The organism is Marinobacter denitrificans, from assembly GCF_008795955.1.
Lineage (GTDB): Bacteria > Pseudomonadota > Gammaproteobacteria > Pseudomonadales > Oleiphilaceae > Marinobacter > Marinobacter denitrificans.
Genome location: NZ_VMHN01000010.1, coordinates 113,603 through 162,525, shown reverse-complemented (window position 1 = coordinate 162,525; position 48,923 = coordinate 113,603). Strand labels below are relative to the sequence as shown.

Annotated in this window: 39 protein-coding genes and 1 pseudogene (1 of these 40 cut by a window edge); 21 read left to right on the top strand and 19 right to left on the bottom strand. The window is 59.0% G+C overall.

Features of this window, described 5'->3' with window-relative positions; all coding sequences use genetic code 11:
- Positions 1-120: 120 nt before the first annotated feature.
- Positions 121-1,071: pseudogene (locus tag FO268_RS20055) on the bottom strand (IS110 family transposase); the annotation flags it as partial.
- Between the two features lie 108 nt (positions 1,072-1,179).
- Between FO268_RS20055 and FO268_RS20050 the strand changes: the two are divergent.
- Together FO268_RS20050 and FO268_RS20045 are read left to right on the top strand one after the other, a co-directional pair.
- Positions 1,180-1,563 (top strand): hypothetical protein, encoded by a 384-nt coding sequence (locus FO268_RS20050; protein ID WP_150995036.1) that lies wholly within the window; start codon positions 1,180-1,182, stop codon positions 1,561-1,563.
- Between the two features lie 326 nt (positions 1,564-1,889).
- Positions 1,890-3,001, top strand: a protein-coding gene (locus FO268_RS20045; protein ID WP_225316907.1) for an IS3 family transposase whose coding sequence is annotated in 2 segments (ribosomal slippage) — positions 1,890-2,151 and positions 2,151-3,001 — 1,113 coding nt in all. Because the reading frame shifts where the segments join, the coding sequence is not laid out codon by codon here.
- Between the two features lie 251 nt (positions 3,002-3,252).
- On the opposite strand, the gene FO268_RS20040 is transcribed toward FO268_RS20045, so the two are convergent.
- Both FO268_RS20040 and FO268_RS20035 read right to left on the bottom strand, forming a co-directional pair.
- On the bottom strand, positions 3,253-3,525 hold the full coding sequence (locus FO268_RS20040; protein WP_027830482.1) for a BrnA antitoxin family protein: 273 nt from the start codon (positions 3,523-3,525) through the stop codon (positions 3,253-3,255).
- A complete protein-coding gene (locus FO268_RS20035) occupies positions 3,500-3,811 on the bottom strand; it encodes a BrnT family toxin (RefSeq protein ID WP_150995035.1) in 312 nt (103 codons plus the stop codon). The genes FO268_RS20040 and FO268_RS20035 overlap by 26 nt, the downstream gene beginning before the upstream one ends.
- A 134-nt stretch (positions 3,812-3,945) precedes the next feature.
- Here FO268_RS20035 and FO268_RS20030 point away from each other — a divergent pair, with 134 nt between their 5' ends.
- Together FO268_RS20030 and FO268_RS20025 are read left to right on the top strand one after the other, a co-directional pair.
- Entirely contained in the window at positions 3,946-4,332 is a 387-nt protein-coding gene (locus FO268_RS20030; protein ID WP_150995034.1) for a VOC family protein, read from the top strand.
- Positions 4,333-4,481: 149 nt separating this feature from the next.
- On the top strand, positions 4,482-5,222 hold the full coding sequence (locus FO268_RS20025) for a substrate-binding periplasmic protein (protein WP_150995033.1): 741 nt from the start codon (positions 4,482-4,484) through the stop codon (positions 5,220-5,222).
- A 72-nt stretch (positions 5,223-5,294) separates the two neighbouring features.
- Here the strand turns inward: FO268_RS20025 and FO268_RS20020 are convergent, their stop codons facing one another.
- The 6 genes from FO268_RS20020 to FO268_RS19995 all read right to left on the bottom strand — a co-directional run bounded on the left by FO268_RS20020 (position 5,295) and on the right by FO268_RS19995 (position 12,513).
- On the bottom strand, positions 5,295-6,692 hold the full coding sequence (locus FO268_RS20020) for a hypothetical protein (RefSeq protein WP_191967008.1): 1,398 nt from the start codon (positions 6,690-6,692) through the stop codon (positions 5,295-5,297).
- Positions 6,693-6,897: 205 nt separating this feature from the next.
- Positions 6,898-8,217: an MFS transporter gene (locus tag FO268_RS20015; RefSeq protein WP_150995031.1), complete on the bottom strand. Its 1,320-nt coding sequence runs from the start codon at positions 8,215-8,217 to the stop codon at positions 6,898-6,900.
- Positions 8,218-8,301: 84 nt separating this feature from the next.
- A complete protein-coding gene (locus FO268_RS20010; protein WP_150995030.1) occupies positions 8,302-8,823 on the bottom strand; it encodes a methylated-DNA--[protein]-cysteine S-methyltransferase in 522 nt (173 codons plus the stop codon).
- On the bottom strand, positions 8,820-10,334 hold the full coding sequence (locus FO268_RS20005) for a DNA-3-methyladenine glycosylase 2 family protein (protein ID WP_150995029.1): 1,515 nt from the start codon (positions 10,332-10,334) through the stop codon (positions 8,820-8,822). Before FO268_RS20005 ends, FO268_RS20010 begins: the two co-directional genes overlap by 4 nt.
- 83 nt (positions 10,335-10,417) lie before the next feature.
- A complete protein-coding gene (locus tag FO268_RS20000) occupies positions 10,418-11,839 on the bottom strand; it encodes an ATP-binding protein (protein ID WP_150995028.1) in 1,422 nt (473 codons plus the stop codon).
- Positions 11,830-12,513, bottom strand: coding sequence for a response regulator (locus tag FO268_RS19995; RefSeq protein ID WP_150995027.1), 684 nt, complete (start codon positions 12,511-12,513; stop codon positions 11,830-11,832). Before FO268_RS19995 ends, FO268_RS20000 begins: the two co-directional genes overlap by 10 nt.
- Positions 12,514-12,650: 137 nt before the next feature.
- Here FO268_RS19995 and FO268_RS19990 point away from each other — a divergent pair, with 137 nt between their 5' ends.
- The 8 genes from FO268_RS19990 to FO268_RS19955 all read left to right on the top strand — a co-directional run bounded on the left by FO268_RS19990 (position 12,651) and on the right by FO268_RS19955 (position 21,889).
- Positions 12,651-13,358 carry a thermostable hemolysin gene (locus FO268_RS19990; RefSeq protein WP_191967007.1) on the top strand — a complete coding sequence of 236 codons (708 nt, stop codon included), beginning with the start codon at positions 12,651-12,653 and terminating at the stop codon, positions 13,356-13,358.
- Positions 13,342-15,528, top strand: coding sequence for an AMP-binding protein (locus FO268_RS19985; RefSeq protein WP_150995026.1), 2,187 nt, complete (start codon positions 13,342-13,344; stop codon positions 15,526-15,528). Before FO268_RS19990 ends, FO268_RS19985 begins: the two co-directional genes overlap by 17 nt.
- Positions 15,515-16,297: an SDR family oxidoreductase gene (locus FO268_RS19980; protein WP_150995025.1), complete on the top strand. Its 783-nt coding sequence runs from the start codon at positions 15,515-15,517 to the stop codon at positions 16,295-16,297. Before FO268_RS19985 ends, FO268_RS19980 begins: the two co-directional genes overlap by 14 nt.
- Positions 16,294-16,914: a tetratricopeptide repeat protein gene (locus FO268_RS19975; protein ID WP_150995024.1), complete on the top strand. Its 621-nt coding sequence runs from the start codon at positions 16,294-16,296 to the stop codon at positions 16,912-16,914. Before FO268_RS19980 ends, FO268_RS19975 begins: the two co-directional genes overlap by 4 nt.
- A 100-nt stretch (positions 16,915-17,014) precedes the next feature.
- A complete protein-coding gene (locus FO268_RS19970) occupies positions 17,015-18,529 on the top strand; it encodes a sensor domain-containing diguanylate cyclase (protein WP_150995023.1) in 1,515 nt (504 codons plus the stop codon).
- 76 nt (positions 18,530-18,605) lie between these two features.
- Positions 18,606-19,472, top strand: coding sequence for an MBL fold metallo-hydrolase (locus FO268_RS19965; protein WP_150995022.1), 867 nt, complete (start codon positions 18,606-18,608; stop codon positions 19,470-19,472).
- A 7-nt stretch (positions 19,473-19,479) separates the two neighbouring features.
- Positions 19,480-21,306 carry a SulP family inorganic anion transporter gene (locus FO268_RS19960; protein WP_150995021.1) on the top strand — a complete coding sequence of 609 codons (1,827 nt, stop codon included), beginning with the start codon at positions 19,480-19,482 and terminating at the stop codon, positions 21,304-21,306.
- Positions 21,230-21,889: an energy-coupling factor ABC transporter permease gene (locus FO268_RS19955; protein WP_150995020.1), complete on the top strand. Its 660-nt coding sequence runs from the start codon at positions 21,230-21,232 to the stop codon at positions 21,887-21,889. Before FO268_RS19960 ends, FO268_RS19955 begins: the two co-directional genes overlap by 77 nt.
- Positions 21,890-21,904: 15 nt before the next feature.
- Here FO268_RS19955 and FO268_RS19950 read toward each other — a convergent pair whose 3' ends face one another.
- The 4 genes from FO268_RS19950 to gdhA all read right to left on the bottom strand — a co-directional run bounded on the left by FO268_RS19950 (position 21,905) and on the right by gdhA (position 27,704).
- Positions 21,905-22,438 (bottom strand): response regulator transcription factor, encoded by a 534-nt coding sequence (locus FO268_RS19950; protein ID WP_150995019.1) that lies wholly within the window; start codon positions 22,436-22,438, stop codon positions 21,905-21,907.
- Positions 22,435-23,706 carry a sensor histidine kinase gene (locus FO268_RS19945; protein WP_150995018.1) on the bottom strand — a complete coding sequence of 424 codons (1,272 nt, stop codon included), beginning with the start codon at positions 23,704-23,706 and terminating at the stop codon, positions 22,435-22,437. Before FO268_RS19945 ends, FO268_RS19950 begins: the two co-directional genes overlap by 4 nt.
- Positions 23,707-23,770: 64 nt before the next feature.
- Positions 23,771-26,347, bottom strand: a complete 2,577-nt coding sequence (locus FO268_RS19940; protein ID WP_150995017.1) for a PEP/pyruvate-binding domain-containing protein — start codon at positions 26,345-26,347, stop codon at positions 23,771-23,773.
- A 7-nt stretch (positions 26,348-26,354) separates the two neighbouring features.
- Positions 26,355-27,704: an NADP-specific glutamate dehydrogenase gene (gene gdhA, locus FO268_RS19935; protein WP_150995016.1), complete on the bottom strand. Its 1,350-nt coding sequence runs from the start codon at positions 27,702-27,704 to the stop codon at positions 26,355-26,357.
- Positions 27,705-27,948: 244 nt separating this feature from the next.
- Between gdhA and FO268_RS19930 the strand changes: the two genes are divergently transcribed.
- The 3 genes from FO268_RS19930 to FO268_RS19920 all read left to right on the top strand — a co-directional run bounded on the left by FO268_RS19930 (position 27,949) and on the right by FO268_RS19920 (position 34,415).
- Positions 27,949-29,964: a TonB-dependent receptor domain-containing protein gene (locus tag FO268_RS19930; protein ID WP_225316905.1), complete on the top strand. Its 2,016-nt coding sequence runs from the start codon at positions 27,949-27,951 to the stop codon at positions 29,962-29,964.
- A gap of 174 nt (positions 29,965-30,138) precedes the next feature.
- The gene (locus tag FO268_RS19925) at positions 30,139-31,188 is read left to right on the top strand and encodes an efflux RND transporter periplasmic adaptor subunit (protein ID WP_150995015.1); all 1,050 of its coding nucleotides are present in this window, start codon (positions 30,139-30,141) and stop codon (positions 31,186-31,188) included.
- Entirely contained in the window at positions 31,185-34,415 is a 3,231-nt protein-coding gene (locus FO268_RS19920) for an efflux RND transporter permease subunit (protein WP_150995014.1), read from the top strand. Before FO268_RS19925 ends, FO268_RS19920 begins: the two co-directional genes overlap by 4 nt.
- Here FO268_RS19920 and FO268_RS19915 read toward each other — a convergent pair whose 3' ends face one another.
- On the bottom strand, positions 34,416-35,474 hold the full coding sequence (locus tag FO268_RS19915; protein ID WP_150995013.1) for a GGDEF domain-containing protein: 1,059 nt from the start codon (positions 35,472-35,474) through the stop codon (positions 34,416-34,418). It abuts the gene before it with no gap.
- A gap of 266 nt (positions 35,475-35,740) precedes the next feature.
- On the opposite strand from FO268_RS19915, the gene FO268_RS19910 reads away from it, so the two are divergent.
- From FO268_RS19910 to FO268_RS19890, 5 genes are read left to right on the top strand one after another with little or no spacing between them, the layout of a single operon-like run.
- Positions 35,741-36,982 (top strand): efflux RND transporter periplasmic adaptor subunit, encoded by a 1,242-nt coding sequence (locus tag FO268_RS19910; protein ID WP_150995012.1) that lies wholly within the window; start codon positions 35,741-35,743, stop codon positions 36,980-36,982.
- Positions 36,979-40,125: an efflux RND transporter permease subunit gene (locus FO268_RS19905; protein ID WP_150995011.1), complete on the top strand. Its 3,147-nt coding sequence runs from the start codon at positions 36,979-36,981 to the stop codon at positions 40,123-40,125. Before FO268_RS19910 ends, FO268_RS19905 begins: the two co-directional genes overlap by 4 nt.
- Positions 40,125-40,793, top strand: coding sequence for an ABC transporter ATP-binding protein (locus FO268_RS19900; RefSeq protein WP_150995010.1), 669 nt, complete (start codon positions 40,125-40,127; stop codon positions 40,791-40,793). The genes FO268_RS19905 and FO268_RS19900 overlap by 1 nt, the downstream gene beginning before the upstream one ends.
- A gap of 3 nt (positions 40,794-40,796) precedes the next feature.
- On the top strand, positions 40,797-43,049 hold the full coding sequence (locus tag FO268_RS19895) for an FtsX-like permease family protein (protein ID WP_191967006.1): 2,253 nt from the start codon (positions 40,797-40,799) through the stop codon (positions 43,047-43,049).
- On the top strand, positions 43,046-44,146 hold the full coding sequence (locus tag FO268_RS19890; RefSeq protein WP_150995009.1) for a lipocalin-like domain-containing protein: 1,101 nt from the start codon (positions 43,046-43,048) through the stop codon (positions 44,144-44,146). Before FO268_RS19895 ends, FO268_RS19890 begins: the two co-directional genes overlap by 4 nt.
- 12 nt (positions 44,147-44,158) lie before the next feature.
- On the opposite strand, the gene FO268_RS19885 is transcribed toward FO268_RS19890, so the two are convergent.
- Together FO268_RS19885 and FO268_RS19880 are read right to left on the bottom strand one after the other, a co-directional pair.
- The gene (locus FO268_RS19885; protein WP_150995008.1) at positions 44,159-45,367 is read right to left on the bottom strand and encodes an ammonium transporter; all 1,209 of its coding nucleotides are present in this window, start codon (positions 45,365-45,367) and stop codon (positions 44,159-44,161) included.
- A 162-nt stretch (positions 45,368-45,529) separates the two neighbouring features.
- A complete protein-coding gene (locus FO268_RS19880) occupies positions 45,530-45,955 on the bottom strand; it encodes a YkvA family protein (protein ID WP_150995007.1) in 426 nt (141 codons plus the stop codon).
- Positions 45,956-46,062: 107 nt separating this feature from the next.
- Between FO268_RS19880 and FO268_RS19875 the strand changes: the two genes are divergently transcribed.
- Complete coding sequence (locus FO268_RS19875; RefSeq protein WP_150995042.1) at positions 46,063-46,818, top strand: fructosamine kinase family protein; 756 nt, start codon at positions 46,063-46,065, stop codon at positions 46,816-46,818.
- Positions 46,819-46,873: 55 nt separating this feature from the next.
- On the opposite strand, the gene FO268_RS19870 is transcribed toward FO268_RS19875, so the two are convergent.
- From FO268_RS19870 to FO268_RS19860, 3 genes are all read right to left on the bottom strand, one after another.
- Positions 46,874-47,506, bottom strand: a complete 633-nt coding sequence (locus FO268_RS19870; RefSeq protein ID WP_150995006.1) for an Npun_F0296 family exosortase-dependent surface protein — start codon at positions 47,504-47,506, stop codon at positions 46,874-46,876.
- Positions 47,507-47,673: 167 nt separating this feature from the next.
- A complete protein-coding gene (locus FO268_RS19865) occupies positions 47,674-48,153 on the bottom strand; it encodes a DUF6231 family protein (protein ID WP_150995005.1) in 480 nt (159 codons plus the stop codon).
- Between the two features lie 30 nt (positions 48,154-48,183).
- Positions 48,184-48,923 carry the 3' portion of a DASH family cryptochrome gene (locus tag FO268_RS19860; RefSeq protein ID WP_150995004.1) on the bottom strand. 589 nt of this gene lie beyond the right edge of the window, so 740 of the gene's 1,329 nt are visible here — the last part of the coding sequence; the start codon falls outside the window, past its right edge; its stop codon occupies positions 48,184-48,186.

Sequence of the window (48,923 nt, the reverse complement as noted above, 5' to 3'; positions counted from 1 at the left end):
GGCCCCATTCAGCATTGGGTTACCAGACACCACTGGAGTTCGCCGCTGGCTACCGGACTACCGGCAAAGGGTCGAAATTAACCGACATTACTAAGCAGTGAGCGGTTTAGTGATTGGGGGCAGGTCAACCGCAGCTCGTTTGTACCCACGTCGTTCGACCAGGTCCCTGGCCCAGCCACTGAGCCGATCCTGCTTGTCGTGTAATGTTGCGATCACCGCTCGAGTTCCGTGTATCAGCAGTGTTCGCAGATATTTATCCCCGCGCTTAGTGATTCGCCCTAGTCGGACTTTGCCGCCGGTGGAGTATTGTCGAGGCACCAGGCCCAGCCAGGCCGCAAAGTGTCGCCCGCTTTTGAACTGTCTGGGGTCGGGCGCACTGGCCAGTAAGGCCGTGGCTGTTTGTGGTCCAATACCTGGAATGGCCATCAGTCGTTTGGCCTGTTCGTCGTGCCGGGCCATGGCTTCGATCTCCCGGTCGTACGCCAGGATTTCTTCATCGAGCTGGAGAATGCGTTGGTTGATATTGCCAATAAGGTGGCGGGCCCGCATCGGTAAGCCATTTTCGGCATCCTCCAGGATTTCCGGAACCCGACGGCGTGCGGCATAACGCCCCTGGGGAATGATCAACCCGAACTCGGCCAGTAGCCCACGAATCTGATTGATCTGTGCGGTGCGTTCTTTGGTCAGGCCACGGCGAATGCGATGCAGACAGAGCGTTGCCTGTTGATCTTCCGTCTTGATGGGAACGAAGCGCATATTTGGTCGACCCACGGCTTCACAAATGGCTTCGGCATCGTTGTCGTCATTCTTGCTGCTCTTGCGGTAGGGGGCGACGAACCGTGGCGCAATGATCCGGGCATCGTGGCCGAGTTTGGTCAATTCCCGTGCCCAGTAGTGGGCACCAGAGCAGGCCTCCATGCCGATCAGGCATGGAGGTAGTTGTGCAAAGAACGCCAAGAGCTTGGGGCGATTGAGCCGTTTGCGAACCACGACCTTGCCGTGTGTGTCGGTGCCATGAATACTGAACACAGTTTTCGCCAGATCGATGCCAATGGTTGTAACATTCATGATGACTCCTCCTGCTTTTGATTGAAGATGTCAGACACCTTCAATGTGGCACATCGATGCCGTAGGAGCAGGGGGAGTCCATATCATTCGTTGGGCGCATAGGGAGAAGTTGTGAAAACCGATAAATCAGCGAAAGTAATTGTTGAACTTGCGCAAGAATTTATTTCCGGCATGCAGCGGATTTCGCCTACGTGGAAGCGGGCTTACTGGCGCTTCGAATCACAGGAACGCCGTTTCGGATCGAACGCCTCAGTAGTTACTCCTGATGAGGTTCTCTTAGTTGATCCGTTCCGGGAGAAGGCTTTGTTCGAGGCTATGAATTCATTGGGCCGTCGACTTTGGGAACTAGAGTCAGAACATCAGAAAGAATTTCGTGTGTGCCTCCTCCGCGTCGAGAGCACGTTTGACTATGACATCGCGTTTGAGCGGGAAGACCCGGAAAAATGGCGGATCACAAAACTGGACGGGGGCTCCGGTATACCGGAAGGGGTATAAAAGTATCCATCCTTCAGTTTCCACTTTGGCCTGCCCAACAAGTCGCTGTAGTACGCGGCCGATGGCCGCCGGACGCCTTTTACATTGCGGCTTCGCCTCCATTCCAAGGGCGCCGCTAAGCTTTGCGTTAGAGGTTTTATATGAGTTGGGAATACTCGAAGTACAAGGCCAGATGTGAAAGCTGTGGACATGAAGGTTTTTGCATTCGAGGCTCCGACGACTGGGCCGATCTTCCACTGCATGGGATGGATTTGTAACCATCCCCTAAAATCGGTGCATGCGTAATTAGAGTTCTCCGGCCTACAATGAGGCAAACGGAGAACGACATGAAAAAATCACGGTACAGCGAGTCACAGATCGTCAAGATCCTGAAAGAGGTCGAGGGCGGTCGCTTGGTCAAGGAAGTGTGTCGGGAGTACGGCATCTCCGATGCGACCTACTACAACTGGAAATCCAAGTATGGCGGCATGGAAGCTTCCGACGTGAAGCGTCTGAAGGAACTGGAAGAAGAAAACCGCCGCCTGAAACAAATGTACGCGGAGCTGAGCCTGGATCACAAACTGCTGAAGGATGTGATCGAAAAGAAGCTGTAAAGCCGGCTGTTCGACGAGAACTGGTGGATTACCTCAAGCAGGCTCACGGCGTCAGCCTTCGTCGAGCCTGCCGAATCGCTGGCATCAGTGACTCTGCGTACCGGTATCGATCAGATTCCTCCCGTGATGAGCCGGTGATTGCGGCGCTTCAGAGCGCCACTGAACGCTACCCGGCCTATGGCTTCAGCAAGCTGTTCAAAGTGCTGCGTCGATGGGGGCACAGCTGGAATCACAAGCGGGTACATCGGCTGTACTGCGCTCTCAACCTGAACAAGCGACGACGAGGTAAGAGGCGACTTCCAACGCGACATCCTGAGCCATTGGCGGTTCCCGCCACGGCCAATCACTGCTGGTCCATGGACTTCATGAGCGACAGCCTGTTCTGTGGCCGGCGGTTCCGAACGTTCAACGTGGTGGATGACTTTAATCGGGAGGTGCTGGCCATTGAGATCGACCTTAATTTGCCGGCCCCACGGATCATCCGGGTTCTGGAACGCATCATCGCCTGGCGAGGCTACCCGGCCAGATTGCGAATGGATAACGGCCCGGAGTTGATCTCCATCGCCCTGGCAGATTGGGCGGAACAGCACGGCATCTCGCTGGAGTTTATCAAGCCAGGTAAGCCGACTCAGAACTCCTACGTGGAGCGCTTCAACCGAACTTACCGGGACGAGATCCTGAATATGTATGTTTTCCGAAATCTCACCGAAGTCCGGCAACTGACCGAATCGTGGATGACGGAATACAACGATGAGCGCCCCCACGATTCACTGGAAGACCTGACGCCGTGGGAATATCTGGCGAAACACCAACGGGCGGAAAACTCTAATCAACGGTGCAACTAAAACAGGGATGTTTACAGCTTTACCCGAAGACGGGAATGTTTGGCTGGTTTTCCTTAGCGATCAGAAGACCAATAGAGTAAGGGCATTCAAAGCCGGTCCAGCCAATCATGAATCCGAAACCACAGTTTAATAGGGCGTGTGCCCACGGTGGAGACTGGAGACAGTGCTAACCAGTGCAGGCACGGCGACGGCTACTACATTGCGGCTTCGCCTCCATTTCGTAGCCGCGCGTGCTGAGCGGCGTTAGCACCTCAGGTCCGACGGCTGTCGTTCACGTCGTCCGCAAGCCAAGCCTTGATCAGTGATTGATAGGGCATGTCCCGCTTGTTGGCTTCGATTTTGATCCGATCAAGCAAGGTTTCCGGCAACCGGAGTGAGATCGTCTTGGTTGAGGGTTTCAGCTTCGGGAACGATGCCGGCTTGGCCTGACTCCAATCCAGGTAGTCTGTGGAATCGTGGGTTTCCCAGAACTCTCGCTCTTCTGCTTCAGTTTTAAATTCAGGCATCTTTTTTAGCTTGCTCATAAACAGCCCTCTCTTTACGGTGCATGTCGCGAGCGGAAATCACTCTGATCAGCGTACCGTTCTGCCTTAGTGTGAACGTAATGTGGAGCAGTCTCACATCATCCGTTACACCAAGGGCGTGAAAACGTGCCTCCGTCTCGCTGTGCTTGGAGTCATCCAGCACCAGAAGTGGCTCGTTAAAGAAAATTTCTTCCGCTTCGGACTGGTTTACGCCATGTTTCTCCGCGTTCTTGCGGGAGTTGCCTTCGTCCCAATCAAAGCCAGTAACTTGTACCCAGTTGATCATAAAAGTATATTACCAGCATATACACTGGCGTCAACAAGTGCTAACCAATGCAGGCACGGCCCTTTACATTGCGCGTTCGGCTCCATTTCAAGGGCGCGCATGCTGCAGGCGTTATGTTGCTAGGAGAATCTGGTTTGATCTCAAGATTTGACCATTTAGTGCTCACTGTTCACAGCATAGAGGATACGGTTCGCTTTTATACTGATGTCCTCGGTATGGAGCAGGAAATTTTTGGTGAAGGAAGAGTGGCACTGAAATTCGGTGCCCAAAAAATCAATCTGCATCAATCGGGTAAGGAGTTTGAACCAAAAGCTCGCACTCCTACGCCAGGTTCAGCAGACGTATGCTTTATTACCGATTTGCCTATCCACGAGGCTTACGGTCGGGTTTCAGTGAAAAAGGTCCAAATCGTAGAAGGCATTGTCTCGCGCACAGGGGCGGTAGGCCCAATACAATCCTTTTACTTCAGAGATCCTGATCAAAATTTGATTGAGATTTCGTCGTACGAAGTAGCAACATAACCAGTCATACAAGTTCGTTCTGCACTTCTTCCAGTGTAGTTAACGCTCTTGGCCTATGATTAGAGCATAGGAGGAATTGCCATGAGCAGCCAACGTCACCCCCGGAATTCAGGGATGAAGCGGTCCGGCAAGTACTGGGGGGAGGCCCAATGAGAATAGGCCTGCTGATCATCGCGGTATTCTGGTCCCTTCCAGTTTCGTCCCAAACGCTCCGGATTATGGGGTCGGACGAGGGCTTTCTGCCATTTTATTACGGTAACAATCTAAACAAGGGCATTTTGGTAGAGGTGATCAATGAGTTCACTCAGGAGGCGGGTATCGCAGCGGATTTCCGCCCGATGCCGCGTAAACGCCAGGCCTGGGCCCTGGAAGAAGGACAAGCCAACGCGGTTTTCGCCAACCCTTTATGGATGCCGTTGCCGGACCTAATGCACGCCGTCGGCCCGGTGTTAACCTGGCGCGACCGAGTGTTCGCGCAACCTGGTCGCCAGCCGGACTCCTTCGATGACCTTCAGGGCAGCATCTGTCTGCGCAAATGGTTTGTCTACAGTGATCGACTCGAGCGGCGGCTCGGTACCGACCTGGTCCGCCATGACGCCTACAATGCCCAGCAGATGCTGGGCATGTTTCTGCACAAACGGTGCGATTACGCCGTCATGAATGAAATGGAGTTCCGGTTTCTGGCACTGCTGGTGAAAGTCGATCCGGACCGTTTCAGCACGGAACTGATCGACGCCGAATGGCCGGTCTATCTTGGTATCCTCAAAACCGAGGCGGCTCTGATTGAAGCGGCGGAAGCTTTTTTCGCTACCCACACTGTTGATGTGGAGGCCATGCTACCCAAACTGCCCCCGCCGGACCGGCACGTCTCGATTCAGCCGGAGAGGTAAGGCAACTGGCGGCCAAAGATCCATTCGCCAGGGACTCAAACAGTTTGATCCCTGGCATGAGAAACAGGGCGATTATTTGCAGCCAACCGTTTTAACCGCATCGGTTCCCGTGAACAGTGCACCATCGAATGTCTCGCCGGTTAAGCTTGCTTCAGTATCACCGCAAACAATCCCTGTTTCCTGAGTTTTAAAGTGCATCATCATATCTATAAAGCCATCGCCATTGACGTCCTGAACATGGCCATTGTGGGCAGTTGGTGCATCTGCCGGCCCATACCTGACCGTCGAAACATCGACTTGCGTTGCGTCGAAGTCAATCGATCCCAGAACCGCTACCGGAGTGACCCCCTTGCTGCCGGGATTTATGGGATTTGTATTGCTGCCAGGTTTGATGTCGATGTCGAATACTGTTGCAAAGGTCACCATCCAGAGTGTTGCATGTATCTGTCCCGTTGCGGTCTCACTTTCGCCTACGATTTGACCGGCAGAATTGATCCCAAAGGCACTACTGTTAGCACCACCTAGTGTCCCTAATGATTGCATCCCAAAATCGGCATGCCAGATGAAGGCAACTGTTTCTCCCGTGGCAGTCTCACTGCTACCTACGATCGTTGTTTCATCGTTAATATCGCGCGCTACACTATTTTCGCCCCCAAGTGTTCCCAAATCCTGCACGGTAGCTGGATCCGGCCACAGCGTTGCATGATAACGAACGGGTGGCGCAAGTAGGCCGCGTCCCACGACTTCCCCCAATTCATTAATCCCATAGGCATCTTCATCAACACCATCAGGCTGCAGGGGCACTAGTGGTTCAAGCACGCCAGCTTGCCAGCGAAACCCCACTGCATCGGAAAGTAAGGTGCCAGCGGCTTGCCCCGCATTGTTGAGATCGTAAGCTATTGCCGGTGAAAATGGTCCAGGATCGGTAACCCGGACGGCAGGTGGGAACGGTGGGTAGGCCGGAACGCCATACAAATCCCATACCACGCCAGCGAGATCAATGTTCCCCGCTATTAATCCGCTGTTATTGATTCCCCGGGCGAAACTCGTGGAATTGATGTCGTCTTCAGGGGGGAATGCGCCCAAATCTCGAATCACGCCTCCCTGCCACTCAAAGCCATGGGTAACCAGTTCTCCGGTAATTGGGTTTAACAAATTTGAAAACCCAACCACCTGGTCAAGATCGTTAATTCCGGTTGCTCGGCTAAAGTCTCCTCCAGATAGCGTGCCGAGGTCGGTCATCACCCCGCCCGAAAGAAAGAACGCGTGGGTCTCGCCTGACAGGACTTCACTACTGCCTACAATATTGCCCGCATCATTAATATCCCGGGCACTGCTGGTGACCCCGCCCGATAGTGTGCCCAAATCGATTGCTTCTATGTTGCTGATTGCTATTTCTGCCCGAACCAGGCTCGTTCCTGCGAATACTGGAAGCATCAACACCAGGAAAGTAAATTTGAAATATTTCATGCTATCCCCCGCCATTCTGAGAATGGACTGGCAGGTGCACCAAATCAGAAGAACGTCCTGTCAGTCTGTGTAATTGAGTACAACCTCAACTGAGAATAGTCAGCTCATTCTCTAAAATCTAATACTTCACCAGATCGGCAAATGGGGAGATCTGGCTGTGTGCGTGGCCAGGCTCGCCTGTATTCCTCGAAGGAGGGACGGTCACTCACGGCTGGCTCGTGGGTTCAGGCTGTCGAGTTTCTGTGACGGGCACTGAAAGCATCAACACAAATCCAACCACCAGGAACACAAGAATGGTGCTCATCCCCCAGCGCTGGCTGTCGGTAACCGCGGTCACCCAGCCCACCAATAGGGGGCCGGCGAACGCGGTGGCTTTGCCGGAGAAGGCGAACAGGCCGAACATCTGGGTTTGCAGGTGGGGCGGGGCCACACGGGCGAGATGGGAGCGGCTGGCGGATTGCAGCGGCCCTACGAAGATGCCCAGAATCATGCCCCACACCCAGAAGGCTGTCGTGCCGTCTACCAGCAGGATGCCCAGCGCACTCGTGCCCAGCCCTGCCAGCGACAGCAGGATGGTGTTGCGACCGCCGAGGGCATCATCAATCCAGGCAAAACCCAGCGCCCCCAGCCCGGCTGTTACGTTCAGGGCAATGGCGAACTGCAGCACTTCGGTGGAACTCATATTAAAGGTGCCGGCGGCGTAGACACCCCCGAACGTAAAAATAGTGGCCAGGCCGTCGGTGTACAGCATGCGGGCAATCAGAAAACGCACGATGTCTTTGTACTGGCGCACATGAGTGATGGACTCTTTCAGTTGCGCGAACCCGGCGCGGGTGGCGGCGGGCAGGCTCAGGCCCGTAGAGGGGCGGTCAGGAATAAAGATAAAGGCCGGCAGGGCGAACACCAGGTACCACACTGCAACGAGAACGAAGGTGGCGCGTACGTGTTCTGCTTCGTCCCGGTTCAGGTTGAACAGGTTGGCGTCGGTTTCGATAAAACCATACAGCGCCACCACCAGGCTCAGAACGCCCCCGACATAACCCAGTCCCCAGGCCCAGCCGGACCAGCGGCCGGTGCGCTCCTGGCTGGCCAGGTCCGGCAGCATGGAGTTGTAGAAAATGAAGGCGAACTCAGCACCGAGTGTGCCCAGACCCACCCAAAGCGCAGCGTTCCAGAACTGTCCCTGGTCAGGGGTTACCGTCCACAGCATGGCGCAGGAAACCACGCACAGCAGGGTGAAGGTGATAAACCAGGGTTTGCGCCGGCCGGACTGGTCGGCTATTGCGCCCAAGATGGGCGCCAGGACCGCAATGATCACGCCGGAAATGCCGACGATATAACCCCAGGCTTCGGTGCCTTTTACCTCGTTCTGCATCACCGACACACTGAAGTACTGGGCAAATACAAATGTGAGGATGATGGTGAAAAAGGCACTGTTGGCCCAGTCGTAAAAGGCCCACGACCAGAGGGCGCGCTTGTTTTCCTGGGTACGCGGGGGCTGGGCAACGCTCGATTGCGGTGGCATGGCGCGAGGGGCTCCTGTTCCTTTCAAGGGACTTCTGTGCGCCGATTGTCGCCGTTATCGCGGCTAATGCCCACCCCTGTCGGGTTAAAGCGCCTTCAGGTTTTTGGTCTCGTGCTCGAGTAGCCAGGCCTTGCGTTCCAGGCCTCCGGCGTAACCGGTCAGTGTTCCGTCGGCACCAATGACCCGATGGCAGGGAATCAGGATAGCCACCGGGTTGAGGGCATTGGCCCGGGCCACGGCGCGTACCGCCCTGGGGTTGCCCAGGGTTTCAGCCAGCGCCCGGTAGGAACAGGGCTGGCCGGTCGGTATGCCAATGAGTCCCTGCCACACCTGTTGCTGGAAGTCGGTCCCGGTTAATTGGAGATGAGGCCACGGCAGGGGCTGGAATTCACCAGCGAAGTAAGCCTCCAGCCAACGTGTAATGGCCTCTGGGGCAGATCCGCTCCGTTCCTGCCACTGGGCACCACGAAAGCGTCGGGCCTGCAGGGTCTGCATGCGTTCGTCGTTGCCCTCGAAGTCCAGGTGAACCAGTTTGCCATCGACCGTGGCCAGGCTGAGTGGGCCAACAGGGCTGGGGAAGTGGCTTAGATTGATAATTGTACTCATGAGATTGTCTCCTCCCGGCCTGATTGGGTTGCCAGTGATGTCCACAGGTACTGAGCGGCATAGGCCCGCCACGGGCGCCAGCGCTCGGCATGGCGGGTTAGCGCCCCGGCGGTGGTAGGGCCACCAAGGCTGGCAGAAGCCTTGAGCAGGCCCAGATCACTTGCCGGGAAAGCGTCCGGATCTCCCAGACCGCGTAGCGACAGGTAGTTGAGGGTCCAGGGCCCGATACCACGCAGGGAAGCCAATTGCTCCAGCAGGGTTTTACCGTCCAGATCGGCAAAACCGGGTTCGGCGAACCGTGCCGACACCTGTGCCAGAGTGTCCGCCCGGCTTTGAGGCATTCCTGGATTGCCTGGGGCCTGTCGTGCTATCGCCTCTGGAGCGGGAAATTGGTGGGTGATCCCTGTGTTGTTGGTCAAATCCGCAGGAAGAGGACTGCCCAGGCGGGCAACCAGTCGGCTTGCGAGCGTGCGGGCGGCCGTAATCGATATCTGTTGTCCAAGCACAGCCCGGACAGCGAATTCGAACCGGTCCCAGCAGCCGGGTACCCGCAGCCCGGGGTGCTGTCTGACCAGGGGCTGTAATATGGGGTCGCGAGCAAGATGAGCGGTGATGCCTGGCAGATCGGCGTCCAGGTCGAACAGGCGGCGTATCCGGGCACTCACTTCCAGGATGGCCTGGCGAGCCGGACCCCGGACAATAATCTGTACGCCTGGCGGGCTGGTTTGTGGGCGACAGATGACCAGGCCGGCTTGGCCCCGCACGAATACCGATCGCGCGTAATACTCCTTTCCCACCGATTCCAGCCCGGGGATGGCGCGGGCACGGAAGAAAGACAGCAGTTCATCGCTGTCAAAGGGCGGGCGGGCCTGCAGGAACAGGACAAGGTCATCCTTTGCAGGTAGAAACGAACTTTCAGGGCTCTGGCGGCCGGCACTCATCTGTGGTTTGAGCCCCCGGCGCCAGGCGGTCGGGGCGTCGCCATAAGCTTCTTTCAGGGTCTGATTAAAGCGGCGAAGACTGCCAAAGCCTGCAATATCGGCAATGTCCGTCATGCTCAGATTGCTGTCCACGATCAACTGCCGTGCCCGCAACAGACGACGGGCACGTGCATGCTGGCTGGGGCTCACTCCGGTATGACGTTGGTAGAGCTGGCGGAGGTAGCGATCAGTGATGCCCAGGCGTTCAGCCAGTTCAGAGACGGAGCCGGTGTCCAGGGCGCCCTCTTCGACCAGTCGCACGGCCCGGGCCAGCGTGGTGTGCACGCCATTGGCTGCCGGGCTGCCCGGAGCCGCTTCCGGACGGCATCGCAGGCAGGGGCGAAAACCATTGGCCATGGCGGTCTCTGCCGATGGATAAAAGCGTACGTTGTCACGCCTGGGCGTGACTGCCGGGCAGATCGGGCGGCAGAAAATACCGGTGGTCACCACGGCGGTGTAGAAACGTCCGTCGAAGCGAGCATCTCGGGTTTTCAGTGCCTGGTAGCAGAGGTCATCAGTCAGTGTGTCCATAGTCAGGAGTTTAACAGCGACTCCCCGAAAAACTCGCCGAATTCGGAACTGATGGTGCGGAAGTATCGGTGTCGACTGTAACCTCACGCCCTGCTGGTTTCGCAGACGGCTCTTGCCGGAAGCCAGATGCTGACACAGAGTCCGCTCTGACCGTCGGTGCGTTCACCGAGGGTCAGCTGTCCTCCATGGAGTTCCGCGATGCGCCTTGCGATGGCAAGTCCGAGCCCGGCACCGCCCCCCCTGCGTTGGTCCAGCCTTACGAAACGGCTGAGTGCTCGTTCGTGCTCTTGTGGCGGAATGCCCGGGCCCTGATCGCACACGGTTATCTGGTAACCGTCACCGGAGGGGGTAAGGCGGGTTGTAACCACGGTGTGTTCCGGGCTGTACTGAATGGCATTGGCGAGGAGGGAGCGCATCAGGGTATTGATCAGTGCGCTGTGGCAGCACGTCAGGGCTTCACCGGTGTCGTCTTCCAGTATGGGGTCTATCTCCTTCTTAATGGCCAGAGGTGCAACATCTGCGACGCTTTGTTCGAGAATAGCGGAAAGATTGTGATAGCCGGGGACAAAATCATTGCCGGAGTCGACCTGACTGAGCAACAGCATTTGCTCGACCAGGTGCACCATCCGGTCGACTGACTGGATGATGCCGCCAAACTGCTCCGGATCCTTCTCGCAGGCTTTCTCGAGGTTCAGCCGCAATGCGGCCAGTGGCGTCCGCAGTTCGTGGGCAGCATCGGCAGAGAACCGGCGCTCCCGTTCAAGAGCCTGGTTCAGCCGCTTGAGCAGACTGTTCACCGCCTGAACCAGCCCCGCTACCTCCTTCGGTGCCTGTTGGTCGTCCAGTGGATGGATGTTTTCCGGCGCCATATGGCGGATAGGGCGCTCCAGTCTCCGCAGGGGTCGGAATCCCAGTTGAATGGCGGCACTGGCCGCAATCAGCAGCAGTGGCAGTGCGATAAGCAGAGGTAGTACATTGCCAAGCGCCAGCTCCTGGCTCAGCTCCTGACGAATATCTTCCCGTTGAGCGGTACGGATCCAGAAACCGGTGGCCGGGTCCTGGAGCGTGAAAACACGCCACCGGTGCCCACTGGACTCGGCCCAGGAGTAACCCGGAACCAGGCCCTCGGTATCATCGGCCATGAGGGTGTCCAGCAGGGGTTCGCGCTCCGGTGTCCAGACTTCAAAAGCCAGTTTTTTCTCATATTTGTGGCCGGTTCCGCCGGGCAGGATTTCGTCATAGTCACCCTCAAAGTCGATGCCCAATTGGTCGGCTCGGGGGAGTTCCAGGGTTTCACTGAGGGTTTTCGGTAATTGTTCCATGGACTGGGTATCGGCGAGATGACGAACCAGACCCTGGACGATCCTTGTGCTTTGGGCCAGTTCGGCATCAAACAGCTCTTCCAGCTCATGGTTACTTTCAATGTAACTCCATGCGGCAGCGATGAGGGCAACCAGCAGAACCGTTGAGGTAACCAGCAAGGTCAGGGTGCGGGTCAGGGACATTCCGGTACCCCGGCGGCCTGACTGTCGAGCAGGTAACCCACGCCGCGAATGGTGCGAATGGTGGCCTTACCGACCCGGCGGCGAAGGTGATGGATATGCACTTCAAGAGCGTTGCTTTCCGCTCCCTGGTCCCAGCCGTAGAGCTGTTCTTCCAGGCGCCTGCGGGTTGCCACCTGGTCGGGATGGCGCATCAGGTAGTGCAGAATCTGGAACTCGCTGCGGGGCAGGGTGATGACTTCGTCGCCCCTGGTGAGCTGGCCGGATTCCGGGTTCAGCAGCAGTGCTCCCACCGTCAGACCGTTCTGGGGGGCAGAGATGCCCCGGCGGGTCACCGCCCTGATTCGGGCCTTGAGCTCGGCCATGGCAAAGGGCTTTGTCAGATAGTCATCGGCACCGGCATCAAGGCCGTCCAGTTTTTCATCAAGACCGGCCCTGGCAGTAAGAATGATCACCGGTGTCTGAACGCCGTGCTTGCGGGTCGCTTTCAGCACATCAAGCCCATCAAGTCGCGGTAGGGTGAGATCCAGAATGGCCAGATCAAAGTGTTCGCTGGTAAGGGCGTTCACCGCCTGCTGACCATCGTCCAGCCAGTCGACGGTGTTCTGGTCGTCGCGCAGCATGTCCAGCATGGTGTTGGCCAGATGGTGGTCATCTTCTACGAGCAATATCCGCATGGCAGGTCCTGTAACGGGTCTGGAAATCATTCTGGCACAGAAACCTTAAGGCGAGCTTAAGAAAAGTCCCGAATCCTCTTAAGCCTTGGTTAAGGCTGCCCCTCTAGTCTGGCTCCTGTACCCAAGGGAGATTGTTTATGACAGACCCGCTGATGATGTCGACCTGTTGTGCCCCGGACTGCGGGGAGGTGGTCCCGGTCATCCGTTGTGCCGGTCGCTGGTTTTGCGAAATCCGACCAGACACCGCAATGGCCGGTACGGTTGCCGGATTCATTCGCCGAAGGTTTCTTCTTGCCTATGGCGCGGAACCTTCCCTGCGCATTCCGGCTTTGCTCGCCCTGACAACGGCCCAGGGATCCCTGCTGGCAGCGGTTGGCGTGCGCAATGCGGCTCAGGAAAGACTGTTTCTCGAAGATTACCTTGCGGTACCGGTTGAAGCGGTGATGCCGGTGGTCGGCATTGAGCGTCGCAGGATTGCCGAGATTGCCCATCTGGCCGGTGTTGAAGCCGGTGTCAGCCGTTATCTGTTTGCCTCGCTGTCGGTTTGGCTGGATGGCGCCGGCTATGACTGGGTCGTGTGCACGGGTACGGATCAGCTGCGCAACAGCTTTCACCGACTGGGTATTGCCACTCAGGTGCTGGCGGATGCTGATCCGGCGCGCCTGCCCGATGGCGGTGCTGGCTGGGGGCGCTATTACGACCACCATCCGGTGGTGATGGCGATTCGCGTGGCCGACGGAATGTCCGCTCTGCGCAGCGCCGGGTTGCTGAGATTGATCCAGTCGGTCACGGACCAGGCTGGTGATGATTCGATGAGGGGAGGCTCCTATGGCTGGACTGCCTGAACTGTTGGAGCGCCAGGCGGAGACCCACCCCTCCCGCGTTGCCCTGCAAGGACCGGATTCAGCGTTCACTTATGCCCAGATGATGCAGGCCGCGCGGGCGTTGGCCGATCAGTTGATCCGTCTGGGAGTGCGGCGTGCTGGCCTTTGTGGGGACAACTCGGTGGCCTGGGTACTGGCCGACCTGGCCTGCCTGCTGGCGGACGTGGTTTGTGTCCCCGTGCCGGTGTTCTTTTCGAAATCCCAGGCCTCCCATCTCATCGAACGAGCGGGGCTGGATGGCCTGTTATCTGTAGAAACGGATACAGGCAACCACCACCTGGGCCATGGTGTCTGGTTTCGGCCTTTGCCGGTCTCCGCAGCCGGGGCCTGGATGCCGCAGCAGACCGCAAAAATCACCTTTACCTCCGGCAGTACAGGCACACCCAAGGGCGTGTGCCTGTCTGTCGGGCAAATGACAGCAACTACGCTTGCCCTGAAAGAGCGGCTGGCGGGTGTTGAGCCTGAACGGCATCTTTGCATCCTGCCGATGGCGACCCTGCTGGAAAACATCGCCGGAATCTACCTGCCGCTAGTTATGGGCGGGACCGTTATGGTGGCGCCATTACAGAGTCTGGGCATGACGGGCAGCAGCGGGCTGAATCTTGGCCGCCTGATTGAGGGCATTAACCAAAGCACGCCGCATTCGCTAATCCTGGTGCCGGAGCTAGCCATGGCCCTGGTGACTGCGGCTGAGCAGGGGCAGTTGAAGAACACGTCGTTCCGCTTCCTGGCCGTGGGGGGTGGTCGGGTTTCGTCCGAGCTGCTGGAGCGTGGGCGGGCCGCCGGCTTGCCACTCTACGAGGGCTATGGGCTGTCCGAATGCAGCTCCGTGGTTGCGCTCAATGTTCCCAGCGCCGAGTGCGAGGGTTCTGTCGGTAAACCTCTTTCCCACGTTGAGGTCCGGGTAGATGAACGCGGTCGCATTCTGGTCAGAGGTAACACCCATCTTGGCTACCTGGGCGATGAGCCTGAAGCGGATGAATGGCTGGATACCGGGGATCTGGGTGGCTTGGACGCGGCGGGTTTCCTGTCGGTGAATGGCCGCGCCAAGAACCTGCTTATAACCAGCTTTGGGAGGAATATCAGCCCTGAGTGGCTGGAAAGCGAGCTCATTCAGGCCGTTGGTGCCTGTCAGGCGGTGGTGTTCGGAGATGGTGATCCGCATCTCTCGGCGCTGCTGGTAGTCCAGGATGGCCGTTCTCCGGAGCAGCTGCGTTCGTCTCTAATCAGGCTTAATGCCGGACTGCCAGATTATGCCCGGCTGGAAGCGGTGTATATCCGTCGGCAGCTGCTGACCCGAGCGCAGGGCCATATAACCGCAAACGGCCGGCCCGTTCGCCATCAGCTGCAGGCTGACTTGCCAACCTTGTTGGCGGGGGCCTTCCCGATTTTCATGAACCTTACTGTTGCTCAGCCAAACGTTCCCGACACATCAGGAGACACTGTTATGGGATTTTTCGACCGTCTGCAATCTGAAACCGCGCAAGCCCGCGCCCACGTCACCACAGCCCCGGTTATCGAAGCTATCCGTAAAGGCCGTTTTGATATTCAGGGATATACCTGGTTTCTTACCCAGGCCTACCATCACGTTAAGCACACCGTGCCGCTGATGATGGCCTGCGGTGGCCAGCTTCCGGAGCGTCTGGAGTTTGTGCGCAAGGCCCTCGTGGAGTACATCGAGGAAGAATATGGACACCACGAATGGATACTGGACGATCTGGAGGCCTGCGGTGCGGACCGGGATGCTATCCGCAATGGCCGTCCGGATACCTCGATTGAGCTGATGGTGGCCTATCTGTACGACCGTATTCAGCGCGGCAACCCGGCTGCGTTCTTCGGTATGGTTCAGGTTCTTGAAGGTACTTCCATTGAGCTGGCTACCCCGCTGGGCGAAGCCATCCAGAAACAGCTGGGCCTGCCAGACAATGCCTTTAGCTACCTTTACTCCCACGGTGCCCTGGATCAGGAACACTTCGAATTCTTCCGTAATCTGATGAACGAAATCACTGATGAGGATGATCAGCAGGCGATTATCGAAGCGGCGCGGATGGTGTATCGCCTGTATGGAGACATGCTCCACAGCATTCCGCTGCCGGTCAGTTCCAGGGAGTCGCGCCATGAAGCTGCGTGATCGCGTATTCCTGCTGTTGGGAGGCACTGGCGGTATCGGCAGGGCCTTGGTGGAGCCCCTGATAATGGCCGGAGCACGGGTTATAGTGGCATCCAGGCATCCGGATAAACTTGAGCATCGGGAAAGCGTGGCAGTTGTGCATCTGGATCTTGCTGCCGCCGATCTCGATCAGCAGCTTGTGCGTCTGAGCGAGGCGTATCCGGAGATCGACGGGGTGATTCATTGTGCCGGACAGAATCGTTTTGCCGGGCTTTCCTCCATGGCCGTCAGTGAACTGGACACCCAGCTCTTCGTGAACCTTCGTTCTGCCATGCTGGTGGCGAGGCATTTTGTGCCCCGTTTCGATAAGGCCGGCAACGGCGCTCTGATCTTTGTGGGGTCCACCTTTGGCAGTATCGGTTTTCCCGGATATACCGCCTATTGCGCCACCAAGTTCGGCCTTCGCGGATTTACCGAAGCCCTGCGCCGGGAGCTGGCAGACACCGCGGTACAGGTGGTTTATGTAGCACCACGGGCCACCGCCACGGAAATGAATCCGGCGGAAGTGAATGAACTGAATCGGGCCCTTGGCAACAGTGTTGACGCACCGGAGGCCGTGGCCTCCCAGATTCTGCGTGCCATGGAAAACGACGACCGCCGCCGTTTCCTTGGCTGGCCGGAGAAACTGTTCGTGGTCATCAACGGACTGCTCCCTCGCCTCGTTGATAAAGCCATGCTCAAGCAGCTGCCGGTTATACGGCGTTTTCTCAATTCAGGAGTAGTGTCATGAAGTGGATGATACTGATGATGGCGTGGATGGTCGCCCTGCCGCTCTGGGCCGCGGATCTGGAAACGGACCTGGCGGATATCCAGCATCGCTGGGCGGAGATCCAGTACCAGTTGCCGGAAGATCAAAAGGAAAAAGCGTTTGAAGAGCTGGCCGAGTCAGCAGAGCAGTTCGTTGCAGATTACCCGGACCGTGCGGAGCCACTGATCTGGCAGGGGATTGTGCTGAGTACCTATGCTGGCGCCAGGGGAGGACTGGGGGCCCTGGGCCTGGTTAAGGATGCCCGTAAGTCACTGGAAATGGCCCTCGCCATTGATGAGCGTGCTCTGGCGGGCTCGGCCTATACGTCCCTTGGCAGCCTTTATTATCAGGTGCCGGGGTGGCCGTTGTCGTTCGGCGATGACAAACAGGCTGAGAAATATCTGCAAAAGGCCCTGGCGATCAATCCCGAGGGGATCGACCCCAATTACTTTTTCGGTGATTTTCTGCTTGAACAGGGCGAGGACACCAGGGCCCAGGTTTATCTGAACAAGGCTCTCAGGGCACCACCCCGACCGGGCCGGGAAATCGCTGATGCAGGCCGGAGGCAGGAAATATCCGACCGGATAGGAAACCGCTGATCCTCACCGGCTTTTACAGCTCGCAGCTACTGTCACCTTGCTCTACACTCCATACAAGGGGCCAGCCCCGGCCCCTTGTATCCGGAGCTACTGAGCGTCTATGCCGCGATTTGAAGACGACTGGCCGGGAAACCTCCGGCCGACGGAACTGTTTCCGAAGCTGGCGTCGGGAGTGCCCGGGGTTCTGTTTATCTATGAGCGCAGTGCTGACGGGCAACATCACCGGTATCCCTTTGTCAGTGAGCGTGTTCGCGAGCTGTTCGGAATTGAGCCTGCAGACCTGCGCAGGGATGGAGAAACGGTATTCTCGGTGATCCACCCGGCGGATGTGGCCGGTGTGGCCGCCAGTATTGCCGAATCCGCCAAAAAGCTTTCGCCGTGGCAGCATCAGGCCAGGATGCGCCTGGCCAGCGGTGACTACCACTGGTTTGAATCCGACTCCATTCCTGAGCTCCAGGCTGACGGCAGCATACTCTGGTACGGCCAGTTCAATGATATCCAGGCGTTCAAGGACCTTGAGTTCTCTCTGCGGGAGAGTGAGGCCGAGTTTGCTTTCCAGGCGGGTTTCCAGAAGCTGATCGCACGATTGTCCTCGGATTTTATCACCCGCGGCTTTGGCAACATTGATCAGAGCATTAATCAGGTGCTGGAGGCTATCGGCCAGTTCTTTGGCGTAGACCGGGCTTACCTGTACCGTTTTTCAGAGCGGCGGGATGAAATGACGAACACCCATGAATGGTGCCGCGAAGGCGTTGAGCCGTTGATCAACTCTCAGCAGCAGGTGCCGATTGATACCTTTGCCTGGTGGCATGGCCAGATCGACCGGATGATCCGGGAAAACGGGGTCGTTTTTATCGAGGAAGTGGACGCATTACCCGAGGAAGCGGCCCCTGAAAAAGCCCTGCTGACGGAACAGGGCGTCAGCTCCATGTTCTGTGTTCCGGTTCGTACCCGGGGCGTTGTGTCCGGTTTTTTTGGTGTTGACTCTCTCAGCCAGAGGGTCTGGCGCAAAGATCAGGCGGACCTGTTGATCATTGTCTCCGGGCTGCTGTCTGGCGCCCTGGAACGTCATCGCCTGGAGGAGGAACTGACGAACCAGTCGATACGGGACCCATTGACCGGCCTTCACAATCGCCGCTATCTCTACCCCCGCCTGGATGAAATGATGGCCCTCTGGAATCGCGAGCGGCAGCCATTTGCGGTGGCGCTGTTTGACATCGACCATTTCAAACGGGTCAACGACACCCTCGGCCACCTGGCTGGCGACTACGTGCTGAGGGAGTTCACCGGTATTCTGCTCGCGCACACCCGTGCCACGGATGTGGTTGCCCGTTTTGGTGGCGAGGAGTTCGTCGTTGTCTTTTCTGCCACCGACGGTGAAGCTGCCGGAGAGGTAGTGAGCCGAATTATCACCACGGTCCGGGGTTACGAGTTTGTATTTGAAGGACAGAGCATTTCCCTGACCGTCAGCGCAGGTGTGGATGCGATTGATGACGATACCGCCGACGCTCCGACCTCGGAAGCCCTGATCGGGTGCGCGGATAACCGGCTCTATCTAGCCAAACAGGCCGGGCGCGACTGTTTCGCCAATGCATCAGGACCATCGCGGCTATAACCAAAGATCATTTCCCTCTATATTTCATTTTAGTATATGCTTAGAACTAAATATGAATGACCGGGAGATGAGTATTATGACCAATCCACTCGTCCAGCACTTTTTTGACGAACCCACCAATACATTCAGCTATGTTGTCAGTGATCCCGACAGCAATGCCTGCGCCATCATCGATTCCGTTCTCGATTTTGACTATGCCGCAGGAAAGACCGATGTACGTTCTGCCAATGAGATTATCGACTATATCCGGAAGAAGGATCTCAAGGTGGAGTGGATCATTGAGACCCACGTTCATGCGGACCACCTGTCTGCAGCGCCCTACCTGCACACGGAGCTTGGTGGCAAAACCGGCATTGGTGCCCACATCGTTGAGGTGCAGGAGATTTTCGGCAAGGCATTCAATGCCGGTACCGAATTCGCCCGCGACGGCAGCCAGTTTGATGCCCTGTTTAAAGAAGGTGACAGCTTCCGGATCGGTAATCTGGAAGGGCGGGTGCTGCACACGCCGGGCCACACCCCGGCCTGCCTGACCTACGTGATTGGAGATGCGGCCTTTGTAGGGGATACCCTGTTCATGCCGGACTACGGAACGGCACGGTGTGATTTTCCCGGTGGCAATGCCCGCACGCTGTATCACTCAATCCAGAAGGTTCTGGCGTTACCACCGGAGACCCGTATTTTCCTGTGCCACGACTACAAGGCCCCCGAGCGGGAAGAGTTCCAGCATATGACCACGGTGGCGGAGCAGCGCCGCAACAACATTCATGTGCACGAAGGCATCTCTGAGGATGATTTTGTGAAAATGCGCACCGAGCGTGATGCCACCCTGGATATGCCACGGCTGATATTGCCGTCCGTACAGGTGAACATGCGGGCAGGGCATATGCCTCCGGCGGAAGACAACGGTCAGGTTTATCTGAAAGTACCCGTCAACCTGTTCTGAGGTACGGATGAAACTGAAACAGTACCTGCCTTTCCTGGGTTGGCTGCCCACCTATCGGCGCGAGCACGCCGTCAGCGATCTGGTGGCGGCCGTCATCGTTACGGTTATGCTGATCCCCCAGTCCCTGGCTTATGCCCTGCTGGCCGGGTTGCCTGCCCAGGTGGGCTTGTACGCCAGCATCCTGCCGCTGGCGCTCTACGCCCTGTTCGGAACCAGCCGCACACTGTCCGTGGGCCCAGTGGCCGTGATTGCTCTGATGACGGCAGCAGCGCTTGCTCCGATTGCCGAGGCCGGCAGCCCCGCGTATGTCGCCGGGGCGGTGTTGCTGGGGGTGATGTCCGGGCTGATGCTTTTTCTGATGGGTGTGCTGAGGCTGGGGTTCCTCGCCAATTTTCTCAGCCATCCGGTGATTTCGGGTTTTATCACGGCCTCCGGGTTGGTGATTGCAGCCAGTCAGCTGAAACATATCCTTGGGGTGGAGGCCTCTGGCCATAACCTTCTGGAGATTGGGTCGTCACTGTTGGCGAATCTGGGCGATACCCACCTGCCCACCCTGTTGGTGGGGATCGGCGCGCTGCTGTTTCTTGTACTGTCCCGCAAAAAGCTCAAACCCCTGCTCAGGCGCCTGGGCCTGGGAGCGAGAATGGCGGATATCCTCACCAAGACAGCCCCCATTCTTGCGGTATTTGTCTCCACCCTGCTGGCCTGGTGGCTGGGACTGGACGCCAGGGGTATGGATGTGGTCGGGGAAATTCCCCGGGGGCTGCCGGAATTCACCCTGCCACCGCTGGAGCTGTCGCTCTGGAAACAGCTGGCGGTGGGAGCGCTGCTGATCAGTGTTGTCGGGTTTGTCGAATCGGTGTCGGTTGGCCAGACACTGGCCGCAAAACGGCGCCAGCGTATTGACCCGGATCAGGAACTGATTGGCCTTGGTGCCGCGAACCTGGGGGCGGGCTTCTCCGGGGGGATGCCGGTTACGGGTGGCTTCTCCCGTTCTGTGGTGAATTTTGATGCCGGTGCCGAAACCCCGGCTGCAGGCCTGTTCACGGCCGTTGGTATTGCCCTCGCGACTCTGTTTCTGACCCCCGCCATTGCCTACCTGCCAGTGGCAACCCTGGCAGCCACCATCATCGTGGCTGTTGCCACATTGATTGATCTGCCGGCCCTGGTCCGCACCTGGCGCTATTCCCGCTCCGATTTCGGCGCCATGCTGGCTACTATTCTGCTGACACTGTTTTACAGCGTGGAGGCCGGTATCGTGGCAGGCGTGGCACTGTCCATCGGCCTGTTCCTGTACCGGACAAGCCGTCCCCACAGTGCAGTAGTTGGTCGCGTACCGGGCACTGAACACTTTCGGAACGTGCTTCGCCATCAGGTGGAGCTGTGTCCGAAAGTGACTTTCCTGCGGGTGGACGAAAGCCTTTATTTTGCCAATGCCCGTTTTCTGGAAGAAACCGTAATGGACCTGGTGACGCGGCAGCCGGAACTGCAGGACCTGGTGCTGGTATGCACAGCGGTCAATCAGGTGGACGCCTCCGCTCTTGAAAGTCTGGAAGCGATCAACGAGCGGTTGACGGATGCAGGTGTCTGCCTGCATCTTTCAGACGTAAAGGGCCCTGTTATGGATCGCCTCGGCGGCACTGAGCTGTTGGCGAACCTTGGCGGACAGGTCTTTCTGAGTGCCTACGAGGCCTGGAAGGTGCTGACCAAGTCCCCTGAATCGGCGGCCCGACGATCTGAATCGGAGCATCGACACTATGGGAATGACAGAGAACCTGCTCTCTGCCAGCCAGCTGATCATCACAGGGCTGATCTTCCTGGCGGTCCTGGTTAATGCTGTACGGGGCACCAATTGGTCGGAATTCCGCCGCGACCAGGCCCTGCAACATTCCTTCTTCGGTGCCGCTGTGGCCCTGGGGTTTATCTGGCAGTTAAGGGCAGGGATCTCTCCCGGGCTGTCCATTCATATATTTGGTATCACGCTGATCACCCTGATGCTGGGATGGCGGCTGGCGGTGCTGTGCGGGCTTCTGGCGTTGGTGATAACGGTGATTACCGGGCGTGAACCGCTGATCGCCTTCGCCGCCAACGGGCTGGTAACGGTGATGGTGCCGGCTCTTGTCAGCCACGGCATCATGCGTTGGGAGCGGAAGCGCAATTTCAGGAATTTTTTTGCCTATATCTTTTTCTGTGGTTTTTTCGGGGCTGGTATTTCTGTTGCCGTAGCCGGTGTGGTGATGTGCCTGATGCTGTGGTCCGCCGGTGTATATACGTTTGGTGAGCTGATCCACGAGTATCTGCGGTACCTGCCTCTGTTCATGCTTCCAGAGGGGTTTGTGAACGGCACCTTCGTCACCGGGCTGATGGTGTTCCATCCGGACCGGTTGAAGACGCTTGATCAGAGTCGCTACCGTTGAGCGGCAGGTAGCCGGCTAGTTTCGCCAGTGGGAGTGTTTCTGCAGCTTTCGCTGCAGTGTCCGACGGTGCATGTTCAGGGCCCGGGCGGTGGCGGACACGTTACCATCGTTGTCGTTGAGAATTCGCTGGATATGCTCCCACTCCATTTCCTCCACCGAGGGAGGCGCGTTCCTGAGGTTCGGCGGAACTTCGAGCGGCTCGAAACTTGCCAGTAATTGACTGACCGTCACCGGTTTACACAGGTAGTTCACAGCGCCGCGGCGCATGGCTTCGACAGCCGTGGCAATGCTGCCGTACCCCGTCAGTACGAGGACCTCCAGTTCCGGGTTTATGTCCAGAAGCTCCGGTAGCAGCTGCAGGCCGCTTTCCCCCGCCAGGTTCAGATCCAGAACACAGCGATGAACGTTGCCTGCGGCCAGCGCCTCTCTGGCCTCCTGCTGGTTCCGCGCCAGACGCGATTCTATGCCCTGGCGGCCGAGCGAGCGTTGAAGAACCTGCAGGAAGGCATCGTCATCATCCACAAGAAGCCAGAGAGATTGCTCGCTCACGCATAGTCTCCTTTGTGATTGCTGTTACCGGTTGCAATCGGCAGAGCGATAATCATGGTTGTGCCCTGTGCGGTAACGCGGGCTTTCAGGGTTCCCCCGAGCCGCTGGATGGTGGCATTAGAGAGAAACAGGCCAACCCCGAGACCATTTTCGGAACTCACCACTTGTTCGCCGAGTGCGCCCCCGAGGGCGGTCTCCAGTCCATCGCCGTGGTCCTCCACAATCACCTCAAGCCACCCTTCGGCGCCATCACGAGCGCTGATGGCAACCCAGGACGGGCTGGCGGCTACGGCATTGGCAAGCAGGTTAAGGATGGCCTGGTCAAGCGTGGTGTCCACTGCCACCGGGCCGTCGGGAAACGGCTGTTGCCAGTCAATGATCGCCCCGGGCCAGAGCAGGGTGGCGGACTCCCTCAACCGCATGATCCAGCGTCGGGCCGGCAGGGTTTCCAGTTGCGCGGTTCTGGCCTGCACGGCGGCGCTGGTCAGTTGTTGAAGATGTCCACTGCACAGAGTCAGTTGGTTTTCCATCAGCCTGAGGTCCTCCGCAAGGGAGTCGCTGCCCGGTGCTGCGGATTTCATCTCCTCCACCAGCAGGGCCATGGTGTTCAGCGGGGTGCCCAGGCGGTGGGCTACGGCGGCAGAGGAAAGCCCCAGGGCGATGATCTGCTCATCCCGCAGGCGGGTCTCCCGTATCTGTGCCAGCTGTGACTGTTGCAGACGCAGACGGCGGGCAAGCGCACCAACCACAAGCAGCAGGATGACGGCCGTAATCGCGAAGGTCACCCACATGCCCACCAGGTGCAACTGCGCCAGATTTGCGCTGTGATGTTCATGGGTAAGCGGCGTATGCCAGAGCACCAGAGAGGTGTAGATCGCCACGCCGGCAATGGTTATGGCAATGCTATGGCCCAGTGGCACCAGGATGATAGCTACTGCGATCGGCAGCAACAGTAGTGAAACCAGCGGGTTGGTATAACCACCGGTGAAGTAAAGCCAGGCGCCAATCAGCAGCAGGTCGATGGCTAGAGCCAGGCTGACCGTCGCGGTGGAGCGGGGCGGCCGCCGGGTAAACCATAGCCAGCCCAGTGTTGCTACAACGGCATACACCAGGCTCAGTATCAGGGCCTCGGCCCGGTGCGCCAGGGAAACCATGGTTTCGGCAACGGCGGCCGTCATCAGTTGAAGAGCAACAAGGGTCAGCCGCATCCCCAGCAGATAGCGGGCCGCCTGTTGAAAACCGGTCTGAGATTGGGTGAGCCATTCCATGGACGGGATTCTATCAGCAGAGGCCGGTAAGCGGTGGGGAAATCGCGTGTCTGATTGCCGGGGGTCAATCGGGGAAGTAACAGACCAGTCGCTGGCGGATAATATCGCCCCGCAATTGAAGTGGCCGGTGGCTGAAGTCATGAACCTCAACCGCGGTGGCGGGTGTGGGTGGTGACTTTGCGACAGCGGGTGTGGCGGTCAGATGCTCCGGGAAATACCGGCAGTGGCTGTTTTCGGGAAACAGGGCGGCGTAGGCAATGCCGGTTTCCACCAGATCCTGGAAAAAGTGGGAGCCATAGGACAGGTCCGGCACCATGTGGCCTGCTTTTTCCGACACTTCAACGAGAGCGGCGACACCGGAAATATCGGAGAAACGAACCGGCACGCCCAGTTCCGGGCTGCTGGTACCCCACCGGCCGGGCCCGATCAGCAGGGTTGGCATATTGGCGGACCGGACGTGCTCACCTATCAGGCGGGCCACCTCATAGCGCTGGCTGGTGTTGAGCTCCCCGTAAACGGTCGCATCCACCCGGATCACCCGCTGGATGGACAGGTTGATGTTGCCGCCCATAAAGTGGCCCTCCGTGCTAAAAAGAAGCTGGTCCTGCGGCACATTGTCCGGAAGTTCCACCGGCCCGGTCTCGCCTATCGTGGCCAGGGGGCGGCATTGCACAAGGTTGAAGGAGGGGTCGCCCTCGTCGTCGAGGTGCAGGGTGAATTCCACATCGACCGGATGTTGGTAGCCGGCCTCAAGTGTTTGCAACAGGCTGGAAAGCCTTGAAATGAACGGCCCTTGTTGTACTAGCGGCCGGAAAGTCAGGCGCCAGACAGCGCCTTTCAGCCCGATCTGTTCGGCACGGGTGGTGGCCGCCCGGTCGACTTCCGCGAGGTGTGCCATGGGCAGTTCGGTTGTGGTTTCCAAAAGCTGGCTCAGGGGCCGGGTATCCAGCGTACCCTCTTGCAGGTCCAGCAGATCGACCAGATGCTGGGAGTCACGGTAGGATTCATCCTGGTTGCGGAAGGGCTGCCGGGTGGGTTGATCCAGGGCCATGACACAGGCGTGATCTCCTTCTATCCGGTCCACCGCCCGCGTTCCAAGCCCCATGACCATCCTCACCATGCCGGCTTTGGGGTCCATCGTATGGTCCCAGGCGAAGGTGTTGCGGGATACGCCTACACCTGCCGCATCCGGCAGATAGTAACGGCCATGGAAGCGGCCATTGACGCGCTGGATCAGCAATGCCATGGGCTCTTCCCGTTGATCCAGCCCCCGTTGTTTGCGGTAGCGCAGGGCATCTTCACTCATGGAGGACGCATAGACCTTACGAATGGCATCTTCGAGAGCCGTCAGGCGTTGCTCGGGCGCCCCCTGATTGACCAGGAAGACGCTCTCGTACTTTCCGGCAAAGGCGTTGCCGAAACCATCTTCCTGGAGGCTTGATGACCGTACCAGGATCGGGTACTGGCCATAATGATCCAGCAGCCGCTCCAGTTCGCTACGGATTTCATCGGGGAACTGGCCGGCCAATATGCCCTCTCTCAGGGCTGGAGCCTCGGTCAGGTAGCCTGCTTCAGACCGCTGGCGCATGGTCGAGGGCCACAGCCCGTTGTGCACCAGGAAAGCGTAGTAAGCGTCGGTGCCGAGATAACTGGAATCATGGGGCTCCAGATGCTGCTGCCACAATTCCGGCGCTTCCTTAAGCAGAATGTTCCGGGCCAGCAACATGCCGGTCGCCTTGCCACCGATGTAGCCGCTACCCACCAGCCGGGCGCGGATACTGAGCAGGTCTTCCAGCGACAGGTAGCGCCGTGCCAGTGCCAGTATCTGCGAGTCCCTGCTGATCATTACCTGCAGCACCTGCTCCTGTAAGTCGGCAATGCAGCCTTCATCCTGTTCAGAGATCGCCCGGCTGGCTTCCTGGAACAGGCGGTCCCAGTAGTCCAGCAGCGGCTGCCGGTGCAGGTGTTCCAGTTCGAGGCTGGCCTGTAGCCGGGTGGCGTCGCTGCTGTCAGTAATGGGGTCGAATCTGCCCTCGTGTTCCCGGTGGGGGAGAAACATGGTGGGTGATTGCCGGCGCCAGGCCTTTATGGGGTGGATCTGGACATTGTCGCCGTGGCGATGGACGTCAATCATGACCTGTGTTGTTTCGCGGATACGGTCCAGCGTCATGCGGGAGTGTCGGTCCGGATGCAGCGCAAACCAGGCCACGGTATCCAGCTCAAACAGAAACGGGCACACCACCCGAAAGAAATTGCCCACCATGGTATCGGTGGCCCAGGCGTTCAGCAGCTCGCTGAGGCTGTCACACACGTAAAAGGCGCCCCGTCCGTGCTGTTCGATCAGGTGCCAGACTCTGCTGGTAAAGCTTTCAAAGCCTCCCAGCGCATCAATCTCGATGGTGCGGACCGCCGGGTGCTGTTCGATAATGGGCGGGTGCTCGCCAAAGCGAAGGTAAATGATCTGCCGGCCGGTATCGGCGGCAGCGTTCAGGAAGGGATGTACGAACCGGCGATAGTCATTGAGATCAGACACCCGCCAGACCACGTTATCGCCAATGCGTAAGCCATCAAGAACCTCATCCAGCCCGGTCAGGCCGGTGGATACCCGGTCTGCGGACTGGAGAGGCTCGTCGCTGCTCATGGCCGGATCAGATAACGCCCATTGCGTTCATTGCTCTGGCAACCCTGAGGAACCCGGCCACGTTGGCGCCCAGTACGTAGTTGCCTTCGGAGCCGAACTCAGCGGCGGTTTCATAACAGTTCTTGTGGATATCAATCATGATTTCCTCAAGCCGCCTCTGGGTATGATCAAAGGTCCAACGGTCCCGGCTGGCATTCTGTTGCATTTCCAGCGCTGAGGTGGCCACACCACCAGCGTTGGCAGCCTTGCCGGGGCCATAGGCCAGTTTCGCATTCTGAAAAATATCAATGCCTTCTGGCGTGGTGGGCATGTTGGCGCCTTCGGCGACGGCAATACAACCGTTTTCAACGAGAGTCTTGGCGTCTTTGCCATTGAGTTCGTTCTGGGTGGCGCAGGGAAGGGCCACGTCGCAGGGAACAGTCCAGATATTACCGCCCTTTACATAGTTCGCATCCTTGTGGAACTCGGTGTAGGTGCTGATGCGCCGACGTTCCACTTCCTTGATGCGCCGGAGAGTCTGCAGGTCGATGCCTTTCTCGTGCACGATCATGCCGCCGGAGTCAGAGCAGGCGATCACCTTGGCACCCAGTTCGTGAGCCTTTTCGATGGCGTAGATGGCGACGTTACCGGAGCCGGAAACAACCACGGTTTTGCCGTCAAGAGAATCGCCCCGGGCCTTGAGCATTTCGTGGGTGAAGAAAACCGTGCCGTACCCGGTGGCTTCGGTGCGTGCGCAGCTACCACCCCATTCCAGTCCTTTGCCTGTCAGCACGCCCGACTCGTAACGATTGGTGATGCGCTTGTATTGACCGAACAGGTAGCCGATCTCACGGCCCCCTACGCCAATGTCGCCGGCAGGAACATCGGTGTATTCGCCCAGGTGGCGATAGAGTTCCGTCATCAGGCTCTGGCAGAAACGCATGATTTCGTCATCTGACCGGCCCTTGGGATCGAAGTCGCTGCCGCCTTTGCCGCCGCCGATAGGCAGGCCGGTGAGAGCGTTCTTGAAGATCTGTTCGAAACCCAGGAACTTGATGATGCCCAGGTAAACCGACGGGTGAAAGCGCATGCCGCCCTTATAAGGCCCCAGGGCGCTGTTGAACTCGACACGGAAGGCACGGTTGATGTGGATCTCGCCGCTGTCGTCCTGCCAGGGTACCCGGAAAATGATCTGGCGCTCGGGCTCACAGATGCGCTGGATGATTTTCTTGTCGGCAAATTCGGGGTACTTCACCAGCACAGGGCCAAGCGTCTCCAGAACTTCATGGACAGCCTGGTGAAATTCACTTTCACCCGGGTTGCGATGCAGTACGTCCTGGAAGATGGGTTCCAGCTTTTCATCAAGTTTTGCAGTCATATGGGTTAAGCCCTCGGAATACGCGTATTGAGCGCCGTAGAACGGCGGCTGCACAAGGAAAAGGGTAATGATTCCACCACAGGGGTGCGTATTTTGGCAAGCGGCTTAAATATTTTGATGTACCGGAAATACTCCTAAAGGGGTGCGGCATTGTGTCTCAAGCCACGGTCGGGGCGGCGCCATACAATTGTACCTGTCGAACCGACTATGCAGTGACTCATGCAGCCATAAGGACCCCCTCGAAATGGTAATCAGATATCTGGCTCGTTGTATCGGCCTGAGCCTGGCCGGTTGTGCCTTTATCCCGTTCGTTCAGGCAGAAACCGAACCAGCGGACCAACTGTTGATCCGGGTGACCGAGGGTCGTTCAGCGGAGATTGCCCGGCTGAACAAGGCGGCGGTAACGACCGAGCCCGTCGAGCGCTTGTCTGCTAACCCCGCGGTGTCGCTTTCCCGTATGGGTGGACGCGGCCTGGAGCCGGTGGTTCGGGGCCAGAGCCAGGAACGTGTGGACGTGCTGCTGGATGGTATCCGGGTGGAGGGAGCCTGCCCCAACCGTATGGACCCGCCAACCAGTCGCCTGAGTGTGGCACTGGCGCCGGTGCTGGAGGTGCGCACCAGTAACCAGACCCTGCGCTGGGGCCCGATAACAGGCGGGCAGGTGGTCGCAACCACTGCGGCCCCGGCCTTCAACGGCTCCAATACGACGGGCCACGTGACGGTTGCCGGTGCTGACAATGGCGATGGCAGGCTGATTAACGGGAGCGCGGCTGTTGGCAACGATAGCGCCTGGCTCAGGCTCGCGGGCGGGTACGATGAGGCCGAGGATTACGAGGACGGCGACGGCGATGAGGTCCGCAGCGCCTACAAGAACTCGGAAGCTCGCCTGGATGCGGCCTGGAAGGCAGACAACGGTTTCTATATCAAAGGGCTGGTGAGCCGTCAGGAAGAACGGGATGTGAAATACGCGGGCTCAGGCATGGACGCGCCGGAAACCGATACCGATATCCTGCGCCTGGAACTCGGGTCACCGGTGGCGGATGGCGACTGGAACCTGCTGGCCTGGCAGGCCAATGTCGACCACCTCATGGATAACTTCAGTCTTCGAGATGCCTCAATGAAAATGCTTACGGCTTCCGAGGCTGACACCCGGGGCCTTCGGTTGACCCTGGACCAGAGCCCGGACACCAGAACGGACTGGGCCATTGGCGCGGATGTTGAAACCAATAACTGGCACGCCGAACGGTTTGGCGGAGCGAATCTCGATGTGCTCACCTCGGTACTCTGGCCCGACGTGGACCGGGACCGTTTCGGACTCTTCGCCGAACGCTTCTATCGGGTAACGCCAACGTTGCAGCTGGGCGGGGGCGTACGCTATGACCGCGTGGAAATGTCCGCAGCGACGGCTGACAAGGTGTTCGGTAGTGGCATGATGGCCATGTCAGCGGCCGACGCCTACCAGAGCGTATACGGCACCACCGAGACCGATGTTAACGATGATAACGTCAGTGGCTTTGTCAGCAGCAACTGGCGTCTCTCTCCCATACAGTCGATGGTGGTTACCGCGAGCCACAGTGTGCGGAGCCCGGGGGTGACCGAGCGTTACATCGCCAACTGGAATAACATGGACCCCTCGAAGCGCTGGGTGGGTAATCCTGGTCTGGACGCCGAGGTACATCATAAGCTGGAGCTGGCATTGCCCGGACGGAGCAATGGGTGGCACTGGCGCCCCGCCGTGTGGATTGATCAGGTCGATGATTTTGTACTTCGCACCCGAAACGCGGATGGGGTCAGCGTCTACCGCAATATCGATGCCCGGCTGATGGGTGTTGAGGGGCAGCTCGGATGGAGCAATGGCACCTGGAGCACCAACAGCAGCCTGGCGTCTGTGCGGGGCGAGAACCGGGACGATGATAAGGCATTGCCTCAGATTCCACCTGTGCAGTTCATCCAGACCCTTGGTTGGCAGCATAGGGGCCATGGGGTTGAACTGGAATGGGTGCTCGCCCGCCGGCAGGACCGCGTGGATCTGGAGTCGGGCCAGGATGCCGGTACTTCACCAGGCTATGGGGTGCTGAACCTGTCCGGTAGCCACCCGGTGGCGGACTACCTCAGCCTGAGCTGGGCAGTGGACAACCTGTTCGATAACACCTGGGCACCCCACGTCAGCCGCGCCAACACAGACCCCTTCAATCCGGAAGCCGTGCGGGTGAATGAGCCCGGCCGGACCTTGCGTGCCGCTCTGACGGCCAGGTGGTAAATCCGTTTATGGCGGTTACCCGCTTCTCATAGCTGGCGGGTGACACTGTGCCCCGGGTGGAACCAACTCCGTCACCCGGGGCTTTTTTGTCCGGGCTCAATGTAAGTCACCTGTCTGCCTGTTAAACTTTGATTGATTGGGAGAATAACCTTATAACTTTTTTTAGAGGTAGGCATGCGCTATCCGGGTCGCCTTTTCGTTACGTTGTTGTTTCTGGTGCCTGCACTGGCCGCCGCGCAACCTGCCTTTGAAACTGTCGAGCGCCGGTCGTTTCATGAGACGGTCCACCTGGATGGTGTTATTGAAGCTGTTCAGCAGAGCACCGTCTCTGCCCAGACCAGCGGGACGGTTCAGCGCCTTCCCTACGATGTCGATGACTCGGTTGCTGCTGGCGATCTGATTGTCCAGTTGGAAGATAGCGAACAGCGCTCCCGGTTACGCCAGGCCCAGGCCGGTCTGGAAGAGGCCGAGGCGGCGCTGTCGGATGCGAAACAGCGGTTCGAACGCATTGAAGCGGTTCACGAGCGGGGTCTGGTGTCCCGGCAGGAGTTCGACCAGGCCCGTAATACTCTCGCCGCCGCCCGAGCGAGGGTTGAGCGTGCCGGTGCAGCGGTTTCCGAGGCCCGGGAACAGCTCTCCTATACCCGTGTAATGGCCCCTTACGGCGGTATCCTCACCGAACGTCACGTGGAGGTGGGGGAGTCGGTAAACCCCGGCCAGCCGCTGCTGAGCGGACTATCCCTGGAGCAGCTTCGGGTGGTGGTGGACCTGCCACAGAAGTACGCGGATCTGGCGCGCACCGAGCGCCAGGCTGAGGTAACCCTGGCCGATGGGCGGGTACTCGAGACCGGCGAGATGACGTTCTACCCCTATGCAAACCCGCAAACCCACACCTTCCGCCTGCGGATGCGTCTGAGTGAACCCAACGGCTCCCTGTTTCCGGGCATGCTTGTGAAAGTCGGCGTTCCTGTTGCCAGTCGCGAAGCTCTCTGGGTGCCGGCCAGCAGTCTGATTCAGCGCAGCGAGTTGCGGGCGGTGTTCGTACTGAATAAAGAGAATCGGCCCCGGCTTCGCCAGGTACGCACCGGAGTGCGGGATAACGACAGGCTCGAGATCCTGGCGGGCCTCGGCGAAGGCGAACGTGTGGTCACCAACCCGTCGGCGCTGGTTGGCAGTGATCGATTGAATCCGGTTAACAGCTCCGGTGAGGGCGCGAACCCGTGAGCCGGGACCTGCCGCCGGTTGGCCCGTCCGGAGCCATTGCCCGGGTTTTCCAGAATAATCACCTCACCCCTCTGCTCGCCATTCTGGCGATCATTCTGGGCGTACTGGCTGTGGTGGTCACGCCGAAAGAGGAAGAGCCCCAGATTGATGTCACCATGGCCGACATCATGGTGGCATTCCCGGGTGCCAGCACCCGCGAGGTGGAGAGCGCCATAGCGACGCCTGCCGAGCAGGTGATGAGCGAGATCCAGGGTGTGGAACACGTCTATTCCGTGTCCCGTCAGGGCCAGGCGGTGATCACCGTGCAGTTCGAGGTGGGCATTCCGCGCCAGGAGGCGCTGGTCCGGCTCTATAACCAGGTGTATTCGAACCAGGACTGGCTGCCGGCCAACCTCGGCGCAAGCCAGCCGGTGATCAAACCCAAAGGCATCGATGACGTGCCGGTGATGACCCTGACGCTCTATGACCCGGTGAACGGGCATACGGGAGAGGAGCTGACCCGCCTGGCGCACATGCTGGAAGTCGCCCTGAAACGGGTTCCCGGAACCAGGGATGTCTACACCACCGGCGGCATTCCGGATCGTGTCGATATCCGTTTTGACCCTGCGTTGCTGGCGGGCTTTAACCTGACCATCGACGACATTCGTAACGCCCTGGCAGCGGCCAATGCCAGCAGCCAGGAGGCCCGGATTACCCGCGATACCGTATCGATTCCGGTGCAGGCAGGAACGCTTCTCGAAACAGTAGAGGATGTCCGGCGCCTGGTGGTGGGCATGCACAATGGTTCTGCCGTGTACCTGGAAGACGTGGCGGACGTCAGCCGGGGCGGCACCGTGGCTGATCAGAGTGTGATGACCGGATTCGGACCGGCGCATGAGAGCAGCATGGCTGGCCAGCCCGGCGAGGTTTACCCGGCCGTCACCCTGGCCATCGCCAAGAAGCCGGGCGAAAATGCCATCAACATCACCACAGCCATTGAAGAGCGTCTGGAGCAGCTGCGCAACCGGGCGCTTCCTGAGTCAGTGGAGGTGCTGGTCACTCGTGACTACGGCGTCACCGCCTCCCAGAAAGCCCGTAAACTGATTACCGACCTGATCTCTGCCACCCTGTGTGTGGTGCTGCTGGTGCTCGTTGCCATGGGCTGGCGACAGGCCCTGATTGTGGGTATCGCGGTTCTGATTACTCTGCTGCTGACCCTGGTCTTTTCCTGGGCATGGGGTTTTACGCTCAATCGAGTCTCGCTGTTTGCGCTGATTTTCTCCATCGGGATTCTGGTGGACGACGGCATCGTGATCACCGAGAACATCAATCGGCGGATCCAGAACTCCCGGCGCGCGGTAAAGGACATCATCCCGGTGGCCGTGGATGAGGTGGGCACGCCCACCATTATGGCCAGCCTCACCATTATGGCGGCGCTGATCCCCATGGCGTTTGTCAGCGGTCTGATGGGCCCCTACATGAGCCCGATTCCGATTAACGCTTCTGCCGGTATGGTGCTCTCCCAGATCGTCGCCTTTGTGGTAGCGCCCTGGCTGGCCTTTCGCCTGCTCCGCCATAAAAAGGGTGAACTGGCTGCGGAAGCCGATGAGGCTTCTAATTCAGCCGACGGGGTAAGCCCCCTCTCCCTGCGAATTTTCCGCAATGTTCTGGGGCCGTTCCTCGGTGATCATCCGTGGCGCCGGCGTCTGCTCGCACTGGCTGTGGTTGGTCTGACGCTTGCGGCCAGCTCTTTGCCGGTGTTCCAGGCTGTGATTCTGAAAATGCTGCCGTTCGACAACAAGTCCGAGCTGCAGGTTGTGGTGGATATGCCCGAACGTACCCCCATGGAGCAGACCCAGCGGGTGTTGATGGAAATGGGCGCCTACCTGGAAACGGTGGACGAAGTGGCCAACTGGCAGACCTACGCCGGCACCGCCTCTCCAATCAACTTCAACGGCCTGGTGCGCCAGTACTACCTGCGCGGGGATCCGTACCACGGTGATGTCCAGATTAACCTCACGCAGGAGGAAAACCGGGTTCGGCCGTCCCACGACATCGCCCAGTCCCTGCGGGCGCCACTGACGGAGATTGGTGACCGGTACGGTGCCAGTGTCGAAATTGTCGAGGTGCCCCCGGGGCCACCGGTGTTGTCTCCGGTGGTGGCAGAGATCTACGCGGTGGATGAATCACGTCGGGCAGAGCTTGCACGCACTGTAGCCGAGGGTATGAGCACCGTGAATGGACTGGTGGATATCGACACCACGCTCGAAGCGCCTACCAGGCAATGGGAAGTGGTGGTGGACAGGGACAGGGCGGCGCGGCTTGGTGTGTCCCAGGCTCAGGTCGTCGGTGCTCTGCAGACGGCCCTTGGCGGCACCAGTGTCAGCTTCCTGCACGATGATCACGCCAAATACCCGGTTCCGATCCGGGTAATCCTGGGCGAAGGCGACAAGGCCCAGCCATCGGTGCTGCTGTCTCTCAAGGTTCGTAGCCGCGATGGAAACCTGGTTTCGCTGGCAAGCATCGCCCAGGTGCGGGAAGCGGACTGGATGGGTGCCATCTATCATAAGGACCTGCTGCCGGTGACCTACGTTACCGCCGATATGGCCGGTGAGATTGATTCGCCGCTCTATGGCATGTTTGCCATGGTAGAGCGTCTGAACCAGCAGGAGGGAGCGCCGGAGCAGTATTTTATTGACCAGCCGCCATTACCGGAAAAAGGCACCCTGAAGTGGGACGGCGAATGGCAGATTACCTACGAAACCTTCCGGGACATGGGCGCGGCCTATAGCGTGGGCGTATTCATGATTTTCGTGCTGTTGGTGGCCCAGTTCCGGTCGTACATTCTGCCCCTGGTGATTATGGCGCCCATCCCCTTGACGCTGATCGGCATCATGCCTGGCCATGCCCTGCTGGGGCGGGAATTCACCGCCACCAGTATGATCGGAATGATCGCCCTGGCCGGCATTATCGTGCGCAATTCGATTCTGCTGGTGGTATTTATCCGGCAACTGATCGAGGAGGGCGTGAAAGTGGATGAAGCGGTCGTGCTGGCCGGCGCGGTACGTATCAAACCCATCGCCCTGACGGCCATCTCGGCGATGGTGGGTGCTTACTTCATTCTGAACGATCCGATTTTCAACGGGCTGGCGATATCCCTGGTCTTTGGCCTGGCCATGTCCACCTTGCTTACCGTGGTGGTGGTGCCATTGCTTTATTACACCCTGGCGCGTTGCCGTTGGGTCTGATCAGGTCCGGGCTGGTGCTTCTGAAAGGGAATTAACCGGCACAATCCGGTTGCGACCGGCCTCCTTGGCCTTATAGAGACGGATATCCGCCTCGCGCACCAGCTCACGCAGGGTGTCACCATCGGTTCCAAGTTCGGCTACGCCGCCGCTGATTGTCAGGCGAATGACGTTGCTATTGATGTGCAGGGGGGTGGACGCGACAGCCATGCGGATTTTTTCGGCAACTTCCAGCGCCTGCCGGCTGTTGGTGTTGCTGAGCAGAACGCCGAATTCCTCGCCGCCCAGGCGGGCGGCCAGGTCGGTGACACGCAGGCATTCCCGGAAAATTCGGGCAACGTGTTGCAGCGCCAGATCGCCGGTTTCATGGCCGTGGTCGTCGTTCACATTCTTGAAGTGATCCAGGTCGAGAACCAGGATAGAGACCGGCGAGCCGTATCGACGCGCCCGGTGTTTTTCATGCTCAAACACATCACTGAGCCGTGCACGGTTGGCAAGACTGGTCAGCGGATCGGTCTGGGCGAGTTTCATGAGCTGGCGCTCGGAGGTTTCACGGGTCACTTCGTAAACGTGGGAAAACACCAGAATGCAAAGGGAGATCACGGCAATGTTGGTGATCGGCAGCGCCTGCATCATTTCCGGCCGGTCCAGGTGTCTGAACAGAAAGATCACGGCTGCCACACTCATGTAGAAGAGAGAAACGGCCAGCCCAAGTCGTCGGCCCATTAGAAGGTGAGAAATAATGGGTATCAGTAACACCCACGCATGGGCAGAGGAGGTCGCCCGTGGGGTTGCCATGGCGAACATCATGGCGGTGAAGAAAGGGATCAGATAGGCGATGATCCAGCGTTCCAGGTGCCGGGTGTGACGGATGGCCCGGTAAACGATGAGGGAATAAATGCCCATTGCGATCTCTACGAAGGCAAGCGGGTAACTGCCTTTGAGCAGATTCATGGACGAGAACAGTATGGCGCCAATGACGCACAGCACCAGCAGTGCCTTCAACACCGCCTTACGGTAGGGGCGGGCCAGTTCTTTCAGGGGGTCTTTATAGCTATCCATGCGCTAGGTCTGTGGCGGCTGGAGCGGGCTGATTCCGGATTCTGGAATGTGTAGATAAAGTGAGCACAAGCAAGGAATGTGAATTAGATCAGATTTTCAACAAAAAGTGATGGGGTTTGCGACTAAAGTCTAATGGATCCTGACACTGCGCTCACATGCGCTATATTGACGCACCATGGCAGATCCGGATCCAAAAGCGGGTTCGGGTTGTATAGTAAGAAGCCGGATTTCATCCAGGTTTACACACCGCGATTGGCCAGATAACCATGATAAAAAGATTTGTTCCTTTATTGATACTTGCCATCGGTGTTGCTGGTTTTATCCTGCTCAAGGTCACCAGGCCCGAGCCGGAAACTGTCAGTGCCAGAGAACGCAGTTGGCTCGTTGAGGTCATGACGGTGACGCCGGATACCCGTGCGCCGATATTGCCCCTGTATGGCGAGCTGGTGGCGCCAGAACAGACCACCATCGCCGCACCTCTTGCGGGACGAATTGGCAGCCGACCTGTCAGGGAGGGGCAGCGGGTGAAAGCGGGAGAGCTGCTGGTCGCCCTGGATGAGGCAGATGTTGCGCCTCTGGTTGCCCAGGCGGAAGCCGACGTAGGCGATCTTCGGGCCCAGTTGTCCTCGGAAGAGGTGCGCTATGCTACCGATCGCAATGCGCTCGAAGGCGAGAGAGCCATTCTCGATAACGCCCGGCGGCAGTTCGAGAGAACACAATCGCTGGTCAATCGGGACCTGACTTCGCGGGAAGCGCTGGAGACCGCCTCTGATACCCTCGCCCGCGCCCGCCTGACGGTCACTGCACGGCAGCGGGCAGTGGACGAACACCCCTCCCGGGTACAAAGCCTGGAGGCGAGGCTTGCCCGCGCCCAGGCAGCCCTCACTTCGGCACGCCGGGACGCAGAAAGAGCGACGGTGAGGGCGCCCTTCGACGGTATCGTGACTGATATCCAGGTGGCGGAGGGGGATCGTGTATCGCAGAACGCCCGGTTGCTTTCTGTCTACCCCGACCAGGGGTTGGAACTGAGAGCCCGGGTACCGGATGTGTTCCGCCAGGAGTTGCTGGATGCCCTGGATTCCGGCGAGGAACTGCAAGCGGTTACGGATGATGGCCGGCATCGTTTCCTCCTTTCCCGCTTCGCCGGGACCAGCGATCCTGCCGGTACAGAGGCGATTCTGACCTTGCGGGGAGAGGCCGGGGGCCTGCGCCCGGGTGGCCTGCTCCCGGTGACTCTGGAAAGGCCGCCAGCCCAAAACACCATTGCCGTTCCTTACAGTGCCCTCTATGGCAGCGACAGTGTTTACCGGATGACCGAGGACGCCCGTATGCAGCGCGTCACCGTGAAACGCCTTGGAGAGGCCAGAGGTTCGAACGGTGATCGTCATGTGGTGGTGTCGGCGGAGGGGCTGGAGGCCGGCGACTCGCTGATTACCACCCATCTACCCAATGCCATGACGGGCCTGAAAGTGGAACTTGCCGGCGCCGCGCCGGAGGCGGACGAATGAGGCGTCGCCGCGGTGTAATCGGTTTCTTCGTACACCATCGGGTAGCGGCCAACCTGGTGATGTTGGTGATGCTGCTTGGTGGCGCCCTGGCGCTGACCAGGATGAACATCCAGTTCTTCCCAAACTTTGCCCTTGATATTGTCAGTGTGAGGGTGGTCTGGAGCGGTGCCTCCGCGGAAGACGTGGAACAGGGTATAACCAACCCCCTGGAGCAGCGTCTTCGCAGCGTCCAGGGGCTCAAGAAAATGACCTCCACCTCCGCCCAGGGAGTGTCATCCATTACCCTGGAATTTACGGAGAATACCAACCCGATCCAGGCACTGGATGATGTGCGCCAGCAAGTGGATGAGTTCACCAACCTGCCGGCAGAAGCGGAAGAGCCCCAGGTAACCCGCTTTGAACGCTACGAGCCCGTGGGCAGACTCCTGGTTTATGGCGACATGGACCGGGGGGAGCTTCGCCAGCTGGCCTACCGGTATGAAGATGAGCTGCTGTCACGAGGTATTGACCGGGTATCCATTCGCGGCCTGCCGGAGCAGCAGATCAGTATTGATGTGCCGGTAGAGCGTCTGGAAGCCCTGGGCCTTTCGCTGGACCAGATTGCCGAGCGTGTAGGGTCTGTGTCCCGTGACTTACCTGCGGGAATGATGGGCCAGCAGGACGCCACCCGTGAACTTCGGTCCGTGGAGCAGCGCCGCAGCCCCCAGGACTTTGAAACCATACCGGTGCTCAGCGGTGAACGTATTCAGCTGCGCCTGGGAGACATTGCCATCATCCGCCAGGAGGCCCGGGAAAGTCAGGTGAACATCACCCGGGATGGGTTTCCGGCGGTCGAACTCCAGCTCCAGCGGGCCGAGGATGGTAACTCCCTGGAGGCGGCCGGAGTGCTGGAAAATTGGCTGGCGGAGACTCGCCCGGTGTTGCCGCCTTCTGTGAAACTGGAAGTCTACGATGAAACCTGGCAGCTACTGGACGACCGTATTTCCTTGCTGATCAAGAACGGCATGGGTGGCCTGGTCCTGGTTATTATCCTACTGTACCTGTTCCTGCCGGGACGGGTGGCCCTGTGGGTGGCCATTGGTATTCCTACGGCCTTTCTCGCTGCGCTGGCGGTGCTCTGGGGCATTGGCGGCTCCATCAACATGATTTCCCTGTTTGCACTGATCATGGCTCTGGGGGTGATCGTGGACGATGCCATTGTGGTGGGGGAGGACGCTGACGCCCACGCCCGCATGGGCGAGGAGTCCATCTACGCTTCAGAGGGGGCTGCCAAGCGGATGGTATGGCCGGTGCTGGCGTCATCGCTGACCACCGTGGCAGCGTTTATGCCGCTGCTGGTGGTAGGGGGCGTCATCGGTAATATCCTGGGTGACATCCCCCTGGTGATGATCTGTGTGCTGGTCGCTTCCTTGCTGGAGTGCTTTATCGTGCTGCCGGCCCACCTGCGCCATGCCTTTATTCCCGGCAAAAGCAAAAAGGCTGGCCCCGGCCCGGTGGAACGGGTGCGTAAGCGGTTTGAGTCAGGCTTTGATCGTTTCCGTGAGGGGCCTTTCCGCCAGGCGTCCCGCTACACCCTGCAGCATCGTGGCCTTACCCTGGCTTCGGCCCTGGCGGTGGCCCTGCTGACAGTGGGGCTGCTGGTTGGCGGCCGGCTCGGGTTCAACTTCTTCCCCACTCCGGAGCCCTCGGTACTCTACGCCAATGCAAGCTTTGTGGCCGGCACCAACCGGGAATCCGTGGACGACTTTATCGCCGGGATGCAGCAGGCTCTGAACGAAACCGAAGAGGCGCTCGGGGGCGACCTGATCCTGCATGCGGTTGCCAATCATGGCACCAGTCAGGGTGCTGAGGGCACCACACGGACCGGGGATGAACTGGGCTCCATCATGGTGGAGCTGGTTCCCTCGGACCGCCGTTCGGTTCGAAACCCCGAATTCATCATGGCCTGGCGGGACCGCCTGAACCGACCTGCCGGACTCGATAACCTCACCATCTCCGAGCGCCAGTCTGGTCCCCCGGGCAAGGATGTGAATGTGCGCCTGACCGGAGAGAACGCCATCGACCTCAAGACGGCGGCTGAAACCCTCAATGAGTCCCTGCGCACACTGCCCGGTGTGCTGGATACCGAAGACGACATGCCCTGGGGCCGTGAGCAGCTTATCTATCAGGTCAGTGCCCACGGTGAGGCGCTGGGGCTGACCACCAGTGACCTCGGTCGCCAGTTGCGGGCGGCGTTTGATGGTCGTATTGCCCAGATTTACCAGGATGGACGTGACGAAGTGGAGGTGAGGGTACAACTGCCGCGGCACCAGCGTGAAAGCATGGCGACGCTCTCACAGCTCACCGTGCGGGTGCCGGACGGTCGCTTTGTGCCGCTGAGCCAGGTCATGAACCTGGATCACCGTCAGGGCTTCCAGGCTCTGCGGCATGCGGAGGGTGAATTGTCGGTGGAGGTCACGGCTTCCCTGAATACCCGCATCAGCACCGCCGACCAGATTATTGCCAGCCTGGAGGAGAATGTACTGCCGGCACTGGCCAGCCAGTACAACCTGCGATACAGCTTCGAGGGCCGGGCGGCCGACCAGCGTGAAACCATGGAGGACATGCAAACCGGCCTGATTATCGGCCTGGGGTTGATGTATGTGGTGTTGGCCTGGGTGTTCGCCTCCTGGAGCATGCCATTGATAGTGATGGCCATCATTCCCTTTGCTCTGGTAGGGGCCCTGATCGGCCACTGGCTGATGGGGCTTCAGCTCACCATCCTCTCTTTGTTCGGCCTGTTTGGCCTGTCCGGAATCGTGGTGAATAACGCCATTATTCTGGTGGCCTTTTACAACCAGCAGCGAAAGAAAGGGCTGGGCATTACCGATGCTCTTAACGAAGCGGCGGTGCAGCGGGTGCGGGCGGTTCTGCTCACCTCTCTGACCACCATTGGTGGCCTGTTGCCATTACTGTTTGAAACCTCACTCCAGGCCCAGTTCCTGATCCCCATGGCCACGTCCATAGCCTTTGGCCTGGGGTTGTCGACCTTGCTGGTGTTGGCGGTGATTCCGGCATTGCTGTCTTATCTTGAACAATTCCGGGAATGGCGCGCCTACCGCCGGGGCGAAGAACCGGAACCCACTATCCAGCGGAGCGTTTAATGTCGAGCCCGGTACTGGCCATTGAAGGATTGAGCAAAGGGTTTGCCAGTGGTGGACAACGGGTTTCCGTGCTCACCGGCCTTACCCTGAGTGTCTTGCCGGGGGAGTCGTTGGCTGTTATCGGACGCTCGGGTTCCGGCAAGAGCACCCTGCTGAACCTGCTATGTGGCCTGCAAAGAGCGGACGGGGGCGTCATAACGGTAGCAGGGGAATCCTTTGACAGCTCTGATAATCGCGACTTCGACACACGCTGGGCAGAGTTGCGGCGACGCTCCATCGGTGTGGTGTTCCAGGACGCGAACCTGATGCCGGCCCTGTCGCTAGTGGAGAACGTTCAGTTGCGGGCAAACCTGGCCGGCCTTGCGGGTGGTGGCGAGCGCCGATGGCTGGAACGGCTGGGCGTGGGTGCCGAAGCTGATCGCTATCCGGACCAGGTGTCCGGCGGCCAGGCCCAGCGGGCGGCACTGGCAATGGTATTTGCCATGGCGCCGTCGCTGATACTTGCGGACGAGCCCACGGGCAGCCTTGACCGTCATACCGCCGATGAGGTGGCGGACTGCCTGTTTGACGTGCAGAGGAACAGTGGCTGTGCTCTGGTTCTGGCCACTCATGATCGCGAACTGGCTGGCCGCTGCAACCATTTGCTCGACCTGAGTGGAACACCCTAGCCGATGATGCTGGTAGGGGCTTTCATCAGCCATTATCGCCGTCATCCGTTCCAGTTGGCGGCGCTGGCTTTGATGATCGTGTTGGCCACCATGTTGTGGGCCGGGGTTACTGTGCTGACAGATCAGGCCCGTAACAGCCTGTTCCAGAGTGAAGAGGCCGTGGCGCCCCGGGTTCATGTGGTGCGGACCGACGGACAGCCTGTTGGGGTCGCCGAGTTTGCAGCCCTGCGGATGGATGGCCTGTGCGTCGCCCCCTGGCTGGAAGTGCAGCGCCCCGCGCCTGAAGGCCGGGTGATTGGCATCGATCCCCTGGCCATGGGGTGTTTTGGCGAAGCGACCCCGGGTGGGAAATCGGGCGAACTGGATGGTACGCCGTTTCTTGATATCAGTGAGGCCAAAAGGCTTTCCCGCGAAGGCTATGACAGTCGGCTTTACCTGCTGGCCCCCAATGAGAACGCAGAGTTGCCACAAGGCTATGCCCTGCGGGAGTTTTCACTGGGTCCATCCACGGGCGAACTGGCAGACAGCTTTCTGCTCAATCTGGATGCGCTGAGCCTACTGGTGTTGCTTATCACTGGCCTGCTGGTGCGCAGTGTGCATCGTCTGGGCATAGCCCAGCGCCAGGCCAGCTTTGACCTGTTGTACCGGTTCGGGGTGCAGCGCGGGCGGGTAAGGCGTTTGCTGGCGCTGGAGTTGGTGGTACTGACCAGCGTTTGCGTTCTGCCCGGGCTCTGGCTGGGAACGCAATTGGCCGGGGTGTTGGGCAGCGGTTTAGGGCAGGCTCTCGACAGCCTGTTTGATGTAACGCTCTATGCCGGTTCTGCAGAAGCTTTGCCATGGCAAGCCGCCGGGGTAATGGTGTTGCTGGTGCTGGCAGTTTGCCTGGTGGACTGGCTGGTGCCGCAGCGCTGGCGAGGCGCTCTCAGCTCAAGCCGCGCCCGCCTGGCTGCGGTGCTGGTTGTGCTGGCCGGGCTGGTGGTTGTTGCGTTGGCCCCGGAGCTGGCCCGGGTTTTTGCGGGCACAGCGCTGGTGTTTGTCGGTGTCGGCTGGCTTACTCCTGGCGTGCTGGCTTTTTTGGCGCAAAGGCTCTCCGACCGGGCCAGCCTGGATGGAGCGGGCCCGCTCACACGCTGGCGGCATCGGGAACTGGCGGTGATGTTCCGGCAGCTGGCGCTGCCGGTGGTGGCGCTGCAGTTCGCCATGGCAACCGTGCTGGCGGTACAGGCACTGGTGACAACCTTCGAGAGCACGTTCGACGACTGGCTGGCCCAGCGCCTGGAGGCAGAATTCTATCTGGAAGTGCCGCCCGGGGCTGATGCCAGTCTTGCCGCCGACCGGTTGCGGCGTCTTGAAGGCATCGGGCCCTGGCATCGGGTGAGCCGCGGCGAGGCTGGCATCGTTAGTGAAAGTGGAGGTGGCGATAAAACACTCCCCGTTGATCTGTTTGCACTGGCGCCAATCAGCGACCTTGTCGCGGCCTGGACCCTGCTGGCGAGCGTTGATCAACCCTGGCAGAAGCTTGAACAGGGCGGCGTGATGGTCAACGAGCAACTGGCCCGTCGCCGTCAGCTTGAGCCAGGTGATGTTCTGGAAGTCCTGGTGAGGGACACGGTGATCAGCGTCGATGTCGTGGCCATCTACGCGGACTACGGCCGTCCTGCGGGAGAAATATTAATGGCCGGGTCCGCACTGCCGGAGGGGTTTGTCGCCCGTTTCGAGAGTTTCTCGGTGAATCCCGGCGAACTGGCGATGGCGGAGATCCGTGAGCAGCTTGCGGAGGTCTGGAATGTAACCGACGTCACCGTCAGGGACAACGCCAGCATCCGCGCCCTGGCCTCCCGGGTATTCGGGCAGACCTTCCTGCTCACCCGGGCCATCAGTTTGCTGACCTTGGTGCTGGCGGCAGCCGCTCTGTTGATCATGAGCTGGGTGTTTTTTACCACCCGGGTCTGGTACTTCCGGTTGCTGGGCATATGGGGTCTGCCCGCCAAAGCCATTCGCAGTCAGCTCCGGCGCCTGTCGGTCATCCTGACGGTGGCAGTGACACTTGCCGCACTGCCGCTGGGTATCTGGCTGACCTGGGTACTGGTCGCACGCATTAATCCGCTGGCGTTTGGCTGGTCATTGCCCATGGCGCTGTATCCCGGGTTCTGGCTGGAACTGGGACTGGTGGCGGTCGTCACGGGTCTTGTGGTTGCACACCTGATGCGACGGCAGCTGGTTCACCGGGCAAGCGGCCAACAGGTGAAAATATGAGAGTGCGTGCCGGTGTTACTGTGCTTTGTTTGGCCATGATGGTGGCAGCTTGCTCGGATTCCTCAACCGAGGCTGGCTTCGCCGGGCTGGCCCAGCAACCGGCAGACGTGGACGCGTCCGGTTTCCTGCAACCACAGCCCGGCGATACCCTCACCTTTCCCGAGGATTGGGGGCCACATCCGCAACATCGCATTGAGTGGTGGTACCTCACTGCCAACCTGGAAACCTCTGACGGTGACCCTCTGGGCGTGCAATGGACCCAGTTCCGCCAGGCACTGCAGCCTCGATCTGTCGAAAGTGAGGCCCCCAACCCTGATAACTGGCCTCTGGAAGCAGCCTGGATGGCCCATGGCGCGGTGTCGTTTAACGGTGAACACTGGTTTGCTGAGAAACTGGCCCGTGGCGATGTCGGTCATACGGGTGCCACGGCGGAGCCATTCGAAGTGTGGCTGGATGACTGGCGGCTGAGGGCGGTGCCGGATTCTGATCACTGGCGTTTGCGGGCCCAGGGCGATGGCTGGGCCTACGATCTGCGGCTCAGCAACACCAACAGGATGGTGGCTCACGGCGACAAGGGTTTCAGTGCCAAGTCCGCCAGTGGTGAAGGCTCCATGTATTTCAGCCTGGTGGATCTGCGGATTGAGGGCACGGTGACGCTGGGTGGGGAAACCCTGGAGGTTTCCGGGAAGGGGTGGTTTGATCGTGAATGGAGCAGCCAGTTTCTCAAGGGCGGCCAGCAGGGGTGGGACTGGTTTGCCCTGCATCTGGACGGGGGCGAGAAGCTGATGGGATTTCGCCTGCGGGAGGATGACGGCGCCTTTCTGGCCGGTAGCTGGATCAGGCCCGGGGGCGAGGTCGACGCGCTGGGCAGCGAGGATGTTACCCTGTCACCGAGCAGTTGGCATGAATCAGAACAGGGCCGAGTGCCTGTTGCGTGGCGATTGACCATTCCTCAGTATGATGTGGACGTGACTATCACAGCACCGCCCGGCAATTACTGGAATACCGGGCTTTATCCCTATTGGGAAAGCCCGGTCTCTGTTACCGGTTCCCACCCGGGGGTGGGCTATATGGAACTGACCGGCTACAGCGATTAATGGCAGCCGTGTTTACTCCAGCGATGTGGCGCCAATGCGGTGAATGCTGACATCCGCACCGTTGAACTCTTCTTCCTCAGTCAGGCGCAGGCCGGAAATGGCGCGGACAATACCGTAGACAATCAGGCCGCCGATAAAGGCCACAGCAACGCCGGCCACGGCACCGATAATCTGTGACATCAGGCTGACACCACCCAGGCCCCCGAAGGCTTCCTGGCCGAAGATACCGGCCGCAATCGCGCCCCAGACACCACACACACCGTGCAGCGGCCAGACACCCAGCACGTCGTCCAGGCGCTCGATCTTGTCCTGGGCCCATTCGAACATGTAAACGAATATGGCACCGGCAATGCCACCGGTTATCAGCGCACCAACCGGGTGCATCAGGTCCGAGCCGGCGCATACGGCCACCAGGCCAGCGAGCGGCCCGTTGTGGATAAAGCCCGGGTCCTTGCGGCCGACCAGCATGGCCACCAGAACGCCGCCCACCATGGCCATCAGACTGTTCACGGCCACCAGGCCGCTGATGCCGTCCAGAGTCTGGGCTGACATCACGTTAAAGCCGAACCAGCCCACGGTGAGAATCCAGGCGCCGAGTGCCAGGAACGGTATGTTGGACGGTGCAAAGGCCACTACTTTGCCATTGCGATATCGGCCCTTTCGAGCACCGAGCAGAAGCACCGCAGCCAGGGCGATCCAGCCGCCGACAGCGTGCACTACAACGGAGCCGGCAAAGTCGTGAAATGCTGCACCAAACTGGTTCTCCAGCCAGGCCTGAAAGCCGTAATTGCCGTTCCAGATCATGCCCTCGAAGAACGGGTATACGAACGCCACGATCAGGCCCGAGGCAATCAGCATCGGATAGAACTTGGCGCGCTCGGCTATGCCGCCGGAGACAATGGCAGGAATGGCCGCGGCGAAAGTCATCAGGAAGAAGAACTTGACCAGGTCGTAGCCATTGGCGGCGGTCAGTTCGGTGGCGCCAGCCATGAAATGGCTGCCATAGGCAATGTAGTAGCCGACGAAGAAGTAGGCGACGGCTGAGATGCCGAAATCCGTCATGATCTTTACCAGGGCGTTGACCTGGTTTTTGTGACGCACAGTGCCCACTTCCAGGAAGGCGAAGCCGGCGTGCATGGCGAGTACCATAATGGCACCGATAAGAATGAACAGGGTGTTGGCGCTTTCGGTCAGGGTATGTACTGCACTCGTGATCTCCACGGGTTTGATGCTCCTGGTTGTGCATTGATAGCGTGCACACCAAGCAAGGAGTGTTCCGTTGTGAGGCAAAACCAGGATGGGTAATGGATTAGACGATTATTGAGCGCTATAAGAGGGCGGCCGGCGCGGGATACCGGCTTGCCAGTGCCCTGATGTTGTGCGTTATTGGTGGTCCTGCACCATTGTGGGGGCCGTTTGTTCAGCCTGCTCCTTCCACGCAGCATAACGAAGCAGGTCGGATTCCACGAAGGCCAGGCAGGCAGCCACCACGCCGGCGTCGTCGAGGAAGCCGATCCCCAGCAGCAGGTCAGGAATCAGGTCCAGGGGATTAAGTACATAGATCAGTGCGCCGGCGATGGCCGCAATGCTTTTCCATGGTACTTGCCGGTAATTCCCCTGCCAATAGTCACCCAGCATGGCAAACATCAGGCGGATGTCGGTGCTGAAACGGCTTAACTTGCCACTGCTTCTGACTTTGTCCTCAATGGCCTTCTGACGGCTTAGCAGATCAGCCACATCATCGCGGCGAATCTTGTCGGCCTCGGTGTTCAACTGTTCATTTGCCTTGCTTTCGCTGAAAGTAGCCATGGGCAGATACCTGTATTGAAGTGCCTTTCCTGGACCATGATCAACCAAGGCCGACGCAAAGCCAAGGGGTTTGCGGGTTACATCCGGGTCATGGTTATACTGTGGATATGGTCGATTACGTCAAAAACAATCCTACGTCTTTTCCCGATGCTCTGTTGTACGAGGCCAGGGGGCTTGAGTTGTTGGCAAGGACCCTGAAAGAAGCCGGTATCAGCGCTCCGCGTGTTCCGCCGGTAAAATCGGTGTCGGAGCGGGAACTGGTCATCCCCCGCATTAGCCCCGGCCCGGCAAATGAGGCCGCAATGACAATGCTGGGGGAGGGGCTGGCCCGTATGCATGCCGTTCGTCAGCCCCACTATGGGTTTGAGAGTGACAATATGATCGGGTTGTCACTTCAGAAGAATCGTGTGACGGACAACTGGGGAGATTTTTTCCTCGAAGACCGCCTGGGTTTTCAGGTAGGGATGGTCCGTAACCAGCAGGTGAGGGAAGAATTCGAGCTTGTGCTAGCGCAAAAGAGCGATTCTCTGGCGCAATTCCTCAACAGACACTGTGAACATCCCAGCTTGCTCCATGGCGACCTCTGGTCCGGAAATGTGCTGTTCGGCAACGCTGGCCCCTGGTTGATTGACCCAGCGGTTTATTACGGCGACCGGGAAGCGGACATCGCCATGACCGAATTGTTTGGTGGCTTTTCAGAAGCCTTTTACCGCGCCTACGATCGGTTTTATCCAAGAACAGAGGTTTACGCCGCCAAGCGGGCGATCTATAACCTTTATCACACCCTCAACCACTACAATCTCTTCGGGGCATCCTATCTCGATGCGTGCAGGCGTAATCTGGGAGTGATAGCGCGGCTTTGACTTGCGGGCAGGAAGATCGGGGCACACGCGGTGCCCCGATGGTTTCACTGCAGGATCAGGCAGATTTACGGCGACGCGTATAGGCAAGGCCGGCAAGGCCAAGTCCGAACAATGCCAGGGTGCCGGGCTCCGGTACTCTGGCAAAGGCATGGTTGTCGCTCTCGAAGGCGTAGTTGGTGCTGCTCAGACGCACTTCGTTGAACAGTTCACTTCCGAAGAAGAAGTTGATGTAACGGTTGGTGCTGTCAGAGCTTTGGTTGCCGTCAGCGCTTCCGGGGATGACGGCGGCGATCTGGGTACCGGTGAAGCTGTCTACGAGCAAACCATCCAGCAGAAAGGAAATGCTGTTATAGGTATCAATGGAGCCCCAGTAAAGCCCATAGTAATTCGATATCGTTCCGAGGCTCACGCTGGCAGTGCCACTGCTATCGGGGTTGGGGACTGTCAGGTAGTTGTCCACAACTCCTGGAGGCGCAGCATTTTGTCCGGTGGAGCCACTTACAATACTGTACTGGCCTGAGCAGCTCGCCGGTCCGCAGGTGCCATCGTTAAAGTCTATAACGGTCGCGTTAGCGACATCGGTAGTCATGACGCCTGCGTCAGAGGCTTCAATCACTGCAGCATTGGCTGCTCCAGAGAAAGCAAGTGCAACTGCACCAGCAAGAATAGAACTGGAATACTTGTTCATTGTTTTACCTCAATCTGACAATTCATGGGTATGCACGCGGCATGTATAAAAAGTAAGCAGATTGAGTGCCATATCGGCAAAAGCTCGTTATTTCAGTTGGCTATCTTTCTGAAACTGGGCGCTGCTCCGGAATATGTAAATAAATTCGACACACTGTTAAGGTGGTGTTACCACCAAGCCTTGCCCCACATCTCAGGGTTGGCCCAGTTATCCGGGTTGTTCCATGCGCGTTTGTGGTTGTAGCTGTCGATGTTATAGGTGTAAAGGGTGAGCGACTCGTTCTCGCCCTCCACTTCGGCCTGGCGGCGGAAACCCAGTGCGATGAAGTCAGTAAATGCCCACTCGGGACTGTCTGCCACTACTACGGCGATCTGGTGGGTTCCATAGTTGCGGAGCTGGCCCAGCAGGATTTCACCCTGTTCGTGGTTCAGGTGTTCCAGGGTGCCGGTAATCAGCGCCAGGTCCTGAGTCCGGGGTAGCGGAAAGGCATCGTTGGGAGCCTCGGGGTCCAGCGTTGTTATGGCGGAGTCGCTATGATGGTGGCACCAGTGATCACCCACCTGGCCAGCTATCTTGCCACAGACCACCAGCGTAGTGGGTTGGCAGGTGTCGATAATGCGGGCCAGGGCCTGATGGGGAGTAGTCATGATCGGGCGTGTCCTGTCAGGGTTGAGCCGTCAGTATCCCACTGGCCAGTCGGCGGCATCAACCAGGTGCAGGCCGACCGGCTGGGTCGCGTTCCCTTTCCAGCGCTTTACAAACTCACCCTTCGGGTCAAACTGGCGCGCCTGTTTTTCCAGGTTGAAGTGCCTCGGTCCCCTGGGGTCCGCGCCAACACCAGCGAGGTACTGCCAGTTGCCATAATTGCTGGCAACGTCGTAATCCACCAGTTGCTCTTCAAACCAGGCCGCGCCGTAACGCCAGTCCAGCTCCAGTTCGTTTACCAGGCAGCTGGCGACAATCTGTCGGCTACGGTTGCTAATGTACCCGGTTTCCCGAAGCTGGTTCATGGCTGCGTTTACCAAAGGGTATTCGGTGCTGCCAGCACACCAGGCTTTGAAGCGATGGGGGTAGAAGGACGCTGAACGTTTTTTCTGCTGTACTCCGTCCCGGCGAAACAGCTTGGCCCCGTGCTTCATCGCGTACCAGTAGAAGTATTCCCGCCATAGCAATTCGAACCATAGCCAGTAAGTGGAGTCGTTCCTGACGTGCTTTTCTTCATACTCGCTGATGGTATCAGCTACTTCGCGGGCGGAGAGCGAGCCGTTGGCCAGCCAGGGCGACAGGCGGGAAGATGCCTCGGCATCGTCCAGCGCGTTGCGGGTTTGTTTGTAGGAATCGATGTGGTGGTTGATGAACAGGTAGTCGTGGAGCCTTTTCAGGCCTGCCGACTCGCCACCGGTAAACCACACAGGCT

Bases quoted from the DNA above. Each gene is read 5' to 3' on its own strand.
- FO268_RS19870 (WP_150995006.1), bottom strand. From the start codon at position 47,506: ATGAACAAGTATTCCAGTTCTATTCTTGCTGGTGCAGTTGCACTTGCT.
- FO268_RS19895 (WP_191967006.1), top strand. From the start codon at position 40,797: ATGATGCTGGTAGGGGCTTTCATCAGCCATTATCGCCGTCATCCGTTC.
- FO268_RS19915 (WP_150995013.1), bottom strand. From the start codon at position 35,474: ATGGATAGCTATAAAGACCCCCTGAAAGAACTGGCCCGCCCCTACCGT.
- FO268_RS19965 (WP_150995022.1), top strand. From the start codon at position 18,606: ATGACCAATCCACTCGTCCAGCACTTTTTTGACGAACCCACCAATACA.
- FO268_RS19900 (WP_150995010.1), top strand. From the start codon at position 40,125: ATGTCGAGCCCGGTACTGGCCATTGAAGGATTGAGCAAAGGGTTTGCC.
- FO268_RS19910 (WP_150995012.1), top strand. From the start codon at position 35,741: ATGATAAAAAGATTTGTTCCTTTATTGATACTTGCCATCGGTGTTGCT.
- FO268_RS19875 (WP_150995042.1), top strand. From the start codon at position 46,063: ATGGTCGATTACGTCAAAAACAATCCTACGTCTTTTCCCGATGCTCTG.
- FO268_RS20010 (WP_150995030.1), bottom strand. From the start codon at position 8,823: ATGAGTACAATTATCAATCTAAGCCACTTCCCCAGCCCTGTTGGCCCA.
- FO268_RS19955 (WP_150995020.1), top strand. From the start codon at position 21,230: ATGGGAATGACAGAGAACCTGCTCTCTGCCAGCCAGCTGATCATCACA.
- gdhA (WP_150995016.1), bottom strand. From the start codon at position 27,704: ATGACTGCAAAACTTGATGAAAAGCTGGAACCCATCTTCCAGGACGTA.
- FO268_RS19945 (WP_150995018.1), bottom strand. From the start codon at position 23,706: ATGGAATGGCTCACCCAATCTCAGACCGGTTTTCAACAGGCGGCCCGC.
- FO268_RS19970 (WP_150995023.1), top strand. From the start codon at position 17,015: ATGCCGCGATTTGAAGACGACTGGCCGGGAAACCTCCGGCCGACGGAA.
- FO268_RS19880 (WP_150995007.1), bottom strand. From the start codon at position 45,955: ATGGCTACTTTCAGCGAAAGCAAGGCAAATGAACAGTTGAACACCGAG.
- FO268_RS19990 (WP_191967007.1), top strand. From the start codon at position 12,651: ATGACAGACCCGCTGATGATGTCGACCTGTTGTGCCCCGGACTGCGGG.
- FO268_RS20025 (WP_150995033.1), top strand. From the start codon at position 4,482: ATGAGAATAGGCCTGCTGATCATCGCGGTATTCTGGTCCCTTCCAGTT.
- FO268_RS20035 (WP_150995035.1), bottom strand. From the start codon at position 3,811: ATGATCAACTGGGTACAAGTTACTGGCTTTGATTGGGACGAAGGCAAC.
- FO268_RS19925 (WP_150995015.1), top strand. From the start codon at position 30,139: ATGCGCTATCCGGGTCGCCTTTTCGTTACGTTGTTGTTTCTGGTGCCT.
- FO268_RS19995 (WP_150995027.1), bottom strand. From the start codon at position 12,513: ATGCGGATATTGCTCGTAGAAGATGACCACCATCTGGCCAACACCATG.
- FO268_RS19890 (WP_150995009.1), top strand. From the start codon at position 43,046: ATGAGAGTGCGTGCCGGTGTTACTGTGCTTTGTTTGGCCATGATGGTG.
- FO268_RS19975 (WP_150995024.1), top strand. From the start codon at position 16,294: ATGAAGTGGATGATACTGATGATGGCGTGGATGGTCGCCCTGCCGCTC.
- FO268_RS19940 (WP_150995017.1), bottom strand. From the start codon at position 26,347: ATGAGCAGCGACGAGCCTCTCCAGTCCGCAGACCGGGTATCCACCGGC.
- FO268_RS19930 (WP_225316905.1), top strand. From the start codon at position 27,949: ATGGTAATCAGATATCTGGCTCGTTGTATCGGCCTGAGCCTGGCCGGT.
- FO268_RS19980 (WP_150995025.1), top strand. From the start codon at position 15,515: ATGAAGCTGCGTGATCGCGTATTCCTGCTGTTGGGAGGCACTGGCGGT.
- FO268_RS20005 (WP_150995029.1), bottom strand. From the start codon at position 10,334: ATGGACACACTGACTGATGACCTCTGCTACCAGGCACTGAAAACCCGA.
- FO268_RS19865 (WP_150995005.1), bottom strand. From the start codon at position 48,153: ATGACTACTCCCCATCAGGCCCTGGCCCGCATTATCGACACCTGCCAA.
- FO268_RS20020 (WP_191967008.1), bottom strand. From the start codon at position 6,692: ATGAAATATTTCAAATTTACTTTCCTGGTGTTGATGCTTCCAGTATTC.
- FO268_RS19905 (WP_150995011.1), top strand. From the start codon at position 36,979: ATGAGGCGTCGCCGCGGTGTAATCGGTTTCTTCGTACACCATCGGGTA.
- FO268_RS20000 (WP_150995028.1), bottom strand. From the start codon at position 11,839: ATGTCCCTGACCCGCACCCTGACCTTGCTGGTTACCTCAACGGTTCTG.
- FO268_RS20040 (WP_027830482.1), bottom strand. From the start codon at position 3,525: ATGAGCAAGCTAAAAAAGATGCCTGAATTTAAAACTGAAGCAGAAGAG.
- FO268_RS19985 (WP_150995026.1), top strand. From the start codon at position 13,342: ATGGCTGGACTGCCTGAACTGTTGGAGCGCCAGGCGGAGACCCACCCC.
- FO268_RS19960 (WP_150995021.1), top strand. From the start codon at position 19,480: ATGAAACTGAAACAGTACCTGCCTTTCCTGGGTTGGCTGCCCACCTAT.
- FO268_RS20015 (WP_150995031.1), bottom strand. From the start codon at position 8,217: ATGCCACCGCAATCGAGCGTTGCCCAGCCCCCGCGTACCCAGGAAAAC.